Annotated in this window: 51 protein-coding genes (2 of these 51 running past the window's edge); 22 read left to right on the forward strand and 29 right to left on the reverse strand. The window is 61.5% G+C overall.

The window, feature by feature from the left end; all coding sequences use genetic code 11:
• A protein-coding gene (locus NQL71_RS12100) for a bifunctional cobalt-precorrin-7 (C(5))-methyltransferase/cobalt-precorrin-6B (C(15))-methyltransferase (RefSeq protein ID WP_046819710.1) crosses the window boundary here: on the reverse strand, positions 1–1,146 show its 5' portion. Its footprint begins 66 nt before the window's first position; 1,146 of the gene's 1,212 nt are visible here — the first part of the coding sequence; it begins with the start codon at positions 1,144–1,146; its stop codon lies off the left edge, out of view.
• Positions 1,147–1,413: 267 nt separating this feature from the next.
• On the opposite strand from NQL71_RS12100, the gene NQL71_RS12105 reads away from it, so the two are divergent.
• The 6 genes from NQL71_RS12105 to NQL71_RS12130 all read left to right on the forward strand — a co-directional run bounded on the left by NQL71_RS12105 (position 1,414) and on the right by NQL71_RS12130 (position 7,546).
• On the forward strand, positions 1,414–2,064 hold the full coding sequence (locus tag NQL71_RS12105) for a hypothetical protein (protein WP_046819709.1): 651 nt from the start codon (positions 1,414–1,416) through the stop codon (positions 2,062–2,064).
• A gap of 147 nt (positions 2,065–2,211) precedes the next feature.
• Positions 2,212–3,519 (forward strand): precorrin-3B synthase, encoded by a 1,308-nt coding sequence (gene cobG / locus NQL71_RS12110; protein WP_046819949.1) that lies wholly within the window; start codon positions 2,212–2,214, stop codon positions 3,517–3,519.
• Positions 3,512–4,138, forward strand: coding sequence for a precorrin-8X methylmutase (locus NQL71_RS12115; RefSeq protein ID WP_274642692.1), 627 nt, complete (start codon positions 3,512–3,514; stop codon positions 4,136–4,138). The genes cobG and NQL71_RS12115 overlap by 8 nt, the downstream gene beginning before the upstream one ends.
• Positions 4,138–4,869, forward strand: a complete 732-nt coding sequence (locus tag NQL71_RS12120) for a precorrin-2 C(20)-methyltransferase (RefSeq protein WP_166619458.1) — start codon at positions 4,138–4,140, stop codon at positions 4,867–4,869. Before NQL71_RS12115 ends, NQL71_RS12120 begins: the two co-directional genes overlap by 1 nt.
• Complete coding sequence (gene cobJ, locus NQL71_RS12125) at positions 4,869–6,569, forward strand: precorrin-3B C(17)-methyltransferase (protein ID WP_274642693.1); 1,701 nt, start codon at positions 4,869–4,871, stop codon at positions 6,567–6,569. The genes NQL71_RS12120 and cobJ overlap by 1 nt, the downstream gene beginning before the upstream one ends.
• A 161-nt stretch (positions 6,570–6,730) precedes the next feature.
• Positions 6,731–7,546, forward strand: a complete 816-nt coding sequence (locus NQL71_RS12130; RefSeq protein WP_046819706.1) for a hypothetical protein — start codon at positions 6,731–6,733, stop codon at positions 7,544–7,546.
• Positions 7,547–7,588: 42 nt separating this feature from the next.
• On the opposite strand, the gene tspR is transcribed toward NQL71_RS12130, so the two are convergent.
• The 14 genes from tspR to NQL71_RS12200 form a co-directional block, all read right to left on the reverse strand.
• Positions 7,589–8,185 (reverse strand): type III secretion system genes modulator TspR, encoded by a 597-nt coding sequence (tspR, locus tag NQL71_RS12135; protein WP_046819705.1) that lies wholly within the window; start codon positions 8,183–8,185, stop codon positions 7,589–7,591.
• Between the two features lie 63 nt (positions 8,186–8,248).
• The gene (locus NQL71_RS12140; RefSeq protein WP_046819704.1) at positions 8,249–11,023 is read right to left on the reverse strand and encodes a hybrid sensor histidine kinase/response regulator; all 2,775 of its coding nucleotides are present in this window, start codon (positions 11,021–11,023) and stop codon (positions 8,249–8,251) included.
• 97 nt (positions 11,024–11,120) lie between these two features.
• The gene (purD, locus tag NQL71_RS12145; RefSeq protein ID WP_046819703.1) at positions 11,121–12,413 is read right to left on the reverse strand and encodes a phosphoribosylamine--glycine ligase; all 1,293 of its coding nucleotides are present in this window, start codon (positions 12,411–12,413) and stop codon (positions 11,121–11,123) included.
• Between the two features lie 151 nt (positions 12,414–12,564).
• Positions 12,565–14,172: a bifunctional phosphoribosylaminoimidazolecarboxamide formyltransferase/IMP cyclohydrolase gene (gene purH / locus NQL71_RS12150; protein ID WP_046819702.1), complete on the reverse strand. Its 1,608-nt coding sequence runs from the start codon at positions 14,170–14,172 to the stop codon at positions 12,565–12,567.
• An 82-nt stretch (positions 14,173–14,254) separates the two neighbouring features.
• Positions 14,255–14,575: a DNA-binding transcriptional regulator Fis gene (gene fis, locus NQL71_RS12155; protein ID WP_046819701.1), complete on the reverse strand. Its 321-nt coding sequence runs from the start codon at positions 14,573–14,575 to the stop codon at positions 14,255–14,257.
• Positions 14,572–15,582 (reverse strand): tRNA dihydrouridine synthase DusB, encoded by a 1,011-nt coding sequence (dusB, locus tag NQL71_RS12160; protein ID WP_046819700.1) that lies wholly within the window; start codon positions 15,580–15,582, stop codon positions 14,572–14,574. The genes fis and dusB overlap by 4 nt, the downstream gene beginning before the upstream one ends.
• Positions 15,583–15,767: 185 nt before the next feature.
• Positions 15,768–17,027 carry a DUF3426 domain-containing protein gene (locus NQL71_RS12165; RefSeq protein ID WP_046819699.1) on the reverse strand — a complete coding sequence of 420 codons (1,260 nt, stop codon included), beginning with the start codon at positions 17,025–17,027 and terminating at the stop codon, positions 15,768–15,770.
• A gap of 30 nt (positions 17,028–17,057) precedes the next feature.
• The gene (gene prmA / locus NQL71_RS12170) at positions 17,058–17,936 is read right to left on the reverse strand and encodes a 50S ribosomal protein L11 methyltransferase (RefSeq protein ID WP_046819698.1); all 879 of its coding nucleotides are present in this window, start codon (positions 17,934–17,936) and stop codon (positions 17,058–17,060) included.
• Between the two features lie 286 nt (positions 17,937–18,222).
• Positions 18,223–19,581, reverse strand: coding sequence for an acetyl-CoA carboxylase biotin carboxylase subunit (accC, locus tag NQL71_RS12175; RefSeq protein WP_046819697.1), 1,359 nt, complete (start codon positions 19,579–19,581; stop codon positions 18,223–18,225).
• Between the two features lie 17 nt (positions 19,582–19,598).
• A complete protein-coding gene (gene accB / locus NQL71_RS12180) occupies positions 19,599–20,063 on the reverse strand; it encodes an acetyl-CoA carboxylase biotin carboxyl carrier protein (RefSeq protein ID WP_034149717.1) in 465 nt (154 codons plus the stop codon).
• 48 nt (positions 20,064–20,111) lie between these two features.
• Positions 20,112–20,564, reverse strand: a complete 453-nt coding sequence (gene aroQ / locus NQL71_RS12185; protein WP_020797556.1) for a type II 3-dehydroquinate dehydratase — start codon at positions 20,562–20,564, stop codon at positions 20,112–20,114.
• A 132-nt stretch (positions 20,565–20,696) separates the two neighbouring features.
• Positions 20,697–22,439 carry a protein-disulfide reductase DsbD gene (locus NQL71_RS12190; protein ID WP_274642694.1) on the reverse strand — a complete coding sequence of 581 codons (1,743 nt, stop codon included), beginning with the start codon at positions 22,437–22,439 and terminating at the stop codon, positions 20,697–20,699.
• Between the two features lie 172 nt (positions 22,440–22,611).
• Complete coding sequence (locus NQL71_RS12195) at positions 22,612–24,558, reverse strand: methyl-accepting chemotaxis protein (protein WP_274642695.1); 1,947 nt, start codon at positions 24,556–24,558, stop codon at positions 22,612–22,614.
• Positions 24,559–24,610: 52 nt separating this feature from the next.
• Positions 24,611–26,281 carry a response regulator gene (locus NQL71_RS12200; RefSeq protein ID WP_274642696.1) on the reverse strand — a complete coding sequence of 557 codons (1,671 nt, stop codon included), beginning with the start codon at positions 26,279–26,281 and terminating at the stop codon, positions 24,611–24,613.
• 411 nt (positions 26,282–26,692) lie between these two features.
• Between NQL71_RS12200 and NQL71_RS12205 the strand changes: the two genes are divergently transcribed.
• The 6 genes from NQL71_RS12205 (at position 26,693) to NQL71_RS12230 (ending at position 33,418) form a co-directional block, all read left to right on the forward strand.
• A complete protein-coding gene (locus tag NQL71_RS12205; protein WP_046819693.1) occupies positions 26,693–27,760 on the forward strand; it encodes a DUF2333 family protein in 1,068 nt (355 codons plus the stop codon).
• Between the two features lie 3 nt (positions 27,761–27,763).
• Entirely contained in the window at positions 27,764–28,333 is a 570-nt protein-coding gene (locus NQL71_RS12210) for an NUDIX hydrolase (RefSeq protein WP_046819692.1), read from the forward strand.
• 220 nt (positions 28,334–28,553) lie between these two features.
• Complete coding sequence (locus tag NQL71_RS12215) at positions 28,554–28,925, forward strand: translation initiation factor Sui1 (RefSeq protein ID WP_007914613.1); 372 nt, start codon at positions 28,554–28,556, stop codon at positions 28,923–28,925.
• A 219-nt stretch (positions 28,926–29,144) separates the two neighbouring features.
• A complete protein-coding gene (speA, locus tag NQL71_RS12220) occupies positions 29,145–31,058 on the forward strand; it encodes an arginine decarboxylase (RefSeq protein ID WP_077185337.1) in 1,914 nt (637 codons plus the stop codon).
• A 231-nt stretch (positions 31,059–31,289) separates the two neighbouring features.
• Entirely contained in the window at positions 31,290–32,624 is a 1,335-nt protein-coding gene (locus NQL71_RS12225) for a type VI secretion system Vgr family protein (protein ID WP_274642697.1), read from the forward strand.
• The gene (locus NQL71_RS12230; protein ID WP_274642698.1) at positions 32,621–33,418 is read left to right on the forward strand and encodes a DUF4123 domain-containing protein; all 798 of its coding nucleotides are present in this window, start codon (positions 32,621–32,623) and stop codon (positions 33,416–33,418) included. Before NQL71_RS12225 ends, NQL71_RS12230 begins: the two co-directional genes overlap by 4 nt.
• A 26-nt stretch (positions 33,419–33,444) precedes the next feature.
• Here the strand turns inward: NQL71_RS12230 and NQL71_RS12235 are convergent, their stop codons facing one another.
• Together NQL71_RS12235 and NQL71_RS12240 are read right to left on the reverse strand one after the other, a co-directional pair.
• Complete coding sequence (locus NQL71_RS12235) at positions 33,445–34,791, reverse strand: MATE family efflux transporter (protein WP_274642699.1); 1,347 nt, start codon at positions 34,789–34,791, stop codon at positions 33,445–33,447.
• Between the two features lie 69 nt (positions 34,792–34,860).
• A complete protein-coding gene (locus NQL71_RS12240; protein WP_046819947.1) occupies positions 34,861–35,154 on the reverse strand; it encodes a hypothetical protein in 294 nt (97 codons plus the stop codon).
• 176 nt (positions 35,155–35,330) lie between these two features.
• Here NQL71_RS12240 and NQL71_RS12245 point away from each other — a divergent pair, with 176 nt between their 5' ends.
• The 5 genes from NQL71_RS12245 to NQL71_RS12265 all read left to right on the forward strand — a co-directional run bounded on the left by NQL71_RS12245 (position 35,331) and on the right by NQL71_RS12265 (position 39,813).
• Positions 35,331–35,633 (forward strand): MazG-like family protein, encoded by a 303-nt coding sequence (locus NQL71_RS12245; RefSeq protein ID WP_046819687.1) that lies wholly within the window; start codon positions 35,331–35,333, stop codon positions 35,631–35,633.
• Positions 35,633–36,382, forward strand: a complete 750-nt coding sequence (locus NQL71_RS12250) for a methyltransferase domain-containing protein (protein ID WP_046819686.1) — start codon at positions 35,633–35,635, stop codon at positions 36,380–36,382. Before NQL71_RS12245 ends, NQL71_RS12250 begins: the two co-directional genes overlap by 1 nt.
• 12 nt (positions 36,383–36,394) lie before the next feature.
• Positions 36,395–37,012 carry a DUF4136 domain-containing protein gene (locus NQL71_RS12255; protein WP_274642700.1) on the forward strand — a complete coding sequence of 206 codons (618 nt, stop codon included), beginning with the start codon at positions 36,395–36,397 and terminating at the stop codon, positions 37,010–37,012.
• 55 nt (positions 37,013–37,067) lie between these two features.
• Positions 37,068–37,628: a DUF4136 domain-containing protein gene (locus NQL71_RS12260; protein ID WP_046819684.1), complete on the forward strand. Its 561-nt coding sequence runs from the start codon at positions 37,068–37,070 to the stop codon at positions 37,626–37,628.
• A 217-nt stretch (positions 37,629–37,845) separates the two neighbouring features.
• Positions 37,846–39,813 carry a pilus assembly protein TadG-related protein gene (locus tag NQL71_RS12265; RefSeq protein WP_274642701.1) on the forward strand — a complete coding sequence of 656 codons (1,968 nt, stop codon included), beginning with the start codon at positions 37,846–37,848 and terminating at the stop codon, positions 39,811–39,813.
• Here NQL71_RS12265 and NQL71_RS12270 read toward each other — a convergent pair.
• Positions 39,783–42,551 carry an ATP-binding protein gene (locus tag NQL71_RS12270; RefSeq protein ID WP_274642702.1) on the reverse strand — a complete coding sequence of 923 codons (2,769 nt, stop codon included), beginning with the start codon at positions 42,549–42,551 and terminating at the stop codon, positions 39,783–39,785. The genes NQL71_RS12265 and NQL71_RS12270 overlap by 31 nt on opposite strands.
• Positions 42,548–42,988 carry a TadE/TadG family type IV pilus assembly protein gene (locus NQL71_RS12275; RefSeq protein ID WP_046819681.1) on the reverse strand — a complete coding sequence of 147 codons (441 nt, stop codon included), beginning with the start codon at positions 42,986–42,988 and terminating at the stop codon, positions 42,548–42,550. The genes NQL71_RS12270 and NQL71_RS12275 overlap by 4 nt, the downstream gene beginning before the upstream one ends.
• A 74-nt stretch (positions 42,989–43,062) precedes the next feature.
• On the opposite strand from NQL71_RS12275, the gene NQL71_RS12280 reads away from it, so the two are divergent.
• Together NQL71_RS12280 and NQL71_RS12285 are read left to right on the forward strand one after the other, a co-directional pair.
• A complete protein-coding gene (locus tag NQL71_RS12280) occupies positions 43,063–43,533 on the forward strand; it encodes a prepilin peptidase (RefSeq protein WP_274642703.1) in 471 nt (156 codons plus the stop codon).
• 112 nt (positions 43,534–43,645) lie between these two features.
• Positions 43,646–44,428, forward strand: coding sequence for a response regulator transcription factor (locus NQL71_RS12285; RefSeq protein ID WP_046819679.1), 783 nt, complete (start codon positions 43,646–43,648; stop codon positions 44,426–44,428).
• Positions 44,429–44,680: 252 nt separating this feature from the next.
• On the opposite strand, the gene NQL71_RS12290 is transcribed toward NQL71_RS12285, so the two are convergent.
• From NQL71_RS12290 to cpaB, 8 genes are read right to left on the reverse strand one after another with little or no spacing between them, the layout of a single operon-like run.
• Positions 44,681–44,956 (reverse strand): DUF3613 domain-containing protein, encoded by a 276-nt coding sequence (locus NQL71_RS12290; protein ID WP_077185326.1) that lies wholly within the window; start codon positions 44,954–44,956, stop codon positions 44,681–44,683.
• A gap of 11 nt (positions 44,957–44,967) precedes the next feature.
• Positions 44,968–45,666 (reverse strand): tetratricopeptide repeat protein, encoded by a 699-nt coding sequence (locus NQL71_RS12295; protein WP_077185324.1) that lies wholly within the window; start codon positions 45,664–45,666, stop codon positions 44,968–44,970.
• 10 nt (positions 45,667–45,676) lie between these two features.
• Positions 45,677–46,555: a type II secretion system F family protein gene (locus NQL71_RS12300; protein WP_410454540.1), complete on the reverse strand. Its 879-nt coding sequence runs from the start codon at positions 46,553–46,555 to the stop codon at positions 45,677–45,679.
• An 8-nt stretch (positions 46,556–46,563) separates the two neighbouring features.
• Positions 46,564–47,448, reverse strand: coding sequence for a type II secretion system F family protein (locus tag NQL71_RS12305; protein WP_077185322.1), 885 nt, complete (start codon positions 47,446–47,448; stop codon positions 46,564–46,566).
• A gap of 10 nt (positions 47,449–47,458) precedes the next feature.
• Positions 47,459–48,739 carry a TadA family conjugal transfer-associated ATPase gene (locus tag NQL71_RS12310; protein WP_274642704.1) on the reverse strand — a complete coding sequence of 427 codons (1,281 nt, stop codon included), beginning with the start codon at positions 48,737–48,739 and terminating at the stop codon, positions 47,459–47,461.
• On the reverse strand, positions 48,736–49,923 hold the full coding sequence (locus tag NQL71_RS12315; RefSeq protein ID WP_274642705.1) for a CpaE/TadZ family protein: 1,188 nt from the start codon (positions 49,921–49,923) through the stop codon (positions 48,736–48,738). The genes NQL71_RS12310 and NQL71_RS12315 overlap by 4 nt, the downstream gene beginning before the upstream one ends.
• Entirely contained in the window at positions 49,920–51,182 is a 1,263-nt protein-coding gene (locus NQL71_RS12320; protein WP_274642706.1) for a type II and III secretion system protein family protein, read from the reverse strand. Before NQL71_RS12320 ends, NQL71_RS12315 begins: the two co-directional genes overlap by 4 nt.
• Before the next feature lie 21 nt (positions 51,183–51,203).
• Positions 51,204–52,151: a Flp pilus assembly protein CpaB gene (cpaB, locus tag NQL71_RS12325; protein WP_166619442.1), complete on the reverse strand. Its 948-nt coding sequence runs from the start codon at positions 52,149–52,151 to the stop codon at positions 51,204–51,206.
• Between the two features lie 336 nt (positions 52,152–52,487).
• Between cpaB and NQL71_RS12330 the strand changes: the two genes are divergently transcribed.
• Both NQL71_RS12330 and NQL71_RS12335 read left to right on the forward strand, forming a co-directional pair.
• Positions 52,488–52,685, forward strand: coding sequence for a Flp family type IVb pilin (locus tag NQL71_RS12330; RefSeq protein ID WP_046819670.1), 198 nt, complete (start codon positions 52,488–52,490; stop codon positions 52,683–52,685).
• Positions 52,686–52,770: 85 nt separating this feature from the next.
• Positions 52,771–53,184 carry a response regulator gene (locus NQL71_RS12335; protein WP_248687577.1) on the forward strand — a complete coding sequence of 138 codons (414 nt, stop codon included), beginning with the start codon at positions 52,771–52,773 and terminating at the stop codon, positions 53,182–53,184.
• A 126-nt stretch (positions 53,185–53,310) separates the two neighbouring features.
• Here NQL71_RS12335 and NQL71_RS12340 read toward each other — a convergent pair whose 3' ends face one another.
• Positions 53,311–54,165 carry a MaoC family dehydratase gene (locus NQL71_RS12340; protein ID WP_077185319.1) on the reverse strand — a complete coding sequence of 285 codons (855 nt, stop codon included), beginning with the start codon at positions 54,163–54,165 and terminating at the stop codon, positions 53,311–53,313.
• 2 nt (positions 54,166–54,167) lie between these two features.
• Positions 54,168–55,520 (reverse strand): 3-oxoacyl-ACP reductase, encoded by a 1,353-nt coding sequence (locus NQL71_RS12345; RefSeq protein ID WP_046819667.1) that lies wholly within the window; start codon positions 55,518–55,520, stop codon positions 54,168–54,170.
• 119 nt (positions 55,521–55,639) lie between these two features.
• Between NQL71_RS12345 and NQL71_RS12350 the strand changes: the two genes are divergently transcribed.
• A protein-coding gene (locus tag NQL71_RS12350) for an acetyl-CoA C-acetyltransferase (protein ID WP_274642707.1) crosses the window boundary here: on the forward strand, positions 55,640–56,791 show its 5' portion. It continues 126 nt past the right edge of the window; 1,152 of the gene's 1,278 nt are visible here — the first part of the coding sequence; it begins with the start codon at positions 55,640–55,642; its stop codon lies beyond the right edge, outside the window.

Raw genomic sequence — 56,791 nt, forward strand, 5'->3', positions numbered from 1 at the left:
GTCACCCAGCGGTTGCGCCTGGGCAACATGAATACGCGTCAGCTCGCCGCCGTATTGGTCGCGCCAGGCCATCAGGGTCAGTTCACTTTGCAACGTGACCGCGTTGGCAATCAGTCGGCCGCCGGGTTTGAGCGCTGCCCAGCAAGTGTCCAGCACGCCTTCGCGGGTGACCCCGCCCCCGATGAAAATCGCATCCGGACGTTCAAGCCCTGCCAATGCTTGCGGCGCACTGCCGCGGATCAGTTGCAAGCCGGGCACGCCGAGGGCGTCACGGTTGTGCTCGATCAACTGCTGGCGGCCGTCATCGGCTTCGATGGCAAGCGCCCGGCAACTGGGGTGGGCACGCATCCATTCGATACCGATCGAACCGGAGCCGGCGCCGACGTCCCACAAGAGTTCCCCCGGGGTCGGGGCGAGGCGGGCGAGGGTGATGGCGCGCACGTCGCGTTTGGTCAGCTGGCCGTCGTGCTTGAAGGCCGAGTCGGGCAAGCCGGCCAGGCGTGACAGGCGTGGCGTACCGGGTTCGGCGATGCATTCGATGGCGATCAGGTTCAAGTCGGCGATCACAGGATCGGGCCAGTCGTTGGCGATGCCGTCGATGCGGCGTTCGGCTTCGCCGCCCAGATGTTCCAGCACGCTCAGGCGGCTCGGACCGAACCCACGTTCGCGTAAAAGTGCAGCGACCGCAGCAGGGCTTTGGCCGTCGTTACTGAGTACCAGCAAACGAACGCCGCTGAATAACTGTGCGTTAAGTGTGGCAATGGGGCGGGCGACTATCGACAGGGTGATCAGGTCCTGCAGCGGCCAGCCCATTCGCGCGGCGGCGAGTGAGCATGAGGAGGGCGTCGGTAACACCAGCATCTGCTCAATGGGAAGCAGGCGAGCGAGGCTGGCGCCTACACCAAAAAACATCGGGTCGCCGCTCGCCAAGACACACATCGGCGTGCCGCGCATGGCTAGTAACGGCTCCAGGGAGAACGGGCTGGGCCAGAGAACGCGCTCACCGCCAATACACTCTGGAAGCAGATCCAATTGACGTCGGGCGCCGACGATTCGAGACGCGCCGAGCAAGGCATGTCGAGCCGTTTTTCCCAGGCCTTTGAAACCCTCTTCACCGATGCCTACTACTGTCAGCCAGGGCGTCATGCCGTTCCTCTGCTCAAAAGCGGTCTATAGGAGCGCGATGATAACTCAGCTTGGTTGTCGTGATGGCCCAGACGTTTTTGTTGTACCTCCGGTGATGCAGATGTGCACGGCAACAGATCCAATCAGGTGCCCGGAGGGACATGGACACCTGTTGTTAATAATGCGCGGTTGTGTGGCTAAATGGAGGTGACTAGTTTTAAGCTTGGAGAAAAAAATATTATTCCTGGAAAAATAGATAGCGGTTAATAGAATCAAGGATGAAATTTAATGATAAAACCGGACGATAAAACAAGCAGCGCGACGATAATCGATAATGCACTTATTACTTTCGTAGGAGGGCTTTCCCGGGATGAACGACGCGATGCCAAATTCAGTATACGGTTAGCCCGCTGGGCGGCTGACAGCAAATATCAATTCGCTACCCACCTTGATGACTGGTTTTTGCATTTCGCTGCCACGTTGAAGTTTTTAGGATGGATTCCCTTTGGTGACGTCATTACTGAAATCCGTCACCCGATCTTCCATGGCGCTGTTGCCAACGCCTATTTAAGTCACCTTGTCTCGCATGAGAGTCCGCAACAGATAAAGATTACTCAGTCGGCTTTCAACGCCTTGCAAGCTGATGATGCCGCGCTTTCAATGTTTTCCCTGGAGGGCCAGGGGGGGAACTTTCAAATACTTCCAGTGGAGCGAAACGCTCGACAGCAGCTGAAGTTAACAGTCAATAACTTCAGGCTTTATTCGAGGTCCGCAGTGGAGGATTTTCTTTTCTTCGAGTCGGAGGAAACAGAGACAAAATTGATTCAGCATTATTGTCGATTTCTTTTGGATCGAACGGTCTTCGAGGATAAAAGGGCATTTTTGGAGAGGCGTATCAAGGAGATCAGTCTTTCCGAAATCGAGCTCAAGCTCCAGTAGAGGATTCGGCATGGCCGAGCAAGGGGGCTATTCGTCGACTCTGAGAGCAGGCATTTTCATGCCATCGAACAAAGCAGGCATAATACGGCCCCTCCGTCCGCGAAGGACTATTAACCCTTGCTGGTCACCTCTTTGAACGAAATCCCGATGTCTTGTGCCTTACGCCCCTCGGCCTGTCCGGGGTTGCTACGTATTGTGCAGGCGCTGGATGGCGGTATCTGCCGGATCAAACTGGACGGTGGCTCGATCAGTAGTTCGCAGGCAGAAGCCGTTGCGCAGGCGGCCGAATCTTTTGCCAGCGGGGCGATTGAAGCCACCAATCGGGCGAATCTGCAGGTCCGCGGGATTGCTGGTGAGCAACTCGAATTGATCGACAGTCTGATGGCCGCAGGTTTGGGGCCACGCACTGCAGGGGGCGATGATGTACGCAACGTGATGCTCAGTCCTGGCGCAGGGATTGATCGCCAGATGCTTTTCGACACGCGTTCACTGGCGCACCGGATACTCTCCACCCTGCAGAGTCACCAGCCTTTTCATGACCTCAGTGCCAAATTCGCCGTGCAACTCGATGGCGGCGAAGCCCTGGCAATGCTCGAACATCCCCATGACTTATGGCTTTCGGCATTTGAGCAGGACGGCGAACGACGGTTGGCTTTTGGTCTGGCGGGCTGCCCGCCGGACATGCCCTCCGGTTCGGTCGCCCTCGACGACGGCCACTCACTGGTGGTTGCGGTTCTTGAGTTGTTCCTGGAGCTTGCACGCCCCGAGCAAACGCGGATGCGTCATCTACTGAATGAATGTCCGGTCGAGGATTTCATGGCTCGACTGGCGGAGCGGGTGCCGATGCAGGCCGTCGTCGATTGGCAGCGAGGGGCGGGTGCAAGTGCGCTGCACATCGGCGCTCATCCCCAGATAGAAGCGGATTTCGTTTACGTCGGCGCTGTGCCGCCATTGGGTCGGCTCGATCCTGTGATGTTGCGCGGCGTAGCACAATTGGCACGTGAGTTCGGAGACGGCCATCTGCGTTTCACCCCTTGGCAAAGTCTGCTGCTACCTAATGTACGCGTTGCCGACAGCGCAGAAGTGATCCGGCAATTGCAGTGGCTTGGACTCATATGTGAGTCCGGACCGCCGTTATCCCGAATGATCGCCTGTACTGGTTCGACCGGCTGTGGGAAAGGATTGGCCGATACCAAGGGCGATGCCCTCCAACTGGCCGCGCTGCTGCAACGTCACAGGCATTCGCTCAACGTGCACTTGAGCGGGTGCTCACGTTCCTGTGCCGCCGCGCATATCGCACCGGTCACACTGCTGGCCGTTTCACCCGGTCAATACGACCTCTATTTTCGCGAAGCAGGGCAGCCGGGTTTCGGCGCGCTGCACGCACGCAACCTTACTATTGAAGCGGTTAGCGTCCTGCTTGACGCCCGCTTACGGAGCCCCCTTGATGCTTGATTACATCCGCGACGGTCAGGAGATCTATCGCAACTCTTTCGCGATCATTCGCGCCGAGGCCAATCTCGACCGAATCCCGGCGGACCTGGAAAAACTCGCGGTTCGTGTCATTCATGCCTGTGGCATGGTCGAAGCCATCGATGGTTTGCAGTTTTCCGAAGGCGCGGGCAAGGCCGGACGCGATGCCCTGGCCCGTGGTGCGCCGATTCTGTGTGATGCACGTATGGTGTCCGAGGGCGTGACCCGGGCGCGGCTGCCGGCGAACAACCCGGTCATATGCACCCTGCGTGATGAAAGCGTTCCGGACCTTGCGCGTGAACTGGGCAACACCCGATCCGCCGCCGCACTGGAGTTGTGGCGCCCGCACCTGGAGGGCAGCGTAGTGGTCATCGGTAATGCACCGACGGCGCTGTTCTATTTGCTGGAGATGCTTGACGCCGGAGCACCGAAACCGGCGCTGATCCTTGGCTTTCCGGTGGGCTTCGTCGGTGCGGCCGAGTCCAAGGCAATGCTCGCAGCGAACAGTCGCGGCGTGCCCTTCGTCATCATGCAAGGCCGGTTGGGCGGTAGCGCCATGGCCGCCGCTGCCGTTAATGCCCTCGCCACGGAGATCGAATGATGCAGAAACCTGGACGTTTGATTGGCCTCGGCGTCGGCCCTGGTGATCCTGAGCTTATTACCGTCAAAGCCTTACGCCTGCTGCGCGAATCGCCGGTGGTGGCGTACTTCGTCGCCAAGGGCAAAAAGGGCAACGCTTTTGGTATCATCGAGGCCCATTTGCAGGACGCACAAACCCTGCTGCCGCTGGTTTACCCGGTGACTACCGAGGCACTGCCGGCGCCTCTGTCCTATGAGCAAGTGATCAGCGATTTCTACGATGCCGCTGGCGAACAACTGGCTGTACATCTGGACGCCGGCCGTGATGTGGCGGTGATCTGTGAAGGCGATCCGTTCTTCTACGGTTCCTACATGTACCTGCATGATCGTCTGGCCGAGCGTTATGACGCCGAAGTAGTGCCAGGTGTCTGCTCGATGCTCGGCGGTGCGTCGGTGCTGGGAGCGCCGCTGGTGTATCGCAATCAGAGTTTGTCGGTGCTGTCCGGTGTGCTGCCGCACGACGAACTCAAGCGCCGTCTGGCTGATGCCGACGCGGCGGTTATCATGAAGCTGGGCCGCAACTTCCCCAAAGTTCGCCAGGTTCTGGAAGAACTCGGTTTGGGCGAGCGCGCCCTGTACGTCGAACGCGCGACCATGGCCAATCAGAAAATCGTGCCCCTGGATGAAGTCGAACCGATGTCCTCACCGTACTTCTCGCTGATCATCGTTCCCGGCGAAAGGTGGCAAGGCTGATGCTCCGTCCAATTCCGGCAATTGTCATTCTCGGCAATGGCAGCCTCGCGACCGCGCGAAAAATTCAACAGATCTACCCGGATGCGCTGATCCATGGCTTGGCCGAGCGGGTTGAAGGCGCGGATCGCCTCTATCGCGAGTTCGGTGCAACGTTGCGCGAACTCTATCTGCAAGATACGCCGATCATTGCGCTATGCGCGGCCGGGATCGTGATCCGCACGCTTGCGCCATTGCTGCTTGAAAAGGGCGCTGAGCCGCCAGTGCTTGCTGTCGCCGAAGACGGCAGCGCTGTGGTGCCGCTGCTCGGTGGTCTGGGTGGCGTGAACGTCCTGGCACGAGAGATTGCGGCTCATCTCGACGTGGCGCCCGCCATCACCACCAGTGGTGAGCTGCGTTTCGGCACCTGCCTGCTCAATCCACCGGCTGGCTATACCTTGGGCGATCTTGAGCTGGGCAAGCGCTTCGTTTCCGATTTGCTGGCGGGAGAAACGGTACGCATCGAAGGTTCTGCGCCGTGGTTGGCGCAAGCGCAGTTGCCACAAGACAAGGAGGCGCGGCTGACCGTTCATGTAGGTCATGCCGAGCGAATGGCTTGTGCCGATGAACTGTTGATCTATCCACGCAATGTGCTGATTGCGGTGGCGGCCAGCACGGACGATTTGTCAGGAGCCATTCGCCAGGCGTTGCATCAGGCCGGAATCGCCGTGCAGTCTGTGGCGTGTCTTTTGGCCGTCGACACTGACATGGCCAACGTGACGTTGCGTGAAACATCGCTTGAGCTGGGCGTGCCATTACGCTTTGCCGATGCGGTTGCTGATGTCGGAGAGTTGGTTCGCGGCGTGATTGCTCATCCTGTCTGCCTTTTTGGTAACGACGCCATTGCGATTGCAGTCGCCGAGGAGCCTCTGGACCCGTTGCAGATTGGCCGACCTCGCGGGCGCCTGGCGGTTATTGGTCTGGGGCCGGGGGCTTGCGAGTTGATGGTGCCGGCGGTGAAGGCGGAACTGGCGCGTGCCAATGATGTGCTGGGCTATGAAACCTATGTGCGCATGGCCGGGCCATTTCGCGCGGATCAAGTCATGCATTGCACCGACAATCGCGAAGAAATGCAGCGCGCCCGTCACGCCTTCCAACTGGCTGCTCAAGGACGTTCGGTGGTCGTGGTGTCGTCTGGCGATCCGGGTGTTTTTGCCATGGCCGCAGCTGTGCTGGAAGCACTTCACGAGTCCACTGATCCCGCGTGGCACAGTGTCGATCTCGAAATATTGCCGGGTGTCTCCGCTTCTCTGGCGACTGCCGCCCAGGCCGGAGCGCCGTTGGGCCATGACTTCTGTGTGCTTTCGCTTTCCGACAACCTCAAGCCCTGGTCGATCATCGAGAAGCGCCTGGATCTGGCGGCGCAAGCTGACCTGGCGCTGGCGTTCTATAACCCGATTTCGCGTTCGCGCCCGTGGCAACTGGGACAGGCGCTGGACATTGTTGCCCGACATCGGGTGCCTGAGACACCTGTGGTACTGGGGCGGGATATCGGCCGCCCCGGGCAGACACTGCGGGTTACGACTCTGAGGCAGTTGACAGTGGATCAAGTGGATATGCGCACCATGGTATTGATCGGTTCATCCACAACCTGTGTGTTCCCGCGTTCCGATGGCGGACAATGGGTCTACACGCCTCGCTGGTACGGCAGCAAACCAGAATAGTTTTTCTGGCGGCCCTGATGGGCCGCTTTTGTATGAGGTTGGTTAAACAATCCGGTTTTTCTGAAATCAATTGAATCTCTTGATACTTGATTCGCATAAGTGCAGGCGTTAGGTTCTTGTTACGCCAAGGTGGCGTTAACCCTATTGAAAGGAATCAATAAATGACTGGATTGAATGATCATAAAATATCTGCTGTCGAGCGCGTTGCTATTATTGAAGAGAGCAACAAGTTTATTACTCAGCATTTGGCATCTCGCCGGATTGCAGGATTTTCCTCTGCTCAGCTACCCGTCGATAAGGATGAGCTGAATGCAGCCATCATGGGGGCGGGCATTGCCGGGTTTCATGAAAGCATGTCCAAACGAAGCAAGCGTATTGTAAAAAATACCTATATGTATGCCGACCTTTTCGCGCTACTTAAATATCCGTCATCCAGGGATAAACAGAAGCGCTACGCCGAATTCATGAGGATCATGAAAATAGCGGGATGGTTTGCATTCAATGAGCCTTACAATCGCTACAAGGCAACCTCGCAAAAGCTGAGCATGGACAATGTTGCTCTCGGTATTATTCATACGGCGATCGGTACTGCCGTTAGTAACGGTGCGGCAGCGGCAAAAGTACTTTCCAGTGTGGCCGATGCGACGATGGAAGCGCTAAAAAATGAACCCGAAGCGTTGAAGCTGTTTGAGGATAACTCCAAAAAAGCAGATGGTGGCAACTTTTGCATGTCGAGTTCCATGCAGGGCAAGGACGATGACATCACCATGGCAATCGCAGCTGTTCAATACTTTGCCCACGCTCAACCCACCAAAGTGCTGTTTGTTGACTGGAGCACTTCTAGCATCGAGATCTATAACGGTGCTGCCACCATGCACATGGATGAAGAGGACTACTTGGCGGTTGAGCCAAAGATTGAAAAAATATTGAGCGAGCATCGTCAAAGGGCACTCACTTACGAGTTCGGCAAAGCCTGAGCACTACTGAGACCCGGAGGAGCAAGTTAAATATTGGTGCCATTACGGCACCAGATACCCCTTCACACCCGTGAAGATAATTTGCGCCGCCAACGCACACACGAACAACCCCATCAATCGGCTGACAATCTGCAAGCCTTGGTCTCCGAGAATGCGTTCGATACGGTTGGACAGGTACAGCACGACCCCCACGGTGAAGCTGGCCAGGGCAATACTGACGATGGCCGTGAGTTTGTCGTCCCAGTGTGGCTGACTCACGCCCATCACCAGCAAGGCACCAATGGTGCCCGGGCCGACGGTCAGCGGGATGGTCAGGGGGACAATGGTCACGTCCTGTTGCACGTTGTCGGTCTGCACCGCCGACTTGCCTTGGGCCATGCCCAGCGCCGAGATGAACAGCACGCTGCCGGCGCCGATGCGGAAGGCATCGACGGTGATGCCGAACACGCTGAAAATCACCCGCCCGAACAGGTACAGCAAGACGCTGGAGACCAGCGTGGCGATGGCCACTTTCCAGGCCAGTCGGCGTTGTTCCCTACGCGAATAACCGCGGGTCAGGCTGATGAAGCAGGACAACACGAAGAACGGGCTGTAGAGCACCAGCATCTTCAGGTAAACGCTGAACAACACGTGGAGCATGGGTCAAGCTCACTGGCGAGGGAAGTCGTGGGGAGTCTAACAGGCGCCGTGGAGTCTGTCGGCTCAGGACGTTGGCGTCGTCGTGCGGTTTTGATCGCGCTGGGCAACCCAGTGTTCGATCAACTCGCGCAACTGCGAGAGCTCGACCGGTTTTGCCATGTGCCCATCCATGCCGGCTTGGCGTGCACGTTCCTTATGCTCGGCGAGGATGTGCGCGGTCAACGCCACCACCGGGGTGCGGGTCCGCTGGTTGCCGACTTCCCAGGCGCGCAATTGCTGGGTCGCCGAAAAACCGTCGAGGATCGGCATTTCGCAGTCCATCAGCACCAGGTCGTAACGTTGCGCTTTCATTGCCACCAAGGCTTCTTCGCCATTGCTGGCGGTGTCCGGTTGCAGATTGAGCTTGCCCAGCATGCCGCGGATGACCTTGGTCGAAATGCTGTTGTCTTCGGCGACCAGAATGCGGAAATCGCTGGGAACCTTGATCGGCGGAGGCGGGCCTGAAGGCAGATGCTGCGGAGCCGCGAGCCCTTTGTTGCGCTGGGTCAGTTCGTCGGCCAGGGTGGTCTTGAGGGTATAGCCGGCCACCGGTTTGGCAAGGATGCGCTTGATCCCCGAGTTGCGCGCGATGATCTTGCTCGGCGCATTGCTGATGCCCGTCAGCATGATCAGCAGGATGTCGTGGTTCAGGCTCGGGTCTTCCTTGATCTTGGCCGCCAGTTGCATGCCGGTCATGCCGGGCATGTTCTGGTCCAGCAGGACCACATCGAAGTAGTCACGCAGGTGTGCCTTGGTGCGCAACAGCGCCAACGCCTCCTTGCCCGAGGGCACGGCGCTCACGTTCAGGCCCCAGGCGCTGCACTGCTGCACCAGCACCTTGCGACAGGTGTCGTTGTCATCCACCACCAGCACCCGTGCGCCCTGCAGCGGGCCATCGAGGTCCGATGTCGGGTGCTCCAGGCGGTCAGGGTCCAGCGGCAAGGTCAGCCACAAGGTACTGCCCTGGTTGTTACCACTCTTGATGCCGAATTCGCCTTGCATCAGGCGAATCAGTTGACGGGCGATCACCAGTCCCAGATTACCGCCCAAATGGTTGGTCGAGAGGAAATGCTTGCTGTGCAGCTCGGCGTGCATCAGTGCGTCGCGCTCTTCGGCGTCCATCGGTTCGCCGCTGTCTTGCACGGCGATGCGCAGGCGCGGATGGCTGCTGCGTTCGTCGAGGGCGACGACGATCAGGATCTCGCCTTCGTCGGTTTTCTTCAGGGCGTTTTCCAGTAGGCTCAGCAATGTCTGGCGCAAGCGCGTCGGGTCGCCACTGATGACGCGTGGTACTTGTGGCTGGATGAAGCTGATCAGCTCGACGTTCTGCTGCTCGGCCTTGGCGCGGAAGATGCTCAGGCAGTCGTCGATCAGAGCGTTGAGATCGAATTGCACATCGTCCAGTTCGATCTGTCCGGACTCGAGTTTGGAAATGTCGAGAATTTCGTTGATCAAGGTCAGCAGTTCGTTGCCGGCGCTGTGGATGGTCTGCACATAGTCGCGCTGCTTGACCGACAGTGGCGTGCCCAGCAGCAACTCGGTCATGCCCAGTACGCCGTTCATCGGGGTGCGGATCTCATGGCTGATCTTCGCCAGGAACTCGGCCTTGGCATTGATCTCGGCGTTGCTGGCCGCCAGGTCGCGACTGATGCTGAAACGAGCTTCGGTGATACTGCGCTGGCGTTCGCTCAGGGCAATGCTCATCAACAGACCACTGATGCAGATGAACGCCAGCAGGGTGGTGATCAGGTCATGGGGTTCGATCAGGGTCAGCCCCAGCAAGGCGGGCAGGATGATCAGGGTGCCCAGGTTGAACACCACCATGGCTGCCACGAATAGCCGTGCCGGGCGATAACCTTTTTGCCAGTGATAGCAGCTGACGAACAACATGCTCAGGCCGGCCAGGGCAACCAGCGCATAGGTGATGATATTCAGCGGCAGCGTGTTGACGAACAACAGCAGCAGGCTGCAGATCATGATGAACAGGATGTCGCCCACGATCAGCTTGTTCAGCGGATGCGGTCCGAGGGGCTTGAAGAAACGATAGGTAAACATCAGGCCGCTGGGGGCCGTCAGCAATAAGGCCAGGTAGGCGCCAGGCGTTTGCACGGCCTGCCAGTCCGGGATCCAGGGCCCCGCCAGGTTCAACAACAACACCAGGCTGAGCATCAGCAAGGCTTCGCACACCGCTAGCCAGACACTGCTGGTCGAACGGGTATAGGCGTAGCGGATGAGGTTGTGCAGGATCAGCATGGCAATGCAGCCCAACAGCAGTCCATAGATCAGCGTCTGGTTCTGATTGGCTGCGGTGACGACCGCCGATTGCAAGGTGATGTAGGGCCTCAACTGGTGTTCGGAAACCAGTCGCAGGTAGACGTCCAGGGTCTTGTCGCTTTGCGGCAGCGGGAGCATGAAGTCGCTGCTGGGCAATGGTCGGTCTGCCAGGGGTTGCTCATTGCCGGTATGGGACTGCTCGATCAGCTTGTCGCCGTCCAGCACATACAGGTTGAAGTGCACCAGATCGGGTGCGAACACCCGCAGCAGTTGCTCATGCCTGCCCGGCGCAAGCCGGAAACGCAGCCATAGCGCGCCGTCGGGCTCGGCCGCCGTGAGGTGGTCGAGTTCGATCGGGCTGAATTGATTGGTGTAGCGAGCGGAGCGGATGTCGCTCAGCTGCAGGTCACCCTGTTCGTCGAGCAATACAGCCCAGCCACTGCCTTGTGCGGCCTGGGCCGGGAGCATGCAGAGCAAGGTCAGCACTGTGACGGTTAGAGTTATGGCAATCCTGAGCCAGCGCACGGCGAAATCCCTTCGTAGGTTAATGCCAGAATATAACTATGCGCGGCGCCGCAATAGCCAGGCAAGGGCTGCAAGCCCCTGCCTGTCGCAATGTTGCTTATTCCTGTTCGCCACGCTCGCGGGCAATGGCGCGGTAGCCAATGTCCTTGCGATAGAAACAGCCTTGCCAATCGATCTTTGCCGCCAGTTTGTAAGCCTGCTGTTGGGCGGCATCGACGCTGGCACCCATGGCCGTGGCGCAGAGCACCCGGCCACCGGCGGTCACGACTTGACCGTCCTTGAGCGCGGTACCTGCGTGGAAGACTTTGCCTTCCAGTGCCGCGGCTGCATCCAGGCCAGTGATGGCCACACCCTTGGTGTAGTCACCAGGATAGCCGCCTGCCGCCAGGACGATACCGACGCTCGGACGTGGATCCCATTGCGCTTCGACCTTGTCCAGCGCCTGCGCCAGGGCTGCTTCGACCAGCAGTACCAGGCTCGACTGCAAGCGCAGCATCACGGGCTGGGTCTCCGGGTCACCGAAACGGCAGTTGAATTCGATGACTTTTGGATTGCCAGCCTTGTCGATCATCAGGCCGGCATACAGGAAGCCCGTGTAGACATTGCCTTCCTCGGCCATGCCGCGCACGGTCGGCCAGATCACCAGGTCCATGACGCGTTGGTGTACTTCGCTGGTCACCACCGGGGCAGGGGAGTAGGCACCCATGCCGCCTGTGTTCGGGCCAGTGTCGCCGTCGCCGACGCGCTTGTGGTCCTGGCTGGTGGCCATTGGCAAGACGTTCTTGCCGTCGACCATGACGATGAAGCTGGCTTCTTCGCCATCGAGGAACTCTTCGATAACCACGCGCGAACCGGCATCGCCGAACGCATTGCCGGCGAGCATGTCGCGCACCGCGTCCTCGGCTTCGGCCAGGGTCATGGCAACGATCACGCCTTTACCGGCAGCCAGGCCGTCGGCCTTGATCACGATCGGTGCGCCTTTTTCACGCAGATAAGCCAGGGCTGGCTCGATCTCGGTGAAGTTCTGGTAGTCGGCGGTCGGGATCTTGTGGCGAGCCAGGAAGTCCTTGGTGAAGGCTTTCGAACCTTCAAGCTGAGCGGCGCCGGCGGTCGGACCGAAGCAGTCCAGGCCACGGGAGCGGAACAGGTCGACCACGCCGGCGACCAGCGGCACTTCCGGGCCAACAATGGTCAGGGAAACGTTTTTCTCGGCAAAGTCTGCGAGCTGCTCAAGGGCCAGCACGTCGATGGCGACGTTCTCGCACTTGGCTTCGATGGCGGTGCCGGCGTTGCCCGGTGCCACGAACACTTTCTGCACGCGTGGATCCTGGGCTACTTTCCAGGCCAGGGCGTGTTCACGGCCACCGCTGCCAATGATCAAGACATTCATTTCAAAAACCTCGGATGACGCTAATTCTGTGGGGACTGATCGTTCCCACGCTCTGCGCGGGAATGCCTCAGCGGACGCTCCGCGTCCGAGGGACGCGGAGCGTCCCGGGCTGCGTGCCCACGCAGAGCGTGGGTACGATCAAGCAAAGAAATCAGTGACGGAAGTGGCGCATGCCAGTAAAGACCATGGCGATGCCGGCTTCATCCGCCGCAGCAATCACTTCAGCATCACGCATCGAGCCGCCTGGCTGGATCACCGCGGTGATGCCAACCTTGGCCGCATTGTCCAGACCGTCGCGGAACGGGAAGAAAGCGTCGGATGCCATCACCGAGCCGGCTACCTGCAAGCCAGCATGCTCGGCCTTGATCGCGGCGATACGCGCGGAGTTCACGCGGCTCATCTGGCCCGCGCCGACACCGATGGTCTGACGGTTCTTGGCGTAGACGATGGCGTTGGACTTCACGTACTTGGCGACTTTCCAGGCGAAGATCAGGTCGTTGATTTCCTGCTCGGTCGGTGCGCGCTTGGTCACGACCTTCAGGTCATCGGCGCCGATCATGCCGATATCGCGGCTCTGCACCAGCAGGCCACCGTTGACGCGCTTGTAATCCCAGGCAGCGGCGCGATCCGCCGACCACTCGCCGCAGGCCAGCAGGCGTACGTTGGCCTTGGCCGCGACAATGGCGCGGGCTTCTTCGCTGACCGACGGGGCAATGATCACTTCGACGAACTGACGCTCGACGATGGCCTTGGCGGTCTCGGCGTCCAGTTCGCGGTTGAAGGCAATGATGCCGCCGAACGCGGATTCGGTGTCAGTGGCGTAGGCCAGGTCGTAGGCCTTGCGGATGCCACCTTCGGCGTCCGGGCTAACGGCCACGCCGCACGGGTTGGCGTGCTTGACGATCACGCAGGCCGGCTTGACGAAGCTCTTCACGCATTCCAGCGCGGCATCGGTGTCGGCCACGTTGTTGTACGACAGTTCCTTGCCTTGCAGCTGGGTCGCGGTGGCGATGCCGACTTCGGCAGGCTTGGCTTCCACGTAGAACGCCGCGCTCTGGTGCGGGTTCTCGCCGTAGCGCATTTCCTGGGCCTTGATGAACTGGCTGTTGAAGGTGCGCGGGAATTCGCTGCGACCTTCTGTGCTGAGGGTCTCGGCAGCCTGGTTCACGGTGCCCATGTAGTTGGCGATCATGCCGTCGTAGGCGGCAGTGTGTTCGAAGGCCTTGAGCATCAGGTCGAAACGCTGGGCGTAGGTCAGGCCGCCGGCCTTGAGGTTTTCCAGGACGCTGGCGTAGTCGCTGGCGTTGACCACGATGGCCACGTCCTTGTGGTTCTTGGCTGCCGAACGAACCATGGTCGGGCCGCCGATGTCGATGTTCTCGATGGCGGTCGGCAGGTCGCAGCCAGGCTTGTTGATGGTGGCTTCGAACGGGTACAGGTTGACCGCTACCAGGTCGATCGGCTTGATGCCGTGCTCGTTCATGATGGCGTCGTCGATACCGCGACGACCGAGGATCCCGCCGTGGATTTTCGGGTGCAGGGTTTTTACCCGACCGTCCATCATTTCGGCGAAGCCGGTGTAATCCGCGACTTCCACTGCGGCAACGCCGTTGTCCCGCAGCAGCTTGAACGTTCCGCCGGTGGAGAGGATCTCGACACCCAGGGCTTCAAGCTCCTTGGCGAATTCGAGGATCCCGGTCTTGTCGGAAACGCTGATCAAGGCGCGGCGGATCGGCAGGCGGGTAGTCTGGTCGGTCATCTCAATTTCCATCAAAAGCAAAGGAAGTCAGCAAAAAAGGCGACCGGTGTTACGCGGGCGCCTTTCTGGTTTGATTGAATGCTTACAGCAAATCGTACTGCTTGAGTTTCTTGCGCAGCGTGCCCCGGTTCAGTCCGAGCATCTCGCTGGCCTTGGTCTGGTTGCCCTTGACGTAGTTCATCACGCACTCGAGCAGGGGAGCCTCGACTTCGGAGAGCACCAGGTTGTACACGTCCGTGACGGCAGCGCCCTCTAGGTGGGCGAAATAATTGTGCAGCGCCTTCTCGACACTCCCGCGAAGGGTCTGGCCTTCTTCGCTTGGCGTATTGAGGTGCTGTTTCAAATTCACGTTGTCGCTCACGGGTGCAGTTCCACTCACTAAAGTCTCGGTCATCATCGTCATGCGGCCACCCCTTTTGCGTCCCCTGTCAGGCTCTTGAAACGTCCGGCAAAGAATCCCTGGACGTTGGCGCATTGTGCTTCCGTATCTTCCAAACGATTGAAGTGGGCGCGAAACTCCCTGGCGCCCGGCAAGGTTGCGAGATACCAGCCCACATGCTTTCGAGCGATGCGTACGCCCATCACGTCTCCATAGAAGGCGTGCAGTGCAGCAAGATGCTCTAGCAGGATGCGTTCCACCTCGATCAGGTCCAGCGCCGGGAGCTTCTCGCCGGTGCGCAGGAAATGGTCGATCTCGCGAAAAATCCATGGCCGCCCCTGGGCAGCCCGGCCCACCAACAGGCCGTCGGCACCGGTCGCGTCGAGCACGTACCGGGCCTTTTCTGGTGAATCGATATCGCCGTTGGCAAAGACCGGCATCGACACCGCCTGCTTGATCGCGGCGATGGTGTCGTACTCGGCTTCGCCGGTGTACAGGTCGGCACGGGTGCGGCCATGTACTGCCAGCGCCGTTATGCCTGCCTGCTCGGCGATTTTCGCCACCGTCAGGCCGTTCTTGTTGTCCCGGTCCCAGCCGGTACGGATCTTCAGGGTAACCGGCACATCGACCGCAGCCACGACGGCCTGCAGGATCTCGGTTACCAATGCTTCATCCTTCAACAGTGCGGAGCCGGCGGCTTTGTTGCAGACCTTCTTGGCCGGGCAGCCCATGTTGATATCAATAATCTGTGCACCCAGTTCGACGTTGGCCCGGGCCGCATCCGCCAGCATCTGTGCGTCACCACCGGCGATCTGCACCGAGCGTGGCTCGGGATCACCTTCGTGGATCATGCGCATGCGTGACTTGCGGGTGTTCCACAAACTCATGTCGCTGGTGACCATTTCCGAGACTACTAGCCCCGCGCCCAATCGCTTGCACAGCTGACGAAAGGGTTGGTCGGTGACGCCCGCCATCGGGGCGAGAATCAAGCCGTTGTGTAATGTGTATGGACCGATGCGTACCGCCGACATAGGACTTCCCTGTTGTGGGGCCGGATCATGAGAGTTCGAAAAAGGGTTGGCATGATACCCGCTCTCGATGACTGGATAAAGGCTGAATTGAACAAAATCTGAACAGTTATTCTGTTATCGCCAGCGGTTTGGTCCGGGCAGGCAAAGTCAGGAAGCTGTCGTCAATTACCGAACAGTGAATCGATTCATTCGGGCGAGTGGAAGCTCAGGCTGTAGTTCACCGCCTTGGCGCCAGGGTCGAGGATGTCCAGGGCGATGTGGATGGGCGTTTGCGGAGGCATTTCCACCCGGCCTTCGAGATCGCCGTTGAGGTACTCGCCGGGTTTGAAGCGGCGGCTGGCGATCAGGTGGCCGTTGAGGTCGGCAAAGCGCAGCTCCAGCAGCGGGAAGGGCTGCGAGAACGTGGCGCGGTTGTAGATGATCGCATCGACGACCAGGGCGCCGCTGAACTCCGGGTGACTGCGAACCACCAGGTTGCTGCTCTTGATTTTTGCGATGTCGACCTTGGAAGGCACCGTGCAGCCGATTTGCGGGCACAGTTGCTGGAACCAGGGGCGGTACTGGTCCTGGCGCGCCAGTTCGTCGAAATGATAGGCGACGTACTGCCCGACGAGTGCGCCTGCACCCAGCAGGATCAACAACAGCCAGAACAGGCGACGACCCCATGGCGAACGGCGTTTTTGCCAATCCAGTTGCAATGGGTCGTCGGTCAGGTCCTGCAGCACTTCTGCGCGGACCCCAGGCTCGCTGCGTTCGCGACGCTTGCGCGGCGGCTCGATCGAAGGCAGTTCGTCGTCGATCTCTTCGGTCGCCGTCAGGCGTGGGTGATGCGTCGGGGTATCGAGCGGATCGTTCAAGCGCAGCTGCGGGGGCTGCGGTTCATCATCCAGGTCCACCGGTTCCAGAGATAGCGACGGTTCGGTGCGCGAGGGTTTGCTTGGCTCGCTCGGTGGCTCCGGTGGCTCTGGAGTATCGAGCGCGTCGAGTGCTTCCAGCGTTTCCAGTGTGTCGGCCGCCTGGGCGCGATCGGCAGCCGATTCGCTGAACAGGCTGTCGGGCCAGGGAGCTTCGTCGTGCTCGGCGCTATCGCGACGAGCGCTGAGCGTGTCTTCGCGGTGCCGGCCGAACTCGGTGGTCGGCTGGATCTCCCGCTGTTCAAGCCGGGCAAGCTCTTCGTCCAGGTCGAGGCTGTCCAGGTCCAGCTCGGCGGCGCTCCATTGCTTTTGGCTGATGGCGCGCGGCGGAGGCGGTTCGACGGTCTCCCGGGGTGCCGGCGTCGGCACGGGTGCTTCCTTGCCGGCCTGCTCCAGCAGCTGCTTGGCGGCGTTGAACACCTGCAGGCAGGAACCACAGCGAACAACCCCGCGGGCCACGCTCAATTGGGCATGGCTGACGCGAAAGCTGGTTTGGCAATGTGGGCACTGGGTGACGAAGCTGTCGGTCATGCGGCGATCCGGTAGATGCAGGCGCTCATTCTAGCGCCGACGGCCAGTGATGCGCACCCAGCCATCGCGATTGGCGATCGGATCCAGATCGAAGTCCTTGGCGTAGGCCGCGGCCACTTCATCGCCTTGCTCGGCGAGGATCCCCGACAGCGCCAGGCGACCGCCCGGCTTGACCAGGCCCGACAGCTGCGGCGCCAGGGAAACCAGCGGGCCGGCGAGAATGTTGGCCACCAGCACATCGGCCTGAACCTGCGGCAGGTCTTGCGGCAGATACAACGGGAACAGGTGCTCGGCGATGTTATTGCGCCCGGCGTTATCACGGGAGGCTTCCAGCGCCTGCACGTCGATATCGGTGCCCACGGCTTCCTTGGCGCCCAGCAGCAGGGCGGCAATGGCCAGAATCCCCGAGCCGCAGCCGAAATCCAGCACATTGCAGCCCTTGAGGTCCTGGCCGTCGAGCCATTCCAGGCACAGTGCGGTGGTCGGGTGTGTGCCGGTGCCGAACGCCAGGCCCGGATCCAGCAACAGGTTCACTGCATCTGGCTCGGGAGCTGCGTGCCAGCTCGGCACGATCCACAGGCGCTGACCGAAGCGCATAGGCTGGAAATTGTCCATCCAGCTGCGTTCCCAGTCCTGGTCTTCGATCACTTCACTGTGATGTTCGGGCAGCGGGCTTCCAGTCAGCAGTTCAAGGTGGGCCAGTACCGGGCCGGGCTCGGTGCCTCCTTCGAACAGTGCCAGCAGGTGGGTGTGCGACCACAGGGGCGTGGTGTTGAGTTCCGGCTCGAAGATCGGCTGATCTTCGGCGTCCATGAAGGTCACCGACACGGCGCCCACTTCAAGGAAAGCGTCTTCGTAGGTTTCGGCTTGTTCTGGGCTGATGGCGAGGCGTACTTGCAGCCAAGGCATGGCGGGCACCTTTGAAAAATATTGATTGCAGCCTAGCGGGCTGCGAGAAGCGCGCAAGTTTACGCGAGCGCGAAGGGTTTGTGGGAGTGGCTTGGTTTGAGCATCAGTGCATACCCGGTGGGAGCGGGCTTGCTCGCGAATGCGGTGGCACATCCAAAATGGATGCCGACTGACCCACCGCTTTCGCGAGCAAGCCCGCTCCCACAGGGGGGGGGCTGTGGTTCGGGTGAAATGTCCAGAAACAACAAAGCCGCCCGAAGGCGGCTTTGTCAGGCAGGGTCGAAGCTTAGTGCTTCTCGCCAGCCAGCTTGTGCTCGAGGTAGTGAATGTTCACGCCCCCTTTGCAGAAGCCTTCGTCGCGGGTCAGGTCGCGGTGCAGCGGGATGTTGGTCTTGATCCCGTCGACCACGATCTCGTCCAGCGCATTGCGCATGCGCGCCATGGCTTCGTCACGGGTTGCCCCGTAGGTGATCAGCTTGCCGATCAGCGAGTCGTAGTTCGGCGGAACGGCATAACCACTGTACAGGTGCGAATCGACGCGAACGCCGTTGCCGCCTGGAGCGTGGAAGTGCTTGACCGTGCCCGGGCTTGGCATGAAGGTCTTCGGGTCTTCAGCGTTGATCCGGCATTCCAGCGCGTGACCGCGGATGACTACGTCATCCTGGGTGAACGACAGCTTGTTGCCGGCGGCGATGCTGAGCATCTCCTTGACGATGTCGATGCCGGTGACCATTTCCGAAACCGGGTGCTCTACCTGGACACGAGTGTTCATCTCGATGAAGTAGAAGCGACCGTTCTCGTACAGGAACTCGAAAGTACCTGCACCACGGTAACCGATGTCGATACACGCCTTGACGCAGCGTGCCAGAACTTCCTGGCGAGCCTCTTCGTCGATGCCGGGTGCCGGCGCTTCTTCAAGAACCTTCTGGTGGCGACGTTGCAGCGAGCAGTCGCGGTCACCCAGATGGATGGCTTGGCCCTGGCCGTCGGAAAGCACCTGGACTTCCACGTGGCGCGGGTTGGTCAGGAATTTTTCCAGATAGACCATCGGGTTGCCGAACGCTGCGCCCGCTTCGGAGCGGGTCAGTTTCGCCGAGGAAATCAGGTCTTCTTCCTTGTGCACGACGCGCATGCCGCGACCACCACCGCCGCCAGCGGCCTTGATGATCACCGGGTAGCCCACTTCGCGACCGATGCGCAGAGCGGTTTCTTCGTCTTCCGGCAGCGGGCCGTCGGAACCCGGAACGGTTGGAACGCCAGCGGCGATCATCGCGTGCTTGGCCGAAACCTTGTCGCCCATCAGGCGGATGGTTTCAGCTTTCGGGCCGATGAAGGCGAAGCCGGAGTTCTCGACCTGTTCGGCGAAGTCGGCGTTTTCCGCGAGGAAACCGTAGCCTGGGTGAATGGCGGTAGCGCCCGTCACTTCGGCCGCGGCGATGATGGCCGGGATGTGCAGGTAAGAGTGGGCGGCCGATGCCGGACCGATGCAGACGGACTCGTCTGCCAGGCCCAAGTGCATCAGTTCCTTGTCAGCCTTGGAATAAACGGCGACGGTCTTGATGCCCATCTCTTTGCAGGCGCGCAGAATCCGCAGTGCGATCTCACCGCGGTTGGCGATCAGAACTTTTTCCAACTTCGCAGTCATCAAAGGCTCTCCGCGGTTCAAACGATGGTGAACAGCGGTTGGTCGTACTCAACCGGCTGGCCGTCTTCGACGAGGATGGATTCGATCACACCGCTGGTTTCAGCTTCGATGTGGTTCATCATCTTCATGGCTTCAACGATGCACAGGGTGTCGCCTTTCTTCACGGTCTGGCCGACTTCCACGAAGGACGGCGAGGTTGGCGAAGACTTGCGGTAGAACGTACCGACCATTGGCGAACGGGCAACGGTGCCGTTCAACACTGGAGCGGCCGGAGCTGCAGGAGCGGCAGCGGCAGCCGGAGCGGCGGCAGCGACAGGCGCGGCAGCCGGAGCAGGCATAGGAGCCGGTGCGTAGTACTGCTGGGCCGGGGTCTTGCTATGACGGCTGATGCGTACGGACTCTTCGCCTTCCTTGATCTCGAGCTCGTCGATGCCGGACTCTTCCAGCAATTCGATCAGTTTCTTAACTTTACGGATATCCATGAATCATCAACTCCCAAGGGTCGGTCAGGGGCGTTTAACGCTTGTTGTTCAAGCTGTTGCCGGTCTTTCAAGCTGCTCTAGGGCGGCCTCCAGGGCCAGTCGGTAACCGCTGGCGCCAAGGCCGCAGATCACTCCCACCGCTACATCGGAGAAGTAAGAGTGATGGCGGAAAGGTTCGCGTTTGTGCACGTTAGACAAATGCACTTCGATGAATGGGATGCTCACCGCCAGCAGCGCGTCACGTAATGCGACACTTGTATGCGTAAAAGCTGCTGGGTTGATCAGAATGAAGTCCACGCCTTCGCTGCGGGCGGCATGGATGCGGTCGATCAATTCGTACTCGGCATTGCTTTGCAGGTGCAGCAAATGGTGGCCGGCTTCACGGGCGCGGCGTTCCAGGTCCTGGTTGATCTGCGCCAGCGTCGTGGCGCCATAGGTGCCCGGTTCGCGGGTACCGAGCAAGTTCAGGTTGGGTCCGTGCAGTACGAGTAGCGTGGCCATCGGCTGTTCCTTGGTTATCCGTGTGCATTTGTCAGAACCCGGCGACTATGCCGCAAAGCCTTTGTGACTGTCCAGTTCTCTGCAATAGCCAGCACGATGACCGATGTTTGCGCGAAATATATGACCGCGTGATTAAATCCGGTCATTCGCCCTGGCGACACGTTCGGCGAAGTCCGCCGCCTTGATTTCGCCGATCACCCGAAGATCGACACGCTCGACTCCGTCCGTGCCGAAAAACATCAGCGCCGGAGGGCCGAACAGTTGGTAACGATCCAGCAGGGCGCGTTGTTCGGCATTACTGGCAGTGATGTCGAAGCGGATCAACCGATAGCCTTTCAGGCGTTCGACGACGATCGCATCCTTGAGCACCTGGTGTTCGATGACTTTGCAGCTGATGCACCAATCGGCGTACCAGTCGAGCAGCAGCGGGGTGCCGGACGCCCGGGCTTCGGCGAGCACACGGTCGAGGTCGGCCGGGGTGCTGACGGTTTGCCAGGCGCCGATGTTTTGCGTGGGCTCGTTGCCAGCCACCGTGCGCGGCTGGCCGATCGGGTTGAACGGATCGGTCTGGCCGCTGAAAGCGCCGTACCAGCAGGCCAGCGCATAAAACAGCAGGAACATCCCGAGCAATTGGCCCAGGCGTTTGCGCGGCGGTTTGTAGACGAACTCCAGTGCCCCCATGAACAACCCGACGCCAGCAGCCAGCAGGCCGATCAGCAGCAAGGTGATCTGTCCCGGCAGGACCCGACTGAGCAGGCCGATCGCCAGCCCCAGCAACAGGACGCCAATCGCATTTTTCACGTAGATCAGCCACGGTCCGCTTTTCGGCAGCCAGGCGGCACCGCCGGTGGCCACCAGCAACAGCGGTGCCCCCATGCCCAGGCCGAGCATGAACAGTTTCAGGCCACCGCCCAGTGCGTCGCCGCTGGCGCTGATGTAAAGCAGCGCACCGGCCAGCGGCGCCGAGACGCAAGGCGAAACCAGCAGGCTGGAGACCACGCCCAATACCGCAGCGCCCCATAGCGAACCGCCTTCGGTGCGGCCGGCAATGCGGTCCAGTCGGCTGCTGATGGCGTGCGGCAACTTGAGCTCGAACACGCCAAACATCGCCAGGGCAAACAACGCAAAAAACATCGCGAACGGCACCAGCACCCAGGCCGATTGCAGGCGTGCCTGCAGATTGAGCTGCGCGCCGAACAATCCCATGAGCGCACCCAGCAAAGCGAAACAGGCGGCCATCGGCAGCACATAGGCCAGCGACAGATTGAAACCACGCCAACCCCCGACCTGGCCACGCAATACTACGCCGGAAAGGATCGGCAGCATGGGCAGTACGCACGGGGTGAAGGTCAGGCCCACGCCAGCAAGGAAAAACAGCGCCAGTTCGCGCCAGCTCCAGGCCTGTGCTGTGGTCGGGCCGTTGCCGTCAATGCTCAGTCGCTCGGTTTCCGGTGGATAGCACAGGCCTTTGTCGGCGCAGCCCTGGTAGGTCACGACCAGCGTGAAGGCACGCTGATCGGTGCGCGGCAGCTCTACATCGAGTACGCCGTGGTAGACCTCGACATCGCCGAAGTACGAATCGTGCTTCTGTTCGCCCGTGGGCAATTGCGCCGGGCCCAGGCTGACATCGGCCAGGTCTGCGCGGAACTGGAAGCGGTGCCGGTAAAGGTAATAGCCCTCGGTAGCGACGAAGCGCAGTTTGATCGATTGCGGCGTGCTGTCTACCAGGCTCAACTGAAAGGCTTCGCGCACCGGCAGGAAGTCGGCGCTGTTGTTGATCGAGCCCAGGGTCGAACTGGGGCGACTCTCCAGCAACCCGGCGGCGGAGGCCGGCAGGGCGAGCACTAAAAGCAGCAGGCAAAGCAAACGGCGCATGACGATCTCGCGTATCGGAATTGGGGGGATGATAGCGGACAGTGATGCGGTGTGCAGAACCTGGGATGTGTGGTGATTGAACTGACGCCATCGCGAGCAGGCTCGCTCCCACATTTGATTTGCGCACGACGCAATCCACTGTGGGAGCGAGCCTGCTCGCGATGGCGGCCTGTCAGACGCGGAAAGCCTGGACGGCTGTATGCAATCTTCCACCCAATACCAACAGATTCTCCCCTTGCTCGCGCCCCTGGCCGATACGCAGCAAGTTATCCCCACCCAATTGATGGATTCGCTCACTGTGATCGCGGATTTCGCTGACAGCACCGCTCTGCTGGGCGGTAACATCGGCGATACGCACCGCGGTGTCGGAAATGGTCTGGATCGCCCCGACGATTTTATCCAGCGCCCCATCCGCCGCCTGCGCCTGATTGGCGGTGGCTTCGGCGTGTTCGACCTGGGCGCGCATGCCTTCCACCGATTGGCGCGCCGCGGTCTGCAGGCCGGCGATCAGGGTCTGGATCTCGGCCGTCGCCCCGGCGGTGCGTTGTGCCAGTGAGCGTACCTCTTCGGCCACTACGGCAAAGCCGCGACCCATTTCCCCGGCTCGGGCCGCTTCGATGGCAGCGTTCAAGGCCAGCAGGTTGGTCTGGTCGGCGATCGAGCGGATCACCGTCAGCACGCCACCGATGGTCGCGGACTCTTCGGCCAGGTGCTCGATCATCTGCGCATTGCCCTGCACTTCTCCCACCAGCGCATGCAGGCCGGTGAGGCTCAGGCCAATGACTCTCTGGCCGTGTTCGACCGCCTGGCCGGCATGGCGACTGGCGTCGGCGGCCTGGCTGGCATCGCCGGCAACTTGCTGGATGGTCGCTTCCAGTTCGCCGAGGGAATCGCGGATCATTGCCGTGTCGCCGGCCTGATGCTCGGCGCCACTGTGCAGGTCGTTGCTCAGTTCGGCCAGGGTTCGACTGCTGCCGGCAACCTGCTCGGCATTGAGGCGAATGGTCCCCACCAGATCCACCAGATAGGCGCGCAGACGATTGAGCGAGGCTTCAATGTCATGCAGTTCGCGGTTGGTATTGCCCAACTCAATGTCACGGCTGAAGTCGCCTTCGGCCCAGGTCGACAGCGCCGGGGAGAGTCTGGTCAGGGTGCGCGCGAGTTTGCGTTGCAGGGTGTCGATCAGCAGGGCGATCAGCAGAATCAGACCGATCATCACCCCTTGCATCAACCGCACTTCACTCTGGATCTGCCCGTGCTGGGCGCGTACCACCGGTTCCAGGCCGGCGATAGACTGTTGCACGGCGGCGATTTTCAGGTGCGTCGCGGCGCTCAGTTCGGCGCGTTTCTGGATTTGCTCGCGAGTGCGGGCCAGTTCCGCCGGGTAGCGGCCGAGCAGGCTGTTGAGCTCACGCTTGAAACCCACGCCGGCATCTTCGGCCGCGGCTTTCTCGGTGTTCTCCAGGCCCATCATCGCGGCGAAATCATCAGTGTTCGATTCGCTGCTGGCTGCCACGCCCAACAATGGCAGGGCGTCCAGTTGTTCGGCCTGGCTGCGGATGTTGGTGACTTCGCGCTCGGCATCGGCGGCCAGTTCGCTGCGGCCGCTGCTGACCAGTTTGTCCCGGGCCAGCGACAGCTTGCCCAGGTGCTGGGAGGCCATCAGAAGGGGCGTCAGGTAGCTCGCATTGCCACTGGCGTACTGGCTGAGTTGATCAAGGCTGGCGCCCAGCTCTCGTTCGGCTTGCACGAGCAGGGCCTGTGGGTCGCCCGCGAGCTTGCCGGCGGCCAGCAGATCGGTTTTGCTGAATTCGTCCAGGTTGTTCAGGCTCGGGCGCAAGGTTTCAGCCAGGGCGGGTGGCAACTCGGCGAGTTCCCCGTGCAGGTTGTCGATGGCCTGGCTGGCGCTGCTCAAGCGCAACGCATCGCCGCTGGCGAGGTAATCCACGATGTTGCGCGCCACTTCATTCTGGAACTGCTGGGACAACCCCAGATAACGCTCCATTAACAGGTACGGGCGTTCGAGGGCTTTTTGCGACCACCAGAGTGTGGCGCCCAAGGCTACGCACACGGCAACTAAAAGAAGGGTGTTGAGATTGGTCAGCAGCTTCAGGCGCATCAGGGACTACCAACGGCAGAAATGGTAAGTGCCTGAAGTTATTGCGTTTGTGTTACAGGGTTATGACCGTATCGGTCTCTTCCGATGAAATAGTGGCATTTTGCCTTGGCGCCCTGGCGGCTTGTACACGGTTGCGTCCCGCGCCTTTGGCACGGTACAGCGCCTCGTCCGCCTGGCTGGCCATCAGCAGGCTGTCGGAGTGTTCGCTCAGGTCCACCACCCCGGCGCTGAACGTGCACCATAGATCCTGGGGTTGAGCGGGGTAGTGAATCTCGGCAAAGCGCTGACGGATTTCGTCGAGTACCTTGACGGCCGATTCGAGGTCGGTGTCGGGCATGACGATGGCGAACTCTTCGCCACCGTAGCGGCCGATAAAATCGGTCTTGCGCAAGCGTTGCTTGAGAAACAGCGCCAGGCTCTTGATCACCCGGTCGCCCATGGGGTGACCGTGGCTATCATTGACGCGCTTGAAGTGGTCGATGTCGAGCATCGCAAAACTCAGCGGCTTGCCCTCGCGGCGCGCGCGAAAGCTGCAGTCTTCGAGCAATTGCAGGATGTGCGTGTGGTTGTACAGGCCAGTGAGGCTGTCGCGCACCATCCGCGCCTTGAGGTTGCGTGCTCGCGCCGCACGGTTGCGCACGGTGGTGATCAGGTGCCGGGGCTTGATGGGTTTGGTCAGGAAGTCGTCGCCGCCCTCGCTCATGGCGTCGAGTTGCTTGTCGAGGTCGTCCTCGGCCGACAGGTAGATGATCGGCACGCTGACATAGCGGTCGTTATGGCGGATCACCTTGGCCAGTTCCGTGCCGGTGCAGGCCGGCATGTACATGTCGAGGATGATCAGGTCCGGTTGAAAGTCCGCCAGTTCGGCCATGGCCTGGATCGGCTCGATCAGGGTCCGGGTGATGATCCCCGCGCTGTTGAGCAGGCGCTCGGTGTGCAGGGCTTGGGCGCGCGAGTCGTCGATGATCAGCACTTTATAGGGCTCGTACTGGGCAACGCAGGTCAGGACCTCGATTTTTTCCAGCAGGCTCGACGCTTCCAGGGTGCCGGTGAGGAACTCCTGGCCGCCGGCGCGCACGGCGGCGAGGCGGGTCGGGGTGTCGGTTTCATGCAGGCTGAAAAATAGCAGCGGCAAACGCTGATCGAGACCTTCCTGGGCTTCGGCCGCCAGTTTCAGGCCGACGCCTTGGCCACTGAAGTCGACGTCCATGACGATTGCTGCGGGCAGGCGCTCGACCATCGAAGAGCGGAAGGCCGACACGCTCTCCAGGGACTGGGCGCTGAGCCCGAAAAACTCCAGCTGCTTGGCCAGTCGCTCGGCCCGGTCATGATCCTGCAGCATCACGTAGATGGGTTTGCGCAAGGGCGGCAGGAATGTCTGGTCGAGCTGATCGCCTTGGCGCAGGCCAGTGCGGGACAGGCGTTGCATCAACCGGTTGAGGTCGTTGATCAGGCCGCTGCTCAGGCGTCCGCGATTGGCGTCGACAGCCTCCAGGGACTGGCCGATCTGACGCGCCAGCTGGCTGTGTTCCGGTTGTTCGAAGCGTTCGGCGAAACGCAGCAAGCGCAGGTTGGCCTCACTCAGTTCCGCCAGTTCTCGGGTCGACCATTCACTGCGCTGCAGGCGCTGCCAGATCTCAAGAACCTGACGTGCTTGATGAATTACCCGCTGGGCAAAATGGAGCTTGAGGCGCTCGCGGCTGGGCTCTTCGGGCTCGGTCATATCCTGACTACTGGTTAGGGGGCAAGCTGAGGTCGACTGGTGGCTCTATGCTAGCATCTCTTTTCCGTTACATGACTCTTGTACGTTAATAATCTTTGGCATCACTCTGTCCGGCTTCTGACCGGGCGGTCGCCAATTGCCTGTCAATTCCTGCGAGAGTCCCGCCAGCCGTGGCATCGGCCCGTTTCGAGTGGAGTCCCGATGTCGTTGGCGTCAGGTACGCAGGGTTGCCGCGCCTGGTTGTCCATGGCCACAAAGCGGGCGCCTTTTCGGCCTTGTCGGGCTAGGGGATTCCCTTAGAAGCCATTGAATAAATTTCGCTGTAGAGCCCACGGCGGGTGCCGGGCAAAGGCACGTTGTTGTATGGTTGTGGTCGAATCGATGAACTCAAGTAATTGAAAGGATATCGCCATGCTGGACTGGAAGAACCGCGCCGGTAGCGCGCCTGAACGTGCCGCTGAACCGAAGTCGGCTACCCGCAGTTATCTGGGCGGCCTGTTTTTCAGCCGGGCGCTGGCCACACTGATTGGCCTCTACCTGCTGGTGACGATTGCTCTGGGTTGGTACTGGAGCGCGGAACCTGACCTGTTTCCGGTGCAGCAGAATGCGCAGTTGGCCGCCGAACGGGACGGCAAGCAGATGGTGGTCGGCTATACCACGGTGGAAACCCTCAAGAGCGTCGCCGGTACCCTGCTGAACAAGCCCGGCGGCTACATCTCCAACGACCGCCTGCCGCCGGGCCTTTGGATGGACAACATGCCGAGCTGGGAGTACGGCGTGCTGGTGCAGGTGCGCGACCTGAGCCGTGCGCTGCGTAAAGACTTCGCCCGTTCGCAGTCGCAGTCCACCGAAGACGCCGACCTGGCCAAGGCCGAGCCGCGTTTCAACTTCGACAATAAAAGCTGGGTGCTGCCTTCCAGTGAGTCCGAGTTCCAGGAAGGCATCAACTCCCTGACCCGCTACCAGACTCGGCTGTCCGATCCGAACCAGAAGAGCGCGCTGTTCTATGCCCGTGCCGACAACCTGAACAATTGGTTGGGCGATGTCGGTACCCGTCTGGGTTCGCTGTCGCAACGCCTGTCGGCCAGCGTTGGCCGGGTCAAGCTCAACACCGCGCTGAAAACCGAAGTCGTCGCGCCAGGGCAGGTGCCGCAGGTCGACGAAGAAATCGTCGAAACCCCATGGCTGCAGATCGACAACGTGTTCTACGAAGCTCGTGGCCAGGCCTGGGCCTTGTCCCACCTGCTGCGCGCCATCGAAGTGGACTTCGCCGATGTGCTGGCCAAGAAGAACGCCACGGTCAGCGTGCGCCAGATCATTCGTGAACTGGAAGCGTCGCAGGAAGCGGTCTGGAGCCCGATGATCCTCAATGGCAGCGGCTTCGGCGTGCTGGCCAACCACTCGCTGGTGATGGCCAACTACATTTCCCGGGCCAACGCCGCCGTGATCGATTTGCGTCAACTGCTGAATCAGGGCTGAGCCATGGCCGATAGCCCCATCGATAGCCTGCGCGAAGCCGCCCATCGGGCGGCCTCGGATGCCGAGCAGATCGCTTGGGTCGACGAGCAGGACAACCTGCTCGGCGCCCTGGTCCGTTCCGACCTGCGCGAGCGCGGGCTGATCGGGCGCGGCACCTACATCATGTTGTTCAACTCCGCCGGTGAGCTGTGCGTCCACCGGCGCACCCTGAGCAAGGCAATCTATCCGGGCTATTGGGACGTGGCGGCGGGTGGCATGGTGCTGGCCAGCGAAACCTATGCCGAGTCGGCGGCCCGGGAGCTTGAAGAGGAACTGGGTGTGAGCGGGGTGGAGTTGTCCGTTCATGACCACTTTTTCTTCGAGGACACCGGCAATCGCCTCTGGTGTTCGGCGTTTTCGGCAGTGTGGGATGGTCCGCTGGTGCTGCAACCGGAAGAGGTGCTGGAAGCGCGCTTCATGCCCATCGAAGAAGTGCTGCGCGATATCGAGCAAAAGCCTTACTGCCCGGACTCTTTGGCCGCCTTGAAGCGCTATCTGCGTGCCCGCGGCGAAGACGTCGCAAAAGAGGCATAAATTGGCGCCGATTGGCTCTTAGCAATCGGCGTTTTTGCCGTTACACTGCGCGACCTTTTCAAACTGAACCGGTATTGCTCTTTTGTAGGAGCGAGCTTGCTCGCTCCTACACAGGTTGTACCGTTTCAGTAGCGCTGCCCCTGCCTGAGTGGGGCTTCGCGGTCGATGGCACCTGCCCAGGTTGCCGCGACCAGTCTTTGTCCTCCCAAGAGGATTGCCGGTGGCCAAAAAAGCCGCATCCTTCGCCGCCCTTGGTGGCCTGGTATTTTCCACCGACGCAGGTCGTCATTGCCCGGAATGCAGTAAACCGGTGGACGCCTGCATCTGCAAACAGACCGTTATCCCGGCCGGCGACGGCATCGCTCGCGTGCGTCGCGAAAGCAAGGGCCGTGGCGGCAAGACGGTGACCACCATCACCGGCGTGCCCTTGGCTGAAGACGCGCTCAAGGAACTGGCCACGACGCTGAAAAAGCGCTGTGGCACCGGTGGAGCGTTGAAAGACGGGATCATTGAAATCCAGGGCGATCATGTCGAGCTACTCTTGGCTGAACTGATCAAGCACGGTTTCAAGGCGAAGAAGTCCGGCGGCTAGCAGCCTCTGTGAAAACCACCCGCGGCTTGATCCAGACCTGCCTGACAGCAGACCTGGCGTCGTCTCCATGGTTTTCACAGAGCCTGTTCATGACCGGTTTCTAAACTCACTGCGGTCAGCGAGGTCTATCCCTTCGTTGACGAACCGTCATTTTCATTCTTTAGACTGCGCCGGCCTGAATCCAGGCGACGCACTATGACTTCTTTATAGGGGACTTCAATGTCCGTACGACGCACACGCAAAGACGATGGCAGCCAATGGACAGTTGCGGACAGCCGCAGTGTTTACGGGATTCGCCATTGGGGGGCCGGGTATTTCGCGATCAATGACGCCGGTCGCGTCGAAGTTCGTCCCAACGGTCCGAGCAGCTCACCCATCGATCTGTTCGAGCAAGTCGACCAGTTGCGCAAGAGCGGCCTGTCCTTGCCATTGCTGGTACGTTTCCCGGACATCCTGCAAGACCGCGTGCGTCAGCTGACCGGTGCGTTCGACGCCAACATCGAGCGTCTGGAATACCAGAGCAAGTACACCGCGCTGTACCCGATCAAGGTGAACCAGCAAGAAGCGGTGATCGAGAACATCATCGCCACCCAGAACGTCTCCATTGGCCTGGAAGCCGGCTCCAAGCCCGAGCTGCTGGCGGTGCTGGCGCTGGCGCCCAAAGGCGGCACCATTGTCTGCAACGGCTACAAGGACCGCGAGTTCATTCGTTTGGCATTGATGGGCCAGAAGCTTGGCCACAACGTGTTCATCGTGATCGAGAAAGAGTCCGAAGTTGGCCTGGTGATCGAAGAAGCCGCCTCGCTCAAGGTCAAGCCACAGGTCGGCCTGCGGGTGCGCCTGTCGTCCCTGGCTTCGTCCAAGTGGGCGGACACCGGTGGTGAGAAATCCAAGTTCGGCCTGTCGGCGGCACAACTGCTGTCGGTGGTCGAGCGCTTCCGCGCGGCCGGCCTGGACCAGGGCATTCGCCTGTTGCACTTCCACATGGGTTCGCAGATCGCCAACCTCGCCGACTACCAGCATGGCTTCAAGGAAGCGATCCGTTACTACGGCGAGTTGCGCAACCTCGGCCTGCCGGTCGATCACATCGACGTCGGTGGTGGCCTGGGCGTGGACTACGACGGTACGCACTCGCGTAACGCCAGCTCGATCAACTACGACATGGACGACTACGCCGGTGTCGTGGTCGGGATGCTCAAGGAGTTCTGCGACGCGCAGAGCCTGCCGCACCCGAACATCTTCTCCGAAAGCGGCCGCTCCCTGACCGCTCACCACGCCATGCTGGTGATCCAGGTAACCGACGTCGAGAAACACAACGACGACGTGCCACAGATCGAGAACAAGGAAGCGCTGCCGGAAACCGTGCAGTGGCTGGTGGACCTGCTTGGCCCGACCGACATCGAGATGGTCACCGAAACCTACTGGCGCGCCACGCACTACATGAGCGACGTGGCCGCCCAGTACGCCGATGGCAAACTGACCCTGGCTGAAAAAGCCCTGGCCGAGCAATGCTACTTCGCTGTATGCCGTCGCCTGCACAACTCGTTGAAGGCGCGTCAGCGTTCCCACCGCCAGGTGCTGGACGAACTCAACGACAAGCTGGCCGACAAGTACATCTGCAACTTCTCGGTGTTCCAGAGCCTGCCGGACACCTGGGCCATCGACCAGGTACTGCCGATCATCCCGCTGCACCGCCTGGACGAAGAGCCTCTGCGCCGCGCGGTGCTGCAGGACCTGACCTGCGACTCCGACGGCAAGATCAACCAGTACGTCGACGAGCAGAGCATCGAGACCAGCCTGCCGGTGCACGCCTTGAACGAGGGCGAGGACTACCTGCTGGGCGTGTTCCTGGTCGGTGCCTACCAGGAAATTCTCGGCGACATGCACAACCTGTTCGGTGACACCGACTCGGTGAACATCTACCAGAATGCCGACGGCAGCATTTATCACGCCGGTATCGAGACCCACGACACCATCGAAGACATGCTGCGCTATGTGCACTTGTCGCCGGAAGAACTGATGACCCACTACCGCGACAAGTGCGCCAGTGCCCGCATCAGTGCCAGCGAGCGCACCCAGTTCCTCGATGCCCTGCGCCTGGGCCTGACCCGTTCGTCTTACCTGTCTTCCTGAGGTAAGCACTGCTCTCATCAGGTTGTCTGAAAATTTACCGTTTGCGTCGGAAATTTCAGATGACCTGGTGCGACACTTCTCTTTTTTTCAGCGAAATGGACCGCTTCTCGGCTATCCAAGTTATTTCGTCCTCTTTTCGCGTAGGCCTTTTCCTAAGTTGTATTTCGCCTCTCTACTCGGCCATGTCTCTCGGCGAGAATCCCCGGCTGTCCCTCCTGTAGAGAAACGCCCATGGTCGATCCAGTCAACGAGCCGTCATTTCGTCTGGACGTAGCAGGTCTGTCCAACGCCTTCGAGGTTCTGTCCTTTGCCGGTAGAGAATCCATCAGCGAGCCTTTCGTGTTCGACGTGGACCTGCTGATCGACGACCCGTCGCTCGACCTCGCCAGCTTATTGTACCGTTCGGCATCCTTGCTTTTCGGGCCGGCGGGAAACGCCATTCATGGACAGTTGCATGAACTGGTCCAGCGCGATCACGGCCTGGGAATCAGGCTTTGCCAGGTGCGGCTGGGGCCGAAGTTCGCCTGCCTTGCCCAACGCTTCAGCCAGCGCATTTTCAGCGGCCGCTCGGTGCCGCAAATGCTTGAGCAGGTACTCAGGGAGCATGGCATCGTCGATCAGGATCGGCGTTTTGAACTGGCTGGCGATTACCCGCCCCGTGATTTCTGTACGCAATACCAGGAATCGGACCTGCAGTTTGTTCAGCGCTTGTGTGCCCAGGAGCGGCTGCATTATTACTTTGAACACCAGGCTGGCAGGCATTGCGTGGTGTTCGGCGAGGGCCTGGGGAATTTTCAGATCGCTGAAGCGGCGTTCTTCCGTGCGGCGGGAGGGCAACCGGCCGTGCGTCGATTCGAGTTCAAGCGCAGCATCGACGGCGCGGCGCAGCGCGTGGAGTGTGGCACTGACCTGACAACGCTGCGCAGCGGCCAGTGCATGCCGCTGTGCGGACATCCGGTTGCCGAATGGAATCAGCTGTGGCTGTTGACCCATATCGAGCATCAAGGCGCCCAAGGTGCAAGCCAGGTCTACAGCAACAAGGTGCGGGCCGAGCACTGGGTAATGCCCTTTGAAACACCGATCATGGCGGTGAAGCCAAGGATGCACGGCCTGCAGCGGGCGTGGGTGGTAGAGGTTGATGAGCCGCAACCTGATCCATCGAGGCCGGTGGCAGTGCAGTTTGACTGGCTTTATCAGGGGGAAGGCGCGGCGCCCAGCCATTGCTGGTTACCCTTGGCTGCGCCATTGAAGGTTGCAAGCAGCGCGCAGTTGGTTGAAGGCACGGAGGTGGTGGTGAGCTTTACCGAAGGTGATCCGGACCAACCGCTGATCACCGGTGTTCTGCATGGCCTCGCAGCTGTCGAAGCCGTCGAGGTGCCGGATGCGGTGTCCGCCACTTCGGATTTCGAAGATTGCCCGCTTGAAGGCGTGCAACAGTGGCTGGGGTCGGGCGAGCCCCTGATGTTGTTGTGTCTGCTGCCCGGTGGCGGCAGTTTTAATCATTGCGTGCAGACGCCCTGCATCTGCCGCACGGCGACACGCCTTGGCCAGAGCGGTGCGGCATGACTGTGGTACAGGCGTCCGAGGCGAGCCCGCAATGGTTGTTACTGGACATGCCAGGCGCGCCGCAGGCGGGTGTGCCCCTGCACGACACGTTTGCCCACGCCCGTCGGTTCCGACTGTTCGAAGACACGGAATGGCAGGCATTGCAGGCGCTGGGGCCGATACTCATTGATCTGCGGACCTGCCCCGCCCTGGTCGATCTGTACCGCGTCGACGGGCAATACTGGCGCGGCTTGCTGGTGTTCAGCGACGCGTCGGCGTCGACCTTGCTGGCGCATCTGCGGCGCATGCTCAGCGTCTCCTTCAACCTGCATCACCGCGCCTTGTTGAGTTACTACAACCCGAACACCGCCAGTTATTTTTTTGATGCCTGCGATGCCGAGGAGCTCAGTCGCTGGTTGGGGCCGATCAGCCAGTTGCGCTGGTTCGGTGGGACCTGGGCGGACCGTGCGCTCGGCTGTCAGGGCTGGCAGCAGTTGCTCAACCCAGGGCTTGCCGTGCGCCCTCTGGCAGTCGAGGAAGATCTCAGCCCCCGGCAACGGGAAAAACTGCAGACCTGCCTGCTCGAGCAGCATGCCTGGCGCTGGAGTCAATCCACGGGGACGGATTTCATGCGTGTGTGGGGCCATCTGGAAGAGGGCCTGGGATTGGGTTTCAGCGAGCGCCCGGTGCTTGATGGCTGGATGTGGCTGCGCTTGCAATACCCCGATGCCTGGCTGGTGCAGCCACTATCGGGGGATACCCAACAGGAACGCCTCGAAAGCCTGCGCCATCTGTGGCAGAACGACGCCCCCTGAGCCGGCGCTTTATACCACCAGGGCTTTCAGTGAGCGCGGGCGAACCAGCCATCATTCTGGCGCAGGCGCCAGGCAATCAGGCCGAGCGTCAGGCTGCGCAGCAACATGAACAGCAGGAAGGTGATCCACAGGCCATGATTGCCATATCCCTGCAACACCCAGGCGAATGGCACCAGCAAGGCCACCGTCAACAGCATGCCGTTACGCATTTCCCTGGCCCGGGTGGCGCCGATGAACAGCCCGTCGAGCAGGTAGCTCCAGACCGCGATCAGCGGCAACACGGCAAGGTATGGCAGGTACAGGAACGCGGTGTCGCGCACGCTGCTGATGTCGGTCTGCATCTCGATGAACAGGTGCCCGGCAAACAGGAACAAGCCGGCGAAACCCAGGCTCGCCAACAACGACCAGCCGCAGGCCACCACCAGGGAGCGGCGCAGGGCATCCCGGTCGCGCGCGCCGATGGCGTGGCCGCACAGGGCTTCCACGGCATGGGCCAGGCCGTCGAGCGCGTGGGCGGTCAGCAGCAGGCCGTTGAGCAGCAGGGCATTGGCGGCAACGGTCGCATCACCCAGGCGGGCGCCTTGCACGGTGATCAGGAAAAACACCGATTGCAGCGCCAGGCTGCGGATGAAAATGTCGCGGTTGACCGCCAGCAGCGGTCGCCAACTCTGCCAGAGCGCCAGGGCGGCCCAGGCGATATGCCCGGGATAGGCGCGCAGGGCATGACGGGTCAGCAACAGGCCGATCAGCGCACCGGTCCATTCGGCGATCACCGAGGCCCGGGCCGCACCCACCACCCCCCACTCCAGGCCAAGGACAAACCACAGGTTAAGGGCGATGTTGACCAGGTTGGTGCTCAGCAGGATCACCAGCGGCGCCCGAGCGTTCTGCGTGCCCAGGAACCAGCCGACCAGCGCGTAGCTGGCCAGCGCCGCCGGCAGGCCGAACAACCGCGTGTGGAAAAACTCGCGGGTCATCTGGTCCAGTTCCGCCGACGGTTGCATGAAGTGCAGCGCCGCCCCGCTCAGCGGCACGCCCAGCGCACCCAGCACCAGCGCCAGCCCCATGGCGAGCAGCAGGCCCTGCAACAGGATCTGCCGCAGTGCCGCGCCATCTCCGCGCCCCGCGGCCTGGGCGGCAAAACCGGTGGAGCCCATGCGCAGAAAGCCCATGGCCCAGGCGAGGAAGGTATAGAGACTGGCCCCGACCGCCACGGCTCCCAACTGATGGGCATGGGGCAAGTGTCCAATGACGGTGCTGTCGACCAGCGCCACCAGCGGTACGGAAATGTTCGAGAGAATCATTGGCGCGGCCAGCGCCCAGACCCGACGATGGGTTGGACGGTCGCGCCAATCGGCGATCAGGTTGGACATGCAGGCTCCTTGGGGAGCAGGCATTGTAGCGAGCCCTGCAGAATCTGCAGCGCTCCATTGCAGGGGGTGTCAGTGCATGATCCAGCTGAGCAGCCACAACCCCAGCATCAACCAGATGATCCCCATGATGATCGAGGCGTTCATGAACGCGCGGATCGCCGACCACAACAGCATCAACCCGAGGATCAGGGTGATGATGCTGATGATCGATGTGTCCATGCCCAGCGCCTCGGACAAGCCTTCGACAAAATGGCTGCTGGCACGACTCACCAGCTGGAACAGACCGCTGAGGGCATCAACGATGAAACGGATGGCTGTCCCCAGGATCTGGCCAAGCCATTCGAAAAAACCTTCTACCTGCATGGAATGAACGTCCTGTCTGTTGGAGCTGCGGTGCGGCGACCCGACTTGCCGCGCATTTTTTTTCAGGCGCCATGAAGCACGCCATCGAATGATTATGGAGCAAAGACCGACAACGCTGCCAGGCACTTGCCTTCCCCCGTCATCCCCCCGAAGCTATACGCCTTCAGGAGAGCCCGATGAACCTTGTTGAACTGACCGAACGCCTGCACGCCATCCGTGATCGCAATGACTGGCGGCAATTTCACAGCCCGAAAAACCTGGCCATGGCCGCGAGTGTCGAAATGGCCGAGCTGGTGGAGATTTTCCAGTGGCTGACCGAGGACCAGTCGCGGCAGCTGCCGGCCGAAAAGCTGGCCCATGCCGGGCAGGAAGTTGGCGATATCGTGCTCTATCTGCTGTTGCTGTGCAGCGAATTGGGCCTGGACATGAATGAGGTTGTGCGCAGCAAGCTGGCGGACAGCGAGCGGAGGTTCGGCTGATGAGTGACCGTCATTTCGATCAACTGGCGACACGCTTCGCCGAAAAAATCTACGGCGGTGCCAAAGGCGCGATTCGCCTGGCGGTGCTGCAGGCCGATCTGGCCGAAGCCCTGCCGGATCGCCCGTTGCGGGTCCTGGATATCGGCGCCGGCCTTGGCCACATGTCGTTGTGGCTGGCCCAGCGTGGACACCAGGTGACCCTGGCCGAGCCCGCCGAACCCATGCTCGAAGGCGCCCGCCAGCGCTTTGCCGACGCCGGGCAGAGTGCGACCTTTATCCAGGCGCCCTGGCAGGAACTGCTCGGCCAGCTCACCGAACCCTATGACCTGGTGCTGTGTCATGCCGTGCTGGAATGGCTGGCCGAACCGCACGCGATCCTGCCGGTGCTGCATCAGCTGACCAAGGCCGACGGCTGGCTATCCCTGGCCTTCTACAACCGCGATGCGCTGATTTACCGCAACTTGCTCAAGGGCCATTTCCGCAAGATGCGCAAGAACGACATGGCCGGCGAGAAGCAGAGCCTGACCCCGCAACAGCCGCTGGACCCACGGGAACTGGCGGCGCAACTTGAGGGGCTGTGGCAGGTCGAAAGCCAGAGTGGCGTGCGAGTTTTTCACGATTACATGCCGGTGGAGTTCCAGGCCCGCGCCGAACTGTCGGACCTGCTCGAGATGGAGCTGGCCCACCGTCGCCATCCAGCCTTTGCCGGGCTTGGACGTTATTTGCACTGGATGTGTCGGCCGGTCTGATCGGAGTTCGAAATGAAAAGTCGTTCAGGGTTGCTGGTGATCTGCCTGGGCCTGGCTGCCTGCGAGGGCAGCAATCCGTACGTGGCAAGTTCCAGGCCCTTGCCGCCAGCGCCGCCTCAGGCGGCCCACACCTTTGACCGCAGCGCCTACCCGGCACCACCGCGAGACTACGGGCGTTATCGCAGCTGGGCCTGGCTCAACGGGCAACTCCCGCCGGGCACCACGTGGGCGGATTCGGCGCAGGTCGCCGAGGCGGTCAGCAGTGCGCTGGATCAGCGCGGCCTGCGGCCCCTGCATGACAATCGGCCGGCGGACCTGTTCGTGAGCGCAGACCTGCGTCTGGAAACCCGCTTGCGTCAGGTCCAGGACGATTACGGGTACTACGGCGGTTACGGCGGCTACAACCGCTACGGCTATGGGCCGGGTTACGGCATGTACGGCAGCGCGCCGATCGTGCGCACTTATCAGGAACAGGTGGTGGTGGTTCACGTCGAACTGTACGACGCGCAAAACGGTGAACCAGTCTGGAGTTCCAGCGCCGAAACCAGCAACCGGGGGAGCGAGGGCGAGCAAGTCGATGCCATACGGGAGGCTGTAGAAAAGGCAATGTCGGCGTATCCTCCCAGTTAGTTTCCTGTGGTCAAGAAGCATTTCGCAGGTTCATGTCTTCTACCGGAGAATCATCATGTTCCGCCGTCTCGCTTTACTGGCAGTGGCCGTATTGCTCAGTGCCTGCGCCGCCAACCAGGTCAATCATGACTTCGATGCCAGCCGTGATTTCGCCGCGTATCACAGCTGGAGCTGGAAAGAACCTGCGCTGCAATACCGTCCCGATGACCCCAGGATCAAGAGCGACCTGACCGAACAGCGCGTGCGCGAATCGATGGTCGAACAGCTCGAACAGCGTGGCCTGCGCCAGGCCGGCCCTGGCGCCAAGGGCGACTTGAGTGTGCAGACCTACCTGATTGTCGAGGATCGCCAGCAACAGGTGACAACCAACTACGGCGGCGGTTGGGGTAACCCCTGGTACGGCTACTACGGCGCGCCGATGTACAACGAAACCCGCCTGATCTCCTACAAGGTCGCGACGATCCAGATCGATCTACTCGACGGCAAGGACGGCAAGCTGGTGTGGCGCGGCAGTGACGAGCAGATACTCAGCCGCACACCCAACCCGGCGGACCGCAGCAATGCGATACACGAGACGGTCACGCGGATTTTGGCCAACTATCCCCCTCTCCGATAAAAATCTGTAACCCCTCCCTGTAGGAGCTGGCTTGCCAGCGAAGACGGCCTCCAGAACACCGTAAATCCTGAGGGCCTCTTCGCTGGCAAGCCAGCTCCTACAGGGGATTTGTTGTTGCGGGGAGTGGCGAGTTGCCAGCAATCGCGCCATCCCTTGTCTACACTGCCTTACACCCACGGAGGCCACGTTCGGCAGTGTGCCGGCAAAGGAGTGCGTGATGTCGCCCCGCATGCAGTTTCGCGGCCCGGCCCGGCAAAGGGGGGCGATTGGCTTGATGGCGGCGGTGACGCTGGCACTGGCGCTGGCGTTCACGCTGCTGGTCATCGACAGCGGTCGTCTGTACCTGGAAAAACGCAACCTGCAGCGCATCGCCGACATGGCCGCACTGGAAGCCGCCACCCGGGGCGGTGATTGTGCCAGCGGTGCCACCGCCACCAGCTATGCCACCGCCAGCGCCCAGCGCAACGGCTTCACCCTGCCTGGCGACGGGCGCGCACTGGCGGTGAGCTGCGGCGGGTTGAGCCTGGATGGCAACAACCTGCGGGTGTTTGCCGTCGACCCTGCGAAAAGCGAAGCCATCCAGGTCATCGCCAGCCATGTCGTGACGCAAAGTCTTGTCGGCGGCATTGGCGCCCTGTTTGGCGGTGCACCGGCGGGCGCGACCCTGACCCTCAAGGCAACGGCGGTCGCCGCGCTGCCGCCGCCGCTGGCCGCACTGACCATCCGCAGCACTGTGCTGACCTTCGATACCAGCAAGGCCGCCATCACCAGCTTGCTGTTCGGCGGCTTGCTGGGCGGCGACGTGATGATCAATGCCGCCGGCTGGAATGGCCTGGTCAACAGCAACATCAGCCTGCTCGCCTACCTCAATCGCCTGAAAGTCGACCTCGGTCTGACCGCCGCGGGTTATGACCAAGTGCTGGGTAACAGCGTCAACGTCAGCCAGTTGATCCAGGGCGCCATCAATGTCCTGGATCCCAATGGCACCCTGAGCGCGAGTGCCACGATCATCGGCCTGCAGGCGCTGAAAGTGGCGGCCGGCACCACCCGCGTGGTGCTGGGCGATTTGTTGCACGTCGAAAGTGGCAGCGACATCTCGGCCCTGGCGGTGAACCTGAAAGTCTTCGACCTGATTGAAGGCGTGGTGCAGTTGGCCAACAAACAAAACGGCCTGGTGGCGACCCTGCCGATCAACCTCGCGGGCCTGGCGCAGATCACCGCGCGGGTGCAGGTCATGCAGCCGCCGCAACTGTCGGCCGTGGGCAATCCGGAAAACGCCGCACTGGCGCCCCTGGGGCCTAACCGCATCTATGTTCGAACGGCCCAGGTCAAGACGTTATTGTCGATCAACCTGCCGGTGCTGGACGCCATCACCCCCCTGGCCAATGCCGTACTGGACCTTGCGACGTCGCTGACCAGCTTCCTCCAGGACCTGTTGGGACTGCGTGTGGACAAGTTGCTGACCTGCGGCTTGGGCGCCCCCTGTGACACGCCGGAAACCAAGCTCTTGCCACCGCCGATACGGCTCGATGTCGCTTTGGAGGCGGGCGGTGCCTGGAGTTATGTCACGGCCTACAGTTGCATCAGCGCGACCAGCAAAAGCCTGACGACCAACACCACGACCACGCTGATCGGATTGAACATCGGGCAGATCGACCCCGCCGATGTATTTGGCTCCGCCACCGTCCCGCCGACCAATGTCGTGAACCCGCTACAGCTCATCTATGTCGGGGTGCAGACCTGCCAACGTCTGCTGTTTTTACCGGCGGTCTGCTACAACCATCGGCCCACCGGCGGCATCGCCATCCGGGTCAACACCTCGGTGGCGCAAAACCCCAACATGCCCCACGTGTATTCCGCCCCAGCCGCCGTCAATCTGCCGGAAATCAACCAGCCGCCGTTTTTCTACGCCTATACCACCAACAACATCGTCAACAGCCTGAGCACCACCGTCGGCAACCTCGGGGTGAACATGTATGGGACGTCGGGCAGCATCATCGGAGGCCTGGGAAGCCTCTTGAACGACGTTACCACCGCGTTGGTGAATGCGATCAACAGCGTGCTCAGCCCGCTGCTGGACACGCTGATCAACACTTTGCTGGCGAGCCTGGGCATCGATTTGAACAAGGTCGAAGTCGGCGCCAACCTCAGCTGTCACGCCGGTCGAGCGTCGCTGGTGATCTGATCGTCGGGCACGATCGGCAGCTCGATGCAAAACCGCGCGCCCTCGGTGGAGTTGCGGGCGCTGAGCTTGCCGCCCATGTTCTGCACGATGCCGTAGCTCACGGACAACCCCAGCCCGGTGCCGACGCCCACCGGCTTGGTGGTGAAGAAGGGTTCGAAGATCCGCTCCAGCAGACGCGGATCGATGCCGCCGCCGTTGTCCTCAACCCACAGGCGCACCGCGTGTTCATCGCGCTCGGCATACAGTGCTATCCACGGCTGGAATTGCCCGTCGGCCTCACGCCTGCCGAGCAATGCGTCGCGGGCGTTGACCATCAGGTTGATCAGCACCTGTTCCAGCTGATCGACATGCCCGCGCACCTGCACCGTAAACCCGCTTTCGCTGACCCGCAGGTCTACCCCTTTGCCGCGCATGCCCTCGGCCAACAGCGACAACGTGCCTTCGATGGCCAGCGCCGGATTGAACGGCTGCTGTTCGATCTCCGAGCGCCGGCCGAATACACGCATATGGTCCACCACCCGCGCGGCGCGCTGGACCTGGGCGTCGATGCGGTTGAGCTTGTCGGTCAGGTAATCGATTTGCAGGCTGCCATTCTCCAGGCGCTTGAGCACATTGACGATCGCCATGCGCATCACGTTCAGCGGCTGGTTGATTTCATGGGCCAGGCCGGTGGCCATCTCGCCCAGCGTGGCCATTTTCGCGCTTTGGGTCAGTTGTTGCTGGGCGCGTCGAACTTCGGTGTTGTCGCGGCCCACGGCCTGGATTTCCAGCAGGCGGCCTTGGGCATCGAACACCCCGCGATCCGACCAGACCCACCAGGCATGCTCCCGGCCGGGCAACTGCAGGTTGATTTCCGCTGTGCTCACGGGGAACTCCGGGCTCAACTGGCTCAGGCGCTGGAGGAAGGCCTCGCGCTGCTGCGCCGACATCCAGCTGCCCAGGTTCACCCCCGGCAAGCCCTCGGGCGAACATTCCAGGTACGTTGCCAACGGCCGGTTGCCGAAGGTCAGGGTCAGGTCCGGACGGTAGCGGCAGATCATCGCCGGCGAGTCCTCCACCAGCATTCGGTAACGCTCCTCGCTCTGCTTGACGTGCTCGGCCGCCAGCGTCGCTTCGGTCACATCCAGCCACAGGCCCACGGCTTCCACCGGCATTCCCAGGTCATCGCGCAGCAACCTGGCTTCGTCGAGCAACCAGTGGTAATCGCCACGACTGTCGCGCAGCCGATACCGTGCGCGCACCGAACCTTCGCGCAGCAGCAGGCGGGTGCGTTCGAAGTAGCGGTCGCGATCCTCTGGGTGAACACGCTCGACCAGCGCCGCCCCGCCGCAATCGGCGAGCGTCCAGCCCAGCAACGGTTGCAGGCTGTCGCTGAAAAAGGTCGGTTGCAGCGCACCTTCCACATAACGCTGTACGTAAATCACCGCGGGCGAACTGGCGATCAGATTGTCCAGTCGCGCATGGGCGGCAGCGGCCAGTTGCTCCTGGTTCTTGATGTCACTGATGTCGAGCATGAATCCGACTAGACGCTGCTGATTACCCACGCCCAGGGCTTGGCCCTGCACGCGATACCAGACCTCCGGGGCGTTGCTGTCGGCGCGGTGCAGGCGCACGCACAACAGCAAAGGTGTGCCTTCGTGCTGCAAATCCTGCAGGCGGCTGCGCAATTCGTCGCGATCAGCGGGGTGCACTTGCTCGAGCCATTCACTCAGCGGCAATCGCTCTTGCTCAAGATTCAGGGCGCGGGTCAACGAGGGGGCCAATTGCACCTCGGCGCTGTTGCTGAACACCTCCCACCAGCCGGTGCCGAGCAACGCCTGCAAGGAGTCCAGGCGCTCCAACTGCAGATGGTGTCGGTGTTCGCGCAAGCGTTCCAGCAAGGGGCCGGCCAAGGCGGCGGCGAACTGCAACCAGTCGCGCTTGCTGACGTCCGGGGCCTGTTGATGGGCCGGGTAGCAGCCACAGAGCAACCAGGCCACCACGCCCTGGGCATCGTGGTAGGGCACGGCGAAACCCTCGGTGCTGGCAAAGGTGTCTTGCAGGCGTGGGTGCTCGGCCAGGTTCAGGTGACACGGCGTGGAGCCGTTCAAGCTGTCCAGGCCGGTGCCCAGGCGCTGTCCGTTGTGCCACAGGCTGGGTGCGTCGAAGCCGCAATAGTGCTGGTGAATCTGCCAGCCCTGCTCCTGCTCATCGAGCAAGGCCAGGGCGATGCAGGGAATGTGCAAGCGTTGGGCCAGCGCTTGCAGTTGGTCGATCAATACGTCGGGCAAGCGCGTCAGGCTGCACAGGCGCAACTGCTCGCCGATCTGTGCCGCAAGCAACTGGCACTGCTCACGCAGGCGCGCTTGCCGGCGTTCAAGCAGCAAATCGCCAATGTCCAGCAATTGCAGCAGCCAGGCGTCAGCCATCGGCTGAACCCAGCCACGCAGGTGCAGGGGCTGGCCGCTGAGGCTGTAGAAATCCAGGTCGAGGAGCTGGCCCTGCCAATCGGCGGGAGCCCCCTCAAGGATGAGGCTGCAATGGGGCAAGAGAAAATCCAGCAGGTGCGGCAGCTTTGCCGAAGGGACCTGCTGGGCCAACTGATGGCGCAACGGCCCGGTCAGGTGTAACACGCGTCCTTCGGCATTCAGTTGCATCTGTAAGCCGACGCCGAGCACGCTCAAAGGCTCCAGGATTTCCTGCTGCGCGGGCGGGTGGCGATTGAGTAAACGCCCGAAGAGTTTATCCCCGGCACTCAAAATTGCAGACTCGAACTGGCGGTGAGCGTCGCCGGTAAACTCGGTACCTGGCCAATCCCTGGCAGGCTCAGAAATGGAATCACCGCGTTCAATTTTTGCGTGGGATAGTGGATGGCGACCTGCAACACGCCGCCCGTGTAGGTGGTGGTCGTGTCGGTGGTGACATCGAAATTCAGCCCGGCGGGAATCCAGGCCAACTGACGGGTCAGCTCCAGTTTCACGACGTTTTTCAGCGCGGCCTCGTAACCGGGTGTGTTCGGGTCCAGGGCCACGCTACGACGCACGGCTTCGGCCGTCGACTGGTTGAACGACTGCATCAACAGCAGCGGCAGGCTGTAAGCGACGATTGCGTAGAACACGGCAAAAAAGATCACGAACACCAAGGCAAATTCGATCGCGACGGCACCTTTTTGCTTGCGTGGGAGGTTGCTTTTCATGAGTGCGTCTACCCTGACATCACGAGGTAATATCAGCATAGAATCATTCAGCCAAAACGGACGTTTTTTACCGGATGCAGAGCTTTGTCCTACTGATCTGGCTGACGCTGTGCGCAGCGCAGGATGCCCGGGAACGGCACATTGCCAATCACCTGACCCTGGGCGTCGGGGCGCTGGCCCTGGCGTATCTGCTATACAGCGGCACCACCTGGATCGGCGCGTCAGCCGAGCAGGGCGGCTGGGCTGCGTTACTGGCATTGGCTTTTACCTTGCCCGGCTATGCGATGCGTCGCTTGGGCGCCGGGGACGTCAAACTCATGACCGCCCTGGGGCTGGCGACCGATGGTCGGCATGTGCTCGGCGTATTTATTGGCGCCGGCTTGGCCAGTGTGTGTTGGCTGCTGCTGGCGCCAAGAGTCTGGCTTCATATCGGACAAGGGCTTAGAAGTCATCTGGTTTGCCTGGAGCCCGGTCTGTCAAAGAAACAACCCTTTGCGCCCTTCCTGTTGGTGGGGCTGGTGCTGACATTTGCCTGGCTCGGCTAGCCATTCGTTTTTGTACAGCAGCCAAAAGAGCGACTACTTTCATTCAGAGGTTGTACAGCCTCAGGCTGTCGATAAAGGGACGGTCAGTCCTTGGCCTTGCAGGGAGTTGCACGTGAACAAGCGTACTTCGGCAGTAAAAGTCCTTGTGGTCGACGATCAGCCCATGGTCGTTGCAGAACTTTGCGAATTTCTTGAGAACAGCGGCTACCGTTGCGTTCCCTGCGAATCCGGCCAGCAGGCGATCGAACGTTTTCAACAAGACACGGACATCGGCCTGGTGCTCTGCGATTTGCACATGCCTGGCCTGGACGGCATTCAGATGGTCCAGGAGCTGCAGCGCCTGTCCGGCAAGCATCGGGCGTTCGAAGCGATCATGCTCACCGGGCAGGCGGACAAGCAGGATGTGATCAAGGCGCTGCGCGCCGGTGTTGCCGATTACTACCAGAAGCCGATCGACCTGACTGAATTGCTCGAAGGCGTGCAACGCCAGGAAGTGGTACTGCAGGAGCGGCACAAGGCGTTGCAGTTGGGGCATCTGAATCAGAAGCTGCAGTACCTGTCCGAATCGCTTGATGATCTGTACGAGGATCTCGACAGGGTGCGACGCACACCGTCTGCACCGGGTGCGGATGACAGCACTGCAAGCGATAAAGAACGGGTCGAGATCCCGGCCATTTTCAGTCAGCTGTCGCCACGTCAGCTCGATGTGGCTCGCTTGGTGGGCAAGGGCCAGACCAATTATCAGATTGCCTGCGAGTTGGGCATTACCGAGAACACGGTGAAGTTGTACGTGTCGCAGGTGCTGCGCTTGACCCATATGCACAACCGCACGCAACTGGCGTTGGCGTTGACGCCGAGTAACTCGGGCGGGCGGCATCGGTTAACTGCGAACTGATCACCGCCAGCCAGCCGACATGAATCTGGCGGATGTACTGGCCCCCCTGTAGGAGCGGGCTTGCCCGCGAACGCGGCCTGACAGCCGACCAATCTTGTGCAGGATCCCTCAAGTCTTTGGGAAACATCCGACACGCTTTTCAGGTTGCCTGTCGGAAGCCGGCTTGCTGGCGATGGCGTCGGCGAAATTGGCGCAGGGCTAGAGGGCCAATCGCTGGCAAGCCAGCGCCTACAGGGGCGATGGTGGCGCCACTTATTCCTGCGATCCGCTACTCACCTTCCCCCCCACATCCTGGTCAAAGAACTGCGGAATCTCATGCTGGTAACTTTTCAGCCAGCGCTGCATCGCCAGTTCGCGCTCGGTTGCGCTGGCGGTTTGCTGTTTGGTGGAGGCTGCTGCATTGCTGCTTTGCAGTTGCAGCCAGCCTTCGGTTTCCTGTTGTTGTGGCGAGGCGGGGCCTGCGTCGATGGCGTGGGCGGCAAGGGGCAGGGCCAGCAGGCCGAGGCAGTACAGGGTGGTCGGTTTCATCGGGGTGCTCCCTACTGGACGGCGACGACTTGTGCGGCGACGGTCGGGCCGGATTTACCGGGTGACTTGAGTTTCTCGGCGCGGGCCTGGGCCTGGGTGACTTGTGCCGGGTTCAGGCCAAGACGGCTGACCAGCTCGGCGGCGCGGTTCCAGTCGTCCTGGTAGATCAACAGGGTCACCAGGTTCACGGCGGCCAGTTTGTCGCTTTGCTTGAGCTCGATGGCCGTGAGGAATTCGAACTTGGCGTCCTCAATGCGCAACTGATTGAGGTACACAACGCCCAGGTCGTTGCGGATTTTTTCATCGGTAGGGGCCAGTCGGGCGGCCCGTTGCAGGTGCGCCTGAGCCAGGCCATTGTCGCCCTGGGCGGCGGCGAGTTGGCCCAGGCCGTGTTCGGCTTCGGCGGCCATGCAGCCGCCTAGCAGGCTACGGTACAGCGGCTCGGCTTCACGGCGGTCCAGCAGTCGATAAACCTTGGCCTTGCGCAGGCGCACGTCGGCCTGGTTGTCGGGCAGGCTCTGCAGGTTGGCGAGGCTGGCGTGCAGCTTGCCGTCATTGGCCATGTCATCGGCCAGGTTCAGCGACAGCTGTTGTTCGGCGTTCAACTTGGCGCAACTGGCGGTGTTGGTCAGGGCACTCCAGGGTGCCTGCCCGTTGCTCGCGCAACCCCCCAGCAACAGCAGGCTCAAACCGGCAATCATTGCTTTCATCACGAATCCCCTAAGAAGCAAAAGCCCGGGCGAGGGCGGTGAAACCCGGGCCGGCCAGTACGATCAATAACGCCGGGAAGAGGAACAGCATCATCACGACGGACATTTTTGCGGACATCTTGGAGATGTATTCCTGCAGCCTCGCCAGGCGCTTGTCATCGAGTAACAGTTTGAGCGCCAGCAGGGATTTCATCGCACCGCCGCCCTGATGGAGCAGCTGTTGCAGGATCACGCAGGTGTCAGTGAATTCGTCGACCGCCAGCAAGCGAGTGGCCTTGTTCAGTTCATCGCCCAGTTCCAGGCCTGAATCGACGCGGGCCAGCACCAGGCGCAGCTCGTGGGTCAGCGTGGGCATCAACAACTTGCCTTCATTACTCAATACGCGCAGCGATTGCTCCACGGCCATGCCCGATTCGAACAGGATGCGCAGCAATGGAATGAAGGTAGAGATCTCGACCGCCAGTTTCTTTTGCCGATGGTGCGCTGCGGCGGCCAGCAGGCGCTTGGGCAGCAGATAGCCGATTCCTAAGGCGAAGGCCGGGACCAGCCACGCACGAGTGACCTCGGGGAAAAACAGGCCCTGCACCAGCGCACTCAACGCCAGCGCCAGTACCGGGGTGCCAACCTGGAAGGCGGCGAACAAAGCCCGCTGCCGCGCGGTACGCCAGCCCAGGCAGTTGAGCAGCGTCTGGGTTTCGTTATCGAGCTTGACCGACTGCTGGCCGACTCGGCTGGTACCCAGCGCATGCAGCCATTGGCTGAAGCGGTTTTCGCTTGGCGCTTTGCCGTCCAGGCGCTGCACCACCTGGCGGGCACGCCGACGCATTTGCACGATGACGCCGACAAACAATCCAGATGCCAGCAGGAACAGCAGCGAGCTCAGCAGCATGGACAGGTTCATAGGCTGCGCAACATCCGCCACAGCGCCACGCAGCCGAACACCTGGAGGGCGAGCGCTCCCACCAGCATCGATTGCCCCGAACTGTCGTTCCACATGCCCATCAGGTACTTGGGATTGGACACCAGGATGTAGCCGGCGAGTACCACCGGCATCAACGCCAGGACCACCGCCGTGACCCGGGTTTCGCCGGTCATGGCGCTCAACTGGCGAGCGGCCTGTTCACGTTCGCGGATGATCTTGATCAGGTTCTCCAGCAGTTCACTGGCGTTACCACCGTAGCGATGGTTGACCTTCAAGCCGAGGGCAAACAAGCGCAGTTCGTCCTTGTCATAGAGTTCGGCGAAGTCCGAGGCGGCGTCCGGCAGGCTGATGCCCATGTGCACCTGGCGTTGCACGCGGCCCAAGGCATTTTTCAGCGGGTCTTCAGCGGCGTCGATGGCGCCCAGTACTGCATCGGCCAGGGTGCGTCCGGATTTCAGGCTGCGCACGCTGTGATCCAGCAGCGCTGGCAATTGTTCGATCATGCGCTTGAGCCGGCGCTGGTAACGCCAGTCGACATACAGGCGCAGCAGCAGGGGAGGCAACAGCAACAGAGCGATCAAACCCGGCCAGCCGCCACCGATGAAGCCGAGCAGACTACCCAGGCCCCACAGCGTCAGCCACGCACCCAGGCGTTCCGTGGGGCGGCCGAGACCGGCGCGTAAAAAGGCCCGGTCGAGCCCTGTCCAGGAGGATTTTTGCACCAGCCGTTCCGGTTGCCCCTGACTCAGGCGCTCCAGCACGCGGCGGGTGCCGGGCTCGCGCAAGCCGCGGCTGAGCAAGCGGGCCGACAGCCACAGTAACGCCAGGCAAACGAGGATGAGCAGCAGCGGTTTGAGCATACCGTGGCCTTCAATACACCGAGGGAGAGAGCACCGACTCGCGGCGCAGTTTGTCACCGGCGGGGTTGAGCGCCTCGCGCATGAAACCGAAGCCGCTGCGGCGGTCGAGGCAAAACAGCGTATTGGTGACGTACACGTCTTCGCGGATGCCGATCACCTCCACCACTTCACTCACGCAGCGCCGGCCATCGGGCATGCGCGTCAACTGGATCACCACGTCCAGCGCCGCACAGATCATCTGGCGCAGGGTGCGTTCGGCAATGCTGCGCCCGGTCAGGCCGACCAGGGTTTCCAGGCGCAACAAGGCATCCTGGGCGTTGTTGGCGTGCACGGTGCTCATGGAGCCGTCGTGACCGGTGTTCATGGCGGTCAATACGTCGACCACTTCGACGCCTCGGATCTCGCCGAGGATGATCCGGTCCGGGCGCATCCGCAGCGCGTTGCGAATCAGGTCGCTGGCTTTCACCTCGCCATGACCTTCGGCATTTGGCGGCCGGGTTTCCAGGCGCACCACGTGGGGGTGGCCCAGTTGCAGTTCGGCGACGTCTTCGATGGTCACCAGGCGTTGGTGGGGGTCGATCAACTGGCTGAGGATGTTCAGCAGCGTGGTCTTGCCGGTGCCGGTGCCGCCGCTGATCAGGATATTGCAGCGCTTGCCCACGGCCTCTTGCAGGAACTCGTAGATCGACTGGTCGATGGTTTGCATGGCCATCAGGTCAGTGCTGTTGAGCATGTCCTGGCGGAATTTTCGGATCGACAGGCACGGCCCGTCGAGTGCAATCGGCGGAATGATCGCGTTGACCCGGCTGCCGTCCGGCAGGCGCGCATCGACCATCGGCGAAGACTCATCGAGCCGCCGGCCGAGGGGCGCGAGGATGCGCTGGATGACGCGCTCGACATGGTGCGCATCGATGAACCGCAGGTCGCTCAGGTGCAATACGCCATCGCGCTCGATGAACACGCGGTGCGGGCCGTTGACCAGGATTTCGGTGACCGCTGAATCACGCAGCAGCACTTCCAGCGGGCCGAAACCTGTGAGCTCGTCGACGATCTCTTCGGCCAGGCGCTCCATCTCGTAGCGCGAGATCGCCAGGTGCAGGCGCGCGATGTATTCGGCCACTTTATCGATGACGAACTGCGCCAGCACCTGGCGCGAGCCTTCGAGCAGGTTTTTCCCGGACTCTTCGATGGCATCGATGATGTAGCGGTGCAACACCAGTTTGAGGCCTTCGTGGTCGGTATTGCCGGCCACTCCACGGTGTGTCGCGCCGAACAGTTTTTCGCCGCTCATGGCGTACCTCTCAGACGGCTGAACCAGGACTTGGGTTTGGCCAGGCTCTCGGAACGCTTGGCCAGGCATTCGCCGAGATTGCGCAGGCTTTGGGTAAGCACTTCCCGGGGCGCCAGTTCGAACAGGGTCACGCCCTGGTTCTTGGCGTTCAAGCGCACTTCGGGGCTATAGGCGAGGGTGGCGATGACCTCCATGCTGAAGCTTTTGCCCAAGGCCACGGCGTCCGGCGCGACGCTGCGCAGGTAGCGGTCCACCAGCAGCTTGGCGTGATCTAGCTTCATGCCTTTTTCGCGCCACAGATTCAGTACCGCCAGGTTGCGGCGGCAGTCGAGCACATTCTGGTCGGTGTACCACAGCAGCTTGTCGCAATGGCTGACGAAGGTGCGCAGCGCTTCGCTGTCTGGCTGGCCGGTGAGGTTCACCACGATGTGCTGGAAGTGCTGGCGCAGGGCGCTGAGCAGCATGTACAGCTCGGCGGCGCTGGTGTGTTCCAGCGGTTCATCCTGAGTGGCGTAGGCGAGGATCCGCAGCCCGGCTTCGCAACGGGTGAAGGCGCTGTCGATCAGCGTGGCGTCGAGGCGGCGCAGGTTGCGCAGTGCATCGCCGAAATGAAACGAACTTTCCAGGCCCAGCAGGGCCAGGCTGTCACCGTGCGGCAGGCCGAGGTCGAGCAGCAGTGTTTGCTGACCGCTCTTTTGCACCACCTGCGCCATGTGGTTGGCCAGCAGCGCGCCGTCGGCATTGCTCTGCACGCCGTACAGCACGGTCAGGCCGCCCAGGTGCGTGTTCGGCACCACGGGGGGCAGGCGTTTGCTTTGGCGCCGCACCAGCCCGGCGACCTCGCTGGAGCGCGAACCGTAGGCGACGAAGTCCCGGGCCCCGGCGCGCATGGCGTTGAGCACGAGTTGATTGTCCATGCCGTCGCCCAGCGCGACGATGGCCAGCCGCGGCTTGGCTTCCAAGGCGCCTTCAATCAGGGCGCACTGGGCCACCACGTGTTCACGGTCCAGACCCACGAACACCAGGCTGGCCAGGGTCACGTCCACCAGCGCCAAGAGTTCGTCGAGGCTGCCGCCGCCGGCGCTGACCACCTGGCCCAAGGGGGCGAGCGCGCCTTGCAGCCATTCCAGGTCCGTGCTGTTGCGGGTGATCGCCAGGAAGGTCTGGCTCAGGTTCTGGCTCATTGCGATAACCCGCTGCGTTTATCGAAGTCGCCGTTTTCGAGGAAGTACAGGCGATACCAGTTGGGGTCGTAATTGCGCAGTTTTTCCCCCGGCAGCGACGGCAGTTGTGCATTGGCGGCCAACGGCTGCACCAGGTGCGGCGTGACGATCATCAGCAGTTCGCGCTCTTCGCGATTGATCGAGGAGCTGCGAAAGAACGCGCCGAGGATCGGGATGTCTCCCAGCCCCGGAAACTTGTCCACCTGCGAGGTGTTTTGCGTGCTGATCAGGCCACTGATGACGAAGCTTTCGCCATCGGCCAGGGAGATGCTGGTGTCTGTGCGGCGAATGGTGAACGCCGGCACGGTGGTGCCGCCGATGGTCACGGCGTTGTTGTAATCCAGTTCGCTGACCTCCGGCGCGACCTTGAGGGCGATCTGGTCATTGCTGACCACCGTAGGCGTGAGCGTCAGGCGGATGCCGAATTCCTTGTATTCGATGGAGTAGCTGTTGCTGTTGGCGCTGGGGATCGGGATCGGGATTTCTCCGCCCGCCAGGAAGCTTGCGCTCTGTCCGCTGATTGCCACCAGGCTCGGTCGCGCCAGGGTGTAGGCAAAGCCACTGCTCTCCATGGCATTGATGATGGCCAGGAAGTTGCCGCCGCCGGCGACGATGTTGAACATGTCGTTGGCCAACGGAATGCTCGGCACGGCGATCCGTGGATCAAGGTTGCGCAATGGAAACACCCTGGGCGTCACCGCCGTGTTCGGGACGGTACCGGGGGAACCAAAGAGGAAGTTCGAGTTTTTGCCGTAGATCGAGGTACTGGCTTCCTTGAGCTTGGTGCGACTGACTTCGACGAAGCGAATGTCGGTCTGCACTTGTGATGGCAGCAGTTGATCATCGGACGGTGACTGCCTGGCGCTGGTCATGGCCGCCGTCGCGCGGCCCTGGACGAACACCATGCTATGGCGCGGTGCGCTGGAACAGGCGGTCCAGACCATCAGGCTGGTGGCGCCGGCGCCCATTCCGGTGAGCAGGAACGCCTGGTTGCCATTGACGCGCACGTCGGCGATCTTCGGGTCGCCCACCGCGATCCGGGTGATCGCCACCGGCGATTGCACTTCCTGTTGCAGGCCTTCGCCCACTTCCAGTACCGCTGGCAAGGGGGCCAGCGTGGCACAACTACCGCTAGCTGCCAGTGCTGCCGCTACCGGCATGCCGCTCAGCAAGGTGGCCCAGATCAAGCCGTTGAACAACGGCGTAATACGTCTGCGCATTCAAGCGTTTCCTTGCACGATTCAGGGGGTCTTTTGCGATTCGTTGCCGCGGATGACTTCCACGCCGGAGCGGCGCGGTGCGCCTGCGCCACTGGCGAGCAGCGGTTTGGGCGGTGGGGTCATGGCCAACTGGTTGAACTGGATCAATTCGCGATTGGCGTTGGCGATGTTCGCCGCAGCATCTTTTTCACCGGCCCAGTAACGCGCCAGGCGCTTTTCCTCGGCGCTGCGCACGGCCAGGCGCAACACGCCGGCCTGGGCGGCGAGCATCAGGCGGCTCAATAGTTGTTCGGGGACGGCGAGCAGCACGGTGCGGGCGCTGGCGCGGGTTTGCTCCTGACGGAGTTTTTCATCGTTGCCATGGGTCGGGCTGGAAGGCTGGCCATCGTTGGTCAGGCCCAATTGCTCGCCCACCCCCAGTACGCGCAAGGCCGGGACTACAAGTTGAGCCGAAGGCTGAAGATTGTGGGTGTCCATGCGCAGGAACAGCAGCACATCGACATAGTCCCCCGGGGTCAATTGCCCGCCGGCATTGATCACTTCATCCACGGCTACGGCCAGCGCGCGCTCATCGGGACGAATCATCCGCGCCAGCTTGCCCCCGGCTTCAAAACTCTCGTCGTTGAGCCAGCTGCCAGCGGCCAGGGCGCGCCAGGGCGTGCGACCAATGGCTTGATCAAGGCGGGTCAGGCTGCCAGCCGGAACGGTGCGCAACTTTTCCAGGGTCACATCGGCGGCGGTGATCTGCACAAACGGTGGGATGTCATGCAACAACACCACGATCGGTTGGCGGGTGTCTTCTTCTGGCTGGGGAACAGGTGCAGGAGTTGTGGATGTCGCCGGTGTTATCTCGGTTTGTGCAACAGGGGCGGCGGCCGGCTGACGGGTCAAGGTGAAGCCCCAGTAACCGGCGATGACAGCGCCCGCGAGGGACAGGCCGGCTAGGCCAAGGATGACACGACTGTTCATGACGGCGCTTCCTTTCCTGATGCATCTTTCCTGCTGCACAAAGAACCCGTTTCCGCAACGAGACAACTTCGCAATCAGGTAGCTATGAACATGGAACTATTTGGCTATTTGAAGGTAGCGCAGCTAGAGCAAAACGCCATTACCACGGGGTAAAAATCCACTAAAAGATAATGGCTCAGGGCAAATGCAAGGTTTTTTGACGTCAAGCAAACGATTAATACTTTCGGGTTAATGCGTTCTTACAGTTGTTTGCCGGTGAAATGCCGACAATGCTGATGCTGGCACAGGGAAATCATGTTGCGTTGGTGCAACACCTGGAGCGCTCAGGAGAACAACATGTCTTTCGCCAAGTTGGTTCAGAAGGTCAAATCCGAAATCGCTTTTTACAAGGGACTGGCCAGGGATACGGAGGGGGCGTCGGGTATCGAGTACGCCATCGTCGCTGCGATGGTCGCGGTGGTGATTGCCGGGCTCAGCGGCGGCATCGGGACAGATCTGACTACGATGTTCACCAGCATCAAAAACGCCTTGTGAGTGACTGTCAGAGGTCGCACCGGCCATTTGCCAATGCAACGAGTGGGCTCTAATGTCAGCGCTTAGTCTATTCCAGGTGTTGCCTATGAACGCTCCAGCACTGCCGCGCCAACAACTGCTCCTGGTCGATGACGAGGAAGATGCGTTGCTTGAGTTGGCGGAGTTGCTGGAGGGCGAGGGCTTCAATTGCTTCACCGCGACCTCGGTCAAGCTGGCGCTGCAGCATCTGACACGCCATCCGGATATCGCGCTGGTCATCACCGACCTGCGCATGCCGGAGGAGAGTGGCATGTCGTTGATCAAGCGCTTGCGCGAACACACCGCGCGCCAGCATTTGCCGGTGATCGTGATGTCCGGGCATGCGGAAATGGAGGATGTCAGTGACATGTTGCGGTTGCAGGTGCTGGACCTGTTTCGCAAGCCGATCTATCACGTGCGCTTGCTGGAGACGTTGAACAACCTGTTCCCGCAGCCGTTGGCGGCGTTGTCCAAACGCTGAACCCTGTTCTGCGGCGGACCTTGTAGGAGCCCGGCGTGCCGGCGAAGGCGCCCGAAAGACCGACGCAAGGTTCCAGGACGCCTTCGCCGGCAAGCCGGCTCCTACAAGGCCCTCATCCGATTCGCCTCAGGCGATGGGCCGCCAATGGCCCACCATGTGCTCCAGGTCGCCAGCCCCGATCAGTTGCAGATCCCCGCTGGAACCGGCGGCGCTGGCCAGCAATGTCACCTCGCTGGGCAGGCGCACCGGTTTCTTGAATTGCACCGCGATCTCGATGTTCGCCGCCGGCAGGTGCTCGGCCAGCGCCGCCAGTGTGCGTGCCTTGTTCCACAGCCCATGGGCAATCGCCGAGGGAAAACCGAACATTTTGGCGCTGAGCGCACTCAGGTGAATCGGGTTGTAGTCGCCGGAGACCTTGGCGTATCGGCGGCCGATGTCGGCGGGCGCTTTCCACTGGGCGACTTGCGTCAGTGGCAGCGTCGGCGCCAACACTTCCTCAACGGGCTCGCCCTCAAGTTTCATCCCGCGGCACAGCATCTGGCTTTGCGCCTCCCAGAGCGGTCCCAGTTGATCATCCAGAATCGTCACCAGATCGAACGTTGCCCCCTTCGCATGGGGTTGCAGGTTCTCCACGCACACGCTGGCCCGCACCCGATGGACCCCGCCCATGGGGCGCAGCACGCGGATGCGATTGCTCAGGTGAATCAGCCCCAGCAGCGGGAACGGAAAGTCCCGGGCAGTGAGCAGTTGCATCTGTAAGGCGAAGGCGAGGATGTGCGGGTAGGTGGGTGGCAGCAGGCCGTTGTCGGCGAAGCCGCAGACCTGGCGATAGGCCGCCAGGCGCTGTGGGTCGACATCCAGCCAGCAGCGCAAACCCGAATGGGGCAGGGTGCTTCCGGTGATTTTGCGCCGCATCGCGGCATGCGTGTATAGCCCCGGCAGGCTGGGTTCGCGATTGAGTGTGTGCCAGTCGATGATCATGACTAAGCCCCCAGAACGCTTTGCCCGCAGACACGCAAGGCCTGGCCGGTGAACGCACCCGTGCCCGGTTGCGCGAGCCAGGCCACCGCTTCGGCGACGTCCTGCGGCAGGCCGCCCTGGCCCAACGAGCTCATGCGGCGCCCGGCTTCGCGCAGGCCGAATGGAATGTGCGCGGTCATCTGGGTTTCGATAAACCCCGGTGCAACGGCATTGATGCTGATGCCGCGCTCATGCAGCAGCGGCGCCCAGGCTTGTGCCAGACCGATCAGGCCAGCCTTGCTCGCCGCGTAGTTGGTTTGCCCGCGATTGCCTGCGATGCCGCTGATCGATGCCAGCAGGATCACCCGGCCATTGTCGCTCAGGGTACCGCTGTCGAGCAGTGCCTTGGTCAGCACTTGTGGGGCGTTGAGGTTGACGGCGAGTACCGCGTCCCAGAATTCCGGGGTCATGTTGGCCAGGGTCTTGTCCCGGGTGATGCCGGCGTTGTGCACCACGATGTCGATGCCGTCGGGCAACTGTTCGACCAGCTCCGTGGCAGCGTTCTCGGCGCAGATGTCGAGGGTGATGCCACGTCCGCCGAGGCGTGCGGCGAGGGCGTCAAGGTCGGTCCTGGCTGGCGGAACGTCGAGCAGGATGACCTCGGCGCCGTCACGGGCCAAGGTCTCGGCGATGGCGGCGCCAATACCGCGCGCAGCGCCGGTGACCAGCGCCTTGCGTCCGGCCAGCGGGCGCGTCCAGTCCGTCACCTGGGTGTCGCAGGCATCCAGGCCAATTACTTGCCCGGACACGAAAGCGCTTTTCGGTGAGAGGAAAAACCGCAGCGGTCCTTCCAGTTGATCCTCGGCACCTTCGCCAACATGGATCAGCTGCAAGGTGCCACCGCTGCGCAGTTCCTTGGCCAGCGAGCGGCTGAAGCCTTCGAGGGCGCGCTGGGTACTGGCGGCAAACGGATCGCTCAAGGTCCGCGGGTCACGGCCCAGAATCACCAGGTGAGCACTGTGGTCGAGATTTTTCATCAATGGCTGGAAGAACTCGCGCAGCTGCTTGAGCTGATCGACCTGCACCAGGTCACTGGCATCGAACACCACGGCCTTGAGTTTCGGCCCGTGCCCGGGTATCCACGCGGTCGCCATCGAGGGCTCGGTGCCGTAGGTGTAGATCGCGTCCGTCAGGCGGTTGGCGAAGGCGTTGACCTTTTCCGCCAGCGGTCCGCCGCCAATCAGCAAAGCGCCTTCCACGGGGCGCAGTCGGCCCGCTTGCCAGCGTTCCAGGCGTACCGGTGAAGGCAGGCCCAAGGCCCCGACCAGACGATGGCCGATGGACGAGTTGGCGAAGTCGATATAGCGGTCGGACATGGAACGCGCTCCAGCAGATGAGGTTCAAAGTGTGGACCATGAATGGCAATCAGTCGTTCGATTTGCCAGATACGGCCTACGCTTGCGGGTAATGGCCTTCACAGAATAGGAAGCTTTTCATGACTCAGCTGCGTCGCGTCGCGATCATCGGTGGTAACCGGATACCCTTCGCCCGCTCCAACGGACCGTATTCCACCGCCAGTAACCAGGCCATGCTCACGGCTGCGCTCGAAGGCCTGATCGAACGCTACAACCTGCATGGACTGCGCCTTGGCGAAGTGGTGACCGGGGCCGTGCTCAAGTTGCCAAGGGACATGGCCCTGACACGCGAGTGTGTGCTCGGCTCCAGACTGGCGCCCGCTACCCCGGCCTACGACATCCAGCAAGCTTGCGGCACCGGGCTGGAAGCGGCGCTGCTGGTAGCAAACAAGATTGCCCTGGGCCAGATCGACTGCGGCATTGCCGGTGGCGTCGATACCACCTCGGATGCGCCGATCAGTGTCAACGAAGGCTTGCGCAAGATTCTGCTGCAGGCTTATCGCGCCAGCACCACCGCAGAAAAACTCAAACCTTTCTTGCAGTTGCGCCCCCGGCACCTGATCCCCGAGTTCCCGCGCAATGGCGAGCCGCGAACCGGTATGTCCATGGGCGAGCATTGCGAATTGATGGCGCAGGCCTGGAACATTCCCCGTGAAGAGCAGGATGAGCTGACGCTGTTGAGCCATCAGAACCTGAACGCGTCCTACGCCGAAGGTTGGCAAAACGATTTGATGACGCCGTTTCTGGGCCTCACCCGCGACAACAATTTGCGCCCGGACCTGACCCTGGAAAAGCTCGCCTCGCTCAAGACCGTTTTCGAAAAAAGCGCGAAAGGCACCCTGACCGCCGGCAACTCCACGCCGCTGACCGATGGCGCATCCTTGGTGCTGCTGGGCACTGAGGCATGGGCGAAGGAACGTGGTCTCCCGATTCTCGCCTACTTGCGCGACGGCGAAACCGCCGCGGTGGATTTCGTCCATGGCGCCGAGGGCCTGTTGATGGCTCCGGTGTATGCCGTGCCGCGCCTGCTGGCGCGCAATGGCCTGACCCTGCAGGACTTCGATTACTACGAGATCCACGAAGCCTTCGCCGCTCAGGTGCTCTGTACCCTGAAGGCCTGGGAAGACCCTGAATATTGCAAAAGTCGCCTGGGCCTCGAAGCACCGCTGGGGTCCATCGACCGCAGCAAGCTCAATGTCAAAGGCAGCTCGCTGGCGGCCGGCCACCCGTTT

Origin of the sequence: Pseudomonas serbica (assembly GCF_028823535.1) — a bacterium.
GTDB lineage: Bacteria > Pseudomonadota > Gammaproteobacteria > Pseudomonadales > Pseudomonadaceae > Aquipseudomonas > Aquipseudomonas serbica.

Bases quoted from the DNA above. Each gene is read 5' to 3' on its own strand.
- NQL71_RS12105 (WP_046819709.1), top strand. From the start codon at position 1,414: ATGATAAAACCGGACGATAAAACAAGCAGCGCGACGATAATCGATAAT.
- cobG (WP_046819949.1), top strand. From the start codon at position 2,212: ATGTCTTGTGCCTTACGCCCCTCGGCCTGTCCGGGGTTGCTACGTATT.
- NQL71_RS12115 (WP_274642692.1), top strand. From the start codon at position 3,512: ATGCTTGATTACATCCGCGACGGTCAGGAGATCTATCGCAACTCTTTC.
- NQL71_RS12120 (WP_166619458.1), top strand. From the start codon at position 4,138: ATGCAGAAACCTGGACGTTTGATTGGCCTCGGCGTCGGCCCTGGTGAT.
- cobJ (WP_274642693.1), top strand. From the start codon at position 4,869: ATGCTCCGTCCAATTCCGGCAATTGTCATTCTCGGCAATGGCAGCCTC.
- NQL71_RS12130 (WP_046819706.1), top strand. From the start codon at position 6,731: ATGACTGGATTGAATGATCATAAAATATCTGCTGTCGAGCGCGTTGCT.
- tspR (WP_046819705.1), bottom strand. From the start codon at position 8,185: ATGCTCCACGTGTTGTTCAGCGTTTACCTGAAGATGCTGGTGCTCTAC.
- purD (WP_046819703.1), bottom strand. From the start codon at position 12,413: ATGAATGTCTTGATCATTGGCAGCGGTGGCCGTGAACACGCCCTGGCC.
- purH (WP_046819702.1), bottom strand. From the start codon at position 14,172: ATGACCGACCAGACTACCCGCCTGCCGATCCGCCGCGCCTTGATCAGC.
- fis (WP_046819701.1), bottom strand. From the start codon at position 14,575: ATGACGATGATGACCGAGACTTTAGTGAGTGGAACTGCACCCGTGAGC.
- dusB (WP_046819700.1), bottom strand. From the start codon at position 15,582: ATGTCGGCGGTACGCATCGGTCCATACACATTACACAACGGCTTGATT.
- NQL71_RS12165 (WP_046819699.1), bottom strand. From the start codon at position 17,027: ATGACCGACAGCTTCGTCACCCAGTGCCCACATTGCCAAACCAGCTTT.
- prmA (WP_046819698.1), bottom strand. From the start codon at position 17,936: ATGCCTTGGCTGCAAGTACGCCTCGCCATCAGCCCAGAACAAGCCGAA.
- accC (WP_046819697.1), bottom strand. From the start codon at position 19,581: ATGACTGCGAAGTTGGAAAAAGTTCTGATCGCCAACCGCGGTGAGATC.
- accB (WP_034149717.1), bottom strand. From the start codon at position 20,063: ATGGATATCCGTAAAGTTAAGAAACTGATCGAATTGCTGGAAGAGTCC.
- aroQ (WP_020797556.1), bottom strand. From the start codon at position 20,564: ATGGCCACGCTACTCGTACTGCACGGACCCAACCTGAACTTGCTCGGT.
- NQL71_RS12190 (WP_274642694.1), bottom strand. From the start codon at position 22,439: ATGCGCCGTTTGCTTTGCCTGCTGCTTTTAGTGCTCGCCCTGCCGGCC.
- NQL71_RS12195 (WP_274642695.1), bottom strand. From the start codon at position 24,558: ATGCGCCTGAAGCTGCTGACCAATCTCAACACCCTTCTTTTAGTTGCC.
- NQL71_RS12200 (WP_274642696.1), bottom strand. From the start codon at position 26,281: ATGACCGAGCCCGAAGAGCCCAGCCGCGAGCGCCTCAAGCTCCATTTT.
- NQL71_RS12205 (WP_046819693.1), top strand. From the start codon at position 26,693: ATGCTGGACTGGAAGAACCGCGCCGGTAGCGCGCCTGAACGTGCCGCT.
- NQL71_RS12210 (WP_046819692.1), top strand. From the start codon at position 27,764: ATGGCCGATAGCCCCATCGATAGCCTGCGCGAAGCCGCCCATCGGGCG.
- speA (WP_077185337.1), top strand. From the start codon at position 29,145: ATGTCCGTACGACGCACACGCAAAGACGATGGCAGCCAATGGACAGTT.
- NQL71_RS12225 (WP_274642697.1), top strand. From the start codon at position 31,290: ATGGTCGATCCAGTCAACGAGCCGTCATTTCGTCTGGACGTAGCAGGT.
- NQL71_RS12230 (WP_274642698.1), top strand. From the start codon at position 32,621: ATGACTGTGGTACAGGCGTCCGAGGCGAGCCCGCAATGGTTGTTACTG.
- NQL71_RS12235 (WP_274642699.1), bottom strand. From the start codon at position 34,791: ATGTCCAACCTGATCGCCGATTGGCGCGACCGTCCAACCCATCGTCGG.
- NQL71_RS12240 (WP_046819947.1), bottom strand. From the start codon at position 35,154: ATGCAGGTAGAAGGTTTTTTCGAATGGCTTGGCCAGATCCTGGGGACA.
- NQL71_RS12245 (WP_046819687.1), top strand. From the start codon at position 35,331: ATGAACCTTGTTGAACTGACCGAACGCCTGCACGCCATCCGTGATCGC.
- NQL71_RS12250 (WP_046819686.1), top strand. From the start codon at position 35,633: ATGAGTGACCGTCATTTCGATCAACTGGCGACACGCTTCGCCGAAAAA.
- NQL71_RS12255 (WP_274642700.1), top strand. From the start codon at position 36,395: ATGAAAAGTCGTTCAGGGTTGCTGGTGATCTGCCTGGGCCTGGCTGCC.
- NQL71_RS12260 (WP_046819684.1), top strand. From the start codon at position 37,068: ATGTTCCGCCGTCTCGCTTTACTGGCAGTGGCCGTATTGCTCAGTGCC.
- NQL71_RS12265 (WP_274642701.1), top strand. From the start codon at position 37,846: ATGTCGCCCCGCATGCAGTTTCGCGGCCCGGCCCGGCAAAGGGGGGCG.
- NQL71_RS12275 (WP_046819681.1), bottom strand. From the start codon at position 42,988: ATGAAAAGCAACCTCCCACGCAAGCAAAAAGGTGCCGTCGCGATCGAA.
- NQL71_RS12280 (WP_274642703.1), top strand. From the start codon at position 43,063: ATGCAGAGCTTTGTCCTACTGATCTGGCTGACGCTGTGCGCAGCGCAG.
- NQL71_RS12290 (WP_077185326.1), bottom strand. From the start codon at position 44,956: ATGAAACCGACCACCCTGTACTGCCTCGGCCTGCTGGCCCTGCCCCTT.
- NQL71_RS12295 (WP_077185324.1), bottom strand. From the start codon at position 45,666: ATGAAAGCAATGATTGCCGGTTTGAGCCTGCTGTTGCTGGGGGGTTGC.
- NQL71_RS12300 (WP_410454540.1), bottom strand. From the start codon at position 46,555: ATGCTGCTGAGCTCGCTGCTGTTCCTGCTGGCATCTGGATTGTTTGTC.
- NQL71_RS12305 (WP_077185322.1), bottom strand. From the start codon at position 47,448: ATGCTCAAACCGCTGCTGCTCATCCTCGTTTGCCTGGCGTTACTGTGG.
- NQL71_RS12310 (WP_274642704.1), bottom strand. From the start codon at position 48,739: ATGAGCGGCGAAAAACTGTTCGGCGCGACACACCGTGGAGTGGCCGGC.
- NQL71_RS12315 (WP_274642705.1), bottom strand. From the start codon at position 49,923: ATGAGCCAGAACCTGAGCCAGACCTTCCTGGCGATCACCCGCAACAGC.
- NQL71_RS12320 (WP_274642706.1), bottom strand. From the start codon at position 51,182: ATGCGCAGACGTATTACGCCGTTGTTCAACGGCTTGATCTGGGCCACC.
- cpaB (WP_166619442.1), bottom strand. From the start codon at position 52,151: ATGAACAGTCGTGTCATCCTTGGCCTAGCCGGCCTGTCCCTCGCGGGC.
- NQL71_RS12330 (WP_046819670.1), top strand. From the start codon at position 52,488: ATGTCTTTCGCCAAGTTGGTTCAGAAGGTCAAATCCGAAATCGCTTTT.
- NQL71_RS12335 (WP_248687577.1), top strand. From the start codon at position 52,771: ATGAACGCTCCAGCACTGCCGCGCCAACAACTGCTCCTGGTCGATGAC.
- NQL71_RS12340 (WP_077185319.1), bottom strand. From the start codon at position 54,165: ATGATCATCGACTGGCACACACTCAATCGCGAACCCAGCCTGCCGGGG.
- NQL71_RS12345 (WP_046819667.1), bottom strand. From the start codon at position 55,520: ATGTCCGACCGCTATATCGACTTCGCCAACTCGTCCATCGGCCATCGT.